Below are 45,461 nucleotides of genomic sequence, written 5' to 3' on the forward strand. Positions count from 1 at the left end.
CGGCGCGGCGACGCCCGGCCGGGAAGCCGAGGCGCCGCGGCCCGGCGGCACGGCGCCCCGGGGCGAGGGTCTGGGCGGCACGGCGCTGCGCGGCGGGAAGCTGCGCGGCGGCCCGCTGCACCTGGGGCCGCCGCCCGCCGACGGGAAGGGCAAACTGCTGGGTCCGCCGCCCGGCCCCGAGCAGCAGGGCCCCGCCGCCATCCGGATCTCCGCCGGCGGCGGCGAGGAAGCCGCACACTACCCGTTGACCATCGTGGTCACACCAACCGACGACATCGAGATCCGGCTGGACTACCGGCCCGACGTGTTCGACGAGCGCACCGCGCGCGCCCTCGTGGACCGGATGCTGCTGGTACTGCGCCAGGTCGCGGACGACCCGGACGTGCTCCTCGGCCGGCTCGACGTGCTGACCGGCGACGAGCGGCGCGAACTGATCGAGTCCCGGAACCGGACCCGCCGAGAGTTGCCCGGCGCGACGCTCGCCGAGCTCTTCGAGCGGCAGGCTCGCCGGGCCCCCGGGGCCGTGGCCGTGGTGGCCAGGGACACCGAACTCACCTACGCCGAGCTCGACCGGCGTGCGAACCGGCTGGCGCGCCGGCTGGCCGAACTCGGCGCCGGCCCGGAGACGATGGTGGGCGTGGTGGCCGAGCGCTCGCCTGAACTGATCACCGCGCTGCTGGCGGTGGTGAAGGTTGGGGCGGCGTACCTGCCGATGAACGGCAGGCACCCGGCCGCCCGGCTCGGTGCGGTGGCGGCGGAGGCGGGTGTCGCCGTCGTGCTGGTCGACACGCCGAACGCGGAGCGGGGCCTGGCCGACGGTGCGTTGTTCGCCCCCGCCGAGGTGCTCCGCCTCGAGTCGGCCCGGACGGGCGCGGAGGACCCCGCCGCGGCGGCGGAGGCCGGGAGCTTCCCCCCGGTGCGCGTCCGGCCGGAGAACCTCATGTACGTCATCTACACCTCGGGTTCCACCGGTCTGCCCAAGGGCGTGGCGGTGACCTACGGCAGCGTCGTCGCGTTCTGCCTCGACGAGTGCTGGTCGGCCGCGACCCTGGAGCGGGTGCTGGTGCAGGCGAACCACACGTTCGACGCCTCCACCTACGAGATCTGGGCGACGCTGCTGCACGGCGGCCGAGTGGTGCTCGTACCCGACGGGGACACCGACACGGTCGAGCGCGGCCGGTTGATCGCGGCGCAGAAGGTGACCAACGTGCACGCCACGGCGGCCCACTTCCGGGTGCTCGCGGAGCAGGCCCCGCACATCTTCGGCGGGGTGCGCGAAGTCTCCACCGGCGGCGACGTCGTCTCCGCGAACGCCGTCAGGACGCTGCTGCGTGCCCACCCGGGCATGGTGGTGCGCACGACCTACGGCCCGACCGAGACCACGGCCTTCGCCACGCAGCTGCCCTTCACCGATCCGGACACGGTGCCCGACGTGGTGCCGCTCGGTCGGCCGATGGACAACACCAGAGTGTTCGTCCTCGACGCGTTCCTCAGGCCCATGCCGGTCGGCATGACCGGGGAGCTCTACATCGCCGGAGCCGGGCTGGCCCGCGGCTACCTCGGCCGCGCCGCGCTCACCGCGGAGCGTTTCGTCGCCTGCCCCTTCGCCGCTGAGGGCGAGCCTGAGGGCGCGCGGATGTACCGCACCGGCGACCTGGCGCAGTGGACCGAGGACGGGCAGCTGCTCTTCGTCGGCCGCGCCGACAAGCAGCTCAAGATTCGCGGGTTCCGCATCGAGCCGGCTGAGATCGAGGCCGTGCTCGCTGCGCACCCGGACGTCGCACAGGCGCTCGTGGTCGCGCTCGAGGACGAGACCGGCCACAAGCGGCTGGCCGGGTACGTCGTGCCGGCCGGCGGCGAGGATGCCGCGCTCGACCTGGAGGCGCTGGAGGAATACCTCGCCGGGAAGCTGCCCGACTACATGGTCCCGGCCTCGGTGACCGTGCTCGGGGCGCTGCCGGTGACGGCGAACGGCAAGCTCGACGGGTCCAGGCTGCCGCTGCCGGTCTTCTCCGGCAGGGCGGCGGGGCGCGCCGCCGCCACCGACGCGGAGGAACTGCTGTGCAGGCTCTTCGGTGAGGTGCTCAACCTGGAGCGGGTGGGCGCGGAGGACTCCTTCTTCGCTCTCGGCGGCGACTCGATCACCTCGATGCTGCTGGCGGGGCGGGCCCGCAAGGCCGGCCTGGCGGTCACGCCGCGCCAGATCTTCGAGCTGCGCACACCCGCGGAGCTCGCGCGGGTGGCCGAGTCGATCGACGGCGCGGAGGCGGTGCGCGCCGAGGACCACCCCTGCGGCCCGATCCCGCTGACCCCCGTGATGCGCGAGATCGCGGTACGGGCGGGTTCGGCGGCGCGCTCGGGCAGCCAGGGAATGCTGCTTACCGCGCCGGCGGACCTGACGCGCGATCGACTGAGTGCCGTGCTCCAAGTGGTGATCGACCGGCACGACGTGCTGCGTGCCCGGCTGGAGGCGGCGGACGAGCGACTGATGATCCCCGAGCCCGGCGCGTCCTCGGCGGTGCCCGCGGCGGACCTGGTGAGCCGGGTGGAGGCAGTCGGCCTCGGCGAGGCGCGGCTGAGCGCGCTGATAGACGAGCAGGCCGCCGCGGCCGAGGCCGCGCTCGCGCCGCAGGACGGCGTGATGCTGCGAGCCGTGCTGTTCGACCGCGGCGCCGGGCAAAGCGGCCTCGTACTGCTGACGGTTCATCACCTGGCGATCGACGGCGTCTCCTGGCGGGTGCTGATGCCCGATCTGGCTCTCGCGTACGCGGCTCTAGCCGCCGGGGGTGCCGACGCGGCGGGGGCAGCCGTCGCCGCCGAGCCGACCTCGTTCCGCCGCTGGGCGAGCACCCTGGCGGAGCGGGCCAGGGCGCAGCAGACGGTGGCTGAACTGCCGGCCTGGAGGCGGATGCTCGACCGGGTCGAGCCCCCGATCGCCGACCGGCCGCTCGACCCGCGAACCGACACCGTGGGCAGCGGCCTCTCCCGCGCCGAGCTGACCGTCCCGGCGCAGACCGCGGCATTGCTGCTGGCGGCCCTGCCCGCCGCCTACCACGCGGGAGTCGACGACGTGCTCCTGTCCGGCCTCGCTGCGGCGCTCGGCGAATGGCTGCGGGCGCGCGGCAGGCGGGCCCCGGGCGGCTTCCTGATCGACCGAGAGGCGCATGGCCGGGTGCCGCTGTCCGAGGACATGGACCTGACGCGGACCCTCGGCTGGTTCACCGCCGTCCACCCGGTGTGGCTGGAGACCGGCCCGATCGACACGGCCGAGGTCAGGGCGGGCGGCGCGGACGCCGCACGGCTGATCAAACGGATCAAGGAGCAGCTGCGGCAGACGCCGGGCGACGGCCTCGGCTACGGCCTGCTCAGGTACGCGAACCCCGCCACACGCCCGGTGCTGGAGGGCCTCGCAGCACCGCAGATCGGGTTTAACTACCTGGGCCGTTTCGGCGGCCCTGGAGAGGAGCCGAGCGCCGACGGGCCGCCGCCCGGGGTGCCCGCTTCGCCAGCGGTGGCGGACTACCCGGCGCCTGCGGAGCCCGGCCGTGCCGGCCCGCGCCCGTGGACACCGGCGGGCGAGCATGCGATGCCCGGCGGCCTCGACCCGTCGATGCCGCTGCGGCACGTGCTGGAGATCAACGGCTCGGCGCGGGACCTGTCCGAGGGCCCCGAACTGCACTTCGTCCTCGAGTCGCCCAGCGGCCTGCTCACCGAGGCGGAGCTGGGCGACCTCGCCGACTGCTGGCATGCCGCGCTCGGTGGCCTGGTCCGGCACGCCTCCGAGGGCGGCGGAGGCCACACTCCGTCGGACTTCTCGCTGATCTCGCTGGGGCAGGAGGACATCGACGAGTTCGAGTCCGCCTTCGGCGGCCCGGTCGGCGAGTGACCCTCCCTCCGGCCTCAGCATGCCGGCCGCAGCGGGGTGGCGCCTCCTGGCCCGGCGGCGGACAGGGAATCCTCCGGCGCCACGGGGAAGCGCACCTCGGTCGTGAGACCGCAGCCGGGCCGCGAGGCCAGCACGCATCGGGTCCCGTGCGGGCGGCGATCGCGTGCACGATCGAGAGCCCGCGGCCGCTGCCGTCGCCGGTGCCGCGCCCCGGGGTGAGCTGCTGGAACGGGCGGACCAGCTGGCGGAGTCGCGGCAGGATCGGTCGAGCGCGTCGCCCGACAAGCACCCAGCAAGATCACCTCTCAGAAGTGTCCATAAGGGCGGGCTCGACGCTACGGCGCCTGCTCGGCGAGTCGATATCGGTGCGGGTCTCGTAGGGATGTGACTGTGGTTCCATGGGCAAGATGACTCCTTGAGGCTGATCCTGATCCTGATCGCGGCAGCGGCTCGCGCTCTGCTCTGGCCGAATTCCAAACGTTCTTGACGCCCGCCCTGTGCCACCGCCAAGAGTCACCGGACGAGCCATAGCCATGGTTTTGAGAATCGCCGGTTTGGCTAACCGGTGATCTGCCGCTATGAAGCCGCGCTGCTTCGTCCACTCAGATTCCTTGAACTATGGGTGTCTCCTCCTTTGAGGCGGAATACGAGGGGCCTGGGCGAGTTGATCCACGCCGGCGAGTGGCGCGACTTCCGGTAGACCGCCCTCGCTCCTGACTGCCGCTCAGGCCGTCCGAGTGATGGTGATCACGGACGTCCTTCGAAGGGCGCTGCGTAGGCTTGGCCCGTCGTCGCGGTGAGGTCCGGGAGAGCGGGTGAAGCCCTCCCGCAGTTACTTGACGATGCGTCAGAAAAGTCAGCAAGTGGTCAGCATGAGTCCTGAGAACCTGGGGAACGCTGCCCGGACATGCGACTGGTTGTATGGTGTGGAAACAGCCCTTGACCTGCAAAAATGCAGGCAGGGAGCCTACTGGCGGGAGTTCCCCGATGTTGCGTACAATGTTCAAGTCCAAGATCCACCGTGTCACCGTCACCCAGGCCGACCTGCACTACGTGGGATCCGTGACGATCGACGCCGACCTGCTCGACGCCGCCGATCTGCTGCCCGGTGAGCTCGTGCACATCGTCGACATCACCAACGGGGCCCGGCTGGAGACGTACGTCATCGAGGGGGAGCGGGGCTCGGGTGTCGTCGGGATCAACGGGGCCGCGGCGCATCTCGTCCACCCCGGTGACCTGGTGATCATCATCAGTTACGCTCAGGTGACCGACGCCGAGGCGCGGGCGCTGGAACCCCGGGTGGTGCACGTGGACCGTGACAACCGCATCGTCGCCCTGGGGGCCGACCCGTCCGAGCCGGTGCCGGGGTCGGACCAGCAGCGCAGCCCGCAGGCCGTCACGGCCTGACCGGCGCGGACGACGGCAGGCAGAGGCAGGAGCGTGATGCGCCCATGAGCGACATCGAGATCCGCGACGACCGGGCGGCGGGCCGTCTGGAAGCGGTGGCGGGCGACGGCGAGGTCGTCGGGCGGATCGAGTACTTCGTGCTCGAGTCCCCCGAGCGCGCGATCGTTCCGGTCCACACCGTCGTGGAGCCCGCCCACGAGGGCAAGGGCATCGCCGGCTCCCTGGCCCGCGAGCTGTACGCCACGGCCGCCCATGAGGGCACCGCGGTCGCCCCGCTCTGCCCGTACGTCGTCAAGTGGGCCGAACGCCACCCCGACCAGGCCCCGGCGGCCTCCCCGGAGCTCCTCCGGGCGGCGAAGGCGTGGCTGACGGCGCACCCTGGACGCTTCTGACCTCGCCGGACGCTCCCGTGCCGCGGGTCGTCCGGCCGATGGCGCGTGCCGCCGTGGCCGCCGGGCCGGCCGCCCCGTCGAGGTGCGCACCCTGCTGGTCGAGGGCGCCTGGGCCCGCTTCGAGGCGGGCGACACGGCGGTGTACGTCCGTCGGGTCGCCGACGCGGTCACCGACGCCGACGTGATCGTGCTCGCCCAGGCCTCGATGGCCCCGGCGGAGCGGCTCACGGCGACCGCCGTCCCGGTGCTGTCCAGCCCCCGCCCTGGACTCGCGGCGGGGGCGGCGGCGTCCGGCGTGCGGTAGCGCCGGCCGGGCCCCCGCCGTCATACGGGGGAGTGACTGTGCACGCGGCCGTCGGGTAGGCGGGGGAGTAGTCCAGAGCCGACGTCGACCGACTGGCCGGAGGACACCCGCCATGACGCAACCGCACCCGGACCCCGTCCCACCGAGCCCCACCCCGGACCCCGGCACCCCCGGGCCCGGTCCGGACCCCACGCCTCCGCAGCCCCACCCCGATCCGGTCCCGCCCCCCGAGCCGCCCCCCGGCCCGGAACCGACACCCCCGCCTCCCGCTCCGGGACCGCCCCCTCCCGGGCCTCCCGCTCCGGGACCGACCCCGCCCTTCCCCGGGCCGCCGCCACCCCCGCCGGGGCCGCCCGGACCGTCACCCTCGCCCATTCCGCCCGGCCCCGAACCCGTCCCCAGCCCGGAGCCGGGCCCGCCGCTCACCTGAGGGCCGGCACAGCACGCGGGCGCCCGCCGACCACGTCGGCGGGCGCCCGTCACCTGTCCTCCGCTTACGCCGAGACCTCCGAGCGGTCGCCGCCCCACAGCGTGTGGAACGACCCGTCGCGGTCCGTACGCCGGTAGGTGTGCGCGCCGAAGTAGTCGCGCTGCCCCTGGGTGAGCGCGGCCGGCAGACGCTCCGCGCGCAGGGCGTCGTAGTAGGCGAGGGCCGCGGCGAAGCCGGGGGTCGGCACGCCCTGGCGGGTCGCGGCGATCAGCACCTCGCGCCAGTCGTCCTGCGCGTCGGCGATCTCCCGGGCGAACGTCTCGTCGGACAGCAGGCTCGGCAGGTCGGCGCGGGCGTCGTAGGCGGCACGGATGCGGTCCAGGAAGGCCGCCCGGATGATGCAGCCGCCGCGCCAGATCGCGGAGACCGCGCCGAGGTCGATGTCCCAGCCGTACTCCTCGCTGCCCGCGGCGATCTCGTGGAAGCCCTGCGTGTACGACACGATCTTCGACGCGTACAGCGCCTGCTCCACCCGGTCCGCGAACGCCGCCGCCTCCGCCTCGTCGAGCGGCGTGGCCTTCGGGCCCTCCAGCCCGCGCGAGGCCTCCCGCAGCGCCGCGTGGCCGGACAGCGAACGCGCGAACACCGCCTCCGCGATGCCCGACACCGGCACACCCAGGTCGAGCGCGATCTGCACGGTCCAGCGCCCCGTGCCCTTCTGCTCCGCCTGGTCGACCACCACGTCGACGAACGGCTTGCCCGTGGCGGCGTCCACGTGGGAGAGCACCTCGGCGGTGATCTCGATCAGGTACGAGTCCAGCCGGCCGGTGTTCCAGGTGCGGAAGATGTCCGCGATCTGCGCGGGCGTGTACCCGGCGACATCACGCAGCAACTGGTACGCCTCACCGATCAGCTGCATGTCGGCGTACTCGATGCCGTTGTGCACCATCTTCACGAAGTGGCCGGCACCGTCCGGACCCACGTGCGTCACGCAGGGCGTGCCGTCGGCCGCCTTGGCGGAGATCTTCTCCAGCATCGGACCGAGCGAGTCGTACGACTCCTTCGGGCCGCCCGGCATGATGCTCGGCCCGTGCAGCGCGCCCTCCTCGCCGCCGGAGACGCCCATGCCGACGAAGTGGATGCCCTGCTCGCGCAGCGCCTTCTCCCGGCGGCGGGTGTCGGCGAAGTGGGCGTTGCCACCGTCGATGATCATGTCACCGGGCTCCAGCAGCGGGGCGAACTCCTCGATCACGGCGTCCGTCGGCTCACCGGCCTTCACCATGACGACCAGCCGCCGCGGACGCTCCAGCGCCGCCACGAACTCCTTCGCCGTCTCGGCCGCCACGAAACTGCCCTCGTGCCCGAACTCCTCCACCAGCGCACGCGTGCGCGCCGACGTCCGGTTGTGCACCGCGACCGTGTAGCCGTTGCGGGCGAAGTTGCGTGCGAGGTTGCGGCCCATGACCGCGAGTCCCGTGACGCCGATCTGCGCTGAACTGCTCATTGGTGGCTCCTAGTGACCTTGGTATCGGTACTGCCGGGGGCGGTGGTGCTGTCGGGCTTCTGCGTCGCCGGTCGGTGCCCGTCGGCTCCGCCGTCGACCATTCTGACCGTCGCGACCATCCTGACGTGCCGCTACCCCGCCCGCACGCGCGGGTCCCACGACACCCCGCAGCCACATACGGGCGGGACCCCCCTCCGTACTCATCCGGACCCGTCCGGCGCGCACACACGTGTTCGGCGCACGCCCGCGCCTTTGTGCGAGCGGGCTGCAAGACGGCGCCAAACGGGGCGCAACGGGCGAAAAATACCGGCCACTTGGCGCATCCGCACGGCCGATAGCCGTCTTGTCACCGTCAGTTCGCAGCGCTTACTTTTGCCCCTCCTGACGCGTTGTCGAGGGGGACTCCATGGCCGTCCGCGGCCGGCACCGCCGGTATCAGCCGAACAGAATCAACCGCGCCTCACTCACCGTCACCGCGGGAGGAGCGGGGGTGGCGCTGCCCCTGCTGGGCACCGGCGTGGCTCAGGCGGCCGACGTGGACACCTGGGACAAGGTCGCCGCCTGCGAGTCCAGCGACGACTGGGACATCAACACCGGCAACGGCTACTACGGCGGGCTCCAGTTCACCCAGTCCACCTGGGAGGCCTTCGGCGGCACCCGGTACGCGCCGCGCGCGGATCTGGCCACCAAGGACCAGCAGATCGCCATCGCCGAGAAGGTGCTCGACGGCCAGGGCCCCGGTGCCTGGCCGGTCTGCTCGAAGCGGGCCGGACTGACCCGGGGCGGCGACACCCCCGACATCCGGCCGGCCAGCGACCGGACCGAGGGGAAGGGGACCGGTCGCTCCACGGTCGAGGAGGTCAAGCCGCAGCACACGCCCCAGTCCCGGGCGGGCCGCGCCGAGATGTACACCGTGGTCCGCGGCGACACCCTGTCCGGCATCGCGGCGGAGGAACGGGTCCGGGGCGGCTGGCGCGGGCTGTACGAGGCGAACGGCGCGACCATCGGCGCCGACCCCGATCTGATCCTGCCCGGCCAGCGCCTCGCCCTGCCCGGCGGGAAGGCGTCCGAGCAGTCCGGGCAGACCGAGTCCTCCAAGCCCTCCAGGCCCTCCAGCTCGTCCAAGCCGTCCGAGAAGAAGGCCGCGAAGAGCAAGGCCGCGAAGAGCAAGGCCGCGGAGAAGGAGACCGCGAAGAAGAAGACCGCGGAGAGGAAGGCAGCCGGGAAGAAGGCGCCCCCGCAGCGCATCGAGGAGCGGGCCGACCGCGCCACCCAGTCCGGCGCCACCCGTGTGGCCCCCGTCGGCGCCCCGCTGGGCACGCCGTACCACAAGGCGGGTTCCTCCTGGTCGAAGGGCTACCACACCGGTGTCGATTTTCCCGTGCCCACCGGCACGCCCGTGAATTCGGTCGCGGCGGGCAGCGTGGTCAGCGCCGGGTGGGAGGGCTCGTTCGGCTACCAGGTGGTGGTCCGGCACGCCGACGGCCGCTACAGCCAGTACGCGCACCTGTCGGCGATCTCCGTGCGCAGCGGCCAGTCGGTCGCCGCGGGCCAGCGACTCGGCCGTTCCGGCTCGACGGGCAACAGCTCGGGCCCGCATCTGCACTTCGAGGTGCGGACGGGGCCCGGTTTCGGATCGGACGTCGACCCGCTCGCCTACCTGAGGGCGGGCGGGGTCAGGATTTGACCCGCGTGCGGTGCCGGTCCGGTACGGGCATCGGTACGTACGGGCCGCCGTGGAAGGGCGTGTAGGCGACCAGCGTCAGGGGCGGGTCCGGCTCGACGACCGCGACCGTGGCCCCGGCCTCCGGAGCGGCGCCCACGGCGGCCGGTGCGGGGGCCGGGACCGGCACCCGCACGTCCCGGGCGAGTTCGGCCAGCAGCAGCTCCTCGGCGGCGTCGGACAGCGACCCGGCGGTCGGCACGGACCGCGCGGTGGACGTCGGCTCCGGCTGGTGCTGCTCGCGCGCCAGCCGTTCCGTCGTCAGCAGGATCAGACCGCCGGCCGCCACCACGCCGCAGCTCAGCGCGAGCGCCGTGCCCGTCGCGCCGTAGCGGAAGGTCTCGCCGAACATCGTGATGCCGACCGCGGCCGCCACCACCGGGTTCACCACCGTCAGCGTGGCCAGCGGAGCCGCGAGGCCGGCGCCCCGGTAGGAGGCCTGGGACAGCAGCAGCCCGGCCGTGGCGAACACGCCGATCACCGCGAGGGACGGCACGTCCGTCACCGAGACGCCGTCGGTCCAGTCCACGGCCACGGCCTTCGTGAAGACGGAGGACATGCCGAAGGCCACACCGGAAGCGACGGCGAGGAGGATGCCGCGCACGGCGGGATGCCGGCGCACGGTCCGGGCCGCCACCATCAGGGCGACGACCGCGACGGCCGTGACCGACGCCGTCGCCACCCGCTGGACGCCGTCGAGGGACTGGGCGTCGGACGCGGCGACCAGGGACAGCAGACCGGCGAGACCGACGGCCGCCATGAGGGCGCCGCGCCACGCCGTCGCGCCTGCCCTGCGGCCGACGAACAGCGCGGCCATGGGCAGCGCGAACACGATGGTCAGCGCGCCCAGCGGCTGGACGAGGCTCAGCGGACCGTAGGCGAGGGCCACCACGTGCAGCAGGCCGCCGAGGCCGTTGAGTGCGACCGCCCCCCACCAGCCCGGCCGGCGCAGTGGTGCGTACTGCTGAGCGGGCGAGGACACCGCGACCCGCTCCTGCACGATCGCTCCGCCCGCGTACGCCACGGCGGAGACGAACGACAGCAGCACGGACAACGCGAGGGCGCTCATCGGCAGCTCCTCTGCGTGAGGCCGGGGCGCTCGACCCGGCGCGGCGATCGGTCGGCTTTCATGACGAACACGATGCCGTGTCCCGTTGTTCCCGTCGTCGTCCCTGAGCACTCAATGCGTCCTACTGCCGATGGAGTACGCGGACGGCCCCGTCATCCCCTGGGTGGGTGCCGCACGGCGGAGGCCCCTTGATGGCTTCCCCTAGGGGCGCGGGGCCGTCGCGCCTCGCGGGCCCCGGCGGGTCTTTGTCATGCCCCTGGACGGACGAAAGAATCCGTGCTGTTATGCCAACTACTGTTCATGACAACGTTGTACAGGCGAGTGCAGCGCACAGAACAGAACACGCACCGCGCAACCGAGAACCGAGAACTGAGCACCGAGCAGAGAGCCGTCACCTTCCTCACAGACGGAGGATCCGTGCGCATCAGACGACTCAGAAACCGTTTCGCACTCTTCCTGGCCGCCGCAGTGGGACTCGCGGGACTCACCGCGACCGGCCGGACCGCGACCGCGGCCGAGGACGATCCGGTGGACATCCGCGGACTGAAGGGTGAGTACTACACGCACTCCGCCCCCGGCACCTTCGACTTCCACGAGCTCAAGGCCACCGCCTTCGATCCGCACCTCGATTTCGACAACCTGGAGCCGCGGCTGAACTTCACCACGGGCCGGGCGGACCACGTCAGCGTCCGCTGGACCGGGAAGATCGTGCCGGAGAAGACCGGCGCGCACACCTTCTCGATCATCGGCGACAACGGCTTCCGGCTGTGGATCGACGGCCGGCTCGCCATCGACCACTGGGTCGACGACTGGGACCGCGAACAGAGTGCCGAGCCGATCGAGCTGACCGCAGGCAAGGCCCACGACATCAAGGTCGAGTACTTCGAGCACTACGGCGGCTCCAACCTCCACCTGCGCTGGACGGAGCCCGGCGGCGCCAAGAAGCCCGTACCGCAGTCGGCGTTCCGGCTGCCGGACGGCTTCGACTACGACGGAGCCCTAGCGGCCACCGTCCTCGGCTCCGGGCGCACCCTGAAGCTCGACTTCCCGCGTCCGCTCGCCGCACTCCCAGCCGGTCTCACCGAGCACGTCAACGCGGTCATCGGCGGTGCGAAGTGGCCGCTGACGAAGGCCGAGCCGGACCCGGCCGACCCCAGGGCCCTGCTCATCACGCTCGCCGAGCCCGTTGTCGGCAACAGGACGGGCACCGCCCGCGGCACCGCCGACGTCCGCTACGACGGCCGGGGCGGACTGACCACCACGGGCGGCGACCCCGTGGACGCGTTCATGACCAGCGGGCCCAACCGCTCCACCCACGAACTGAGCACCAGGTGGGCCGACGAGGTGGGCCCGGACAACGCCCTCCCCGAGTACCCGCGTCCCCAGCTCACCCGGGAGCAGTGGCGCAACCTCAACGGGCAGTGGCAGTTCGCCGCCGCCGAGGAGGGGGAACGGCCGCCCGTCGGGAAGACCCTGAAGGAGCGCGTCCTGGTCCCGTACCCGGTGGAGTCCCGGCTCTCCGGCATCCAGCGGCACGAGGACCGCATGTGGTACCGCCGTACCTTCACCGTCCCCCGGGACTGGCGCATCGGCTCCGGCAAGCGGCTGCGGCTGAACTTCGGCGCCGTCGACTGGCGGTCCGAGGTGTACGTCAACGGCACGAAGGTCGCCGCCCACGAAGGCGGGTACGACAAGTTCAGCGCCGACATCACCGACGCGCTGAAGCCCGGCCGCACCCAGGAGCTCATCGTCGGCGTGTACGACCCCACCGACGCCGCGAACGGCGAGAACCCGCCGCTCGGCAAGCAGCGCCTGGACCCCAGCGGCATCTGGTACACGCCCAGTTCGGGCATCTGGCAGACGGTCTGGATGGAGCCGGTCGCCCGGGACCACGTCGACTCCCTCAAGCTGATCCCGGACGTGCCCGGCGAGCGACTCACCGTGGAGGCGAAGGGCGTCCGCGACGGCGTACCAGTCGAGGCGACCGCGTACGACGGACGGCGCAGGGTCGCCACGGCGACCGGTCGCACCGGGAAGCCGCTGACCCTGAAGATCGAGAACCCGCGCCTGTGGTCGCCGGACGACCCGTTCCTGTACGACCTGAAGGTGACCGTGGGCGCCGACCGCGTCGACAGCTACTTCGGGATGCGCTCCATCGCCGTCGAGGAGATCGACGGAGTGCCGCGCACGGTCCTCAACGGCGAACCCGTCTTCCTGATGGCCACCCTCGACCAGGGCTTCTGGCCGGACGGCCTGCACACCGCGCCCACCGACGAGGCCCTCGCGTACGACCTGCGCGTGCACAAGGAGCTCGGGTTCAACTCGGTGCGCAAGCACATCAAGGTCGAGCCGGACCGCTGGTTCCATTGGGCCGACCGGCTGGGGCTGATGGTGTGGCAGGACATGCCGTCCATGAGGGCCGGGGTGAACCCCGGTGACTCCGCCCGTGCCCGCTACGAGCGCGAGATGAAGCAGATGATCGACGAGCACGTCAGCAGCCCGTCGATCGTCATGTGGGTCACCTTCAACGAGGGCTGGGGCCAGTACGACGTCGGCCGCATCGCCGAGCAGGCCAAGGCCTGGGACCCGTCGCGCCTGGTCAACAACCAGTCGGGGCTCAACCTCGGCGCCGACGGCAACGCCGGCGACGTCATGGACGAGCACGGCTATCCCAGCCCGGCGCTCCCGCCCCGCCCGGACGGACGGCGCGCCCTGGTCACCGGCGAGTACGGCGGCCTCGGCCTGGCGGTGCCCGGTCACGCCTGGTCGGTGCAGCAGTCGTACGTCGACGTCGACCCGGAGACCTACACCGACGACTACCTCACCAAGCTCGACGAGGTACGGGCCCTGGTCTGCCGGGGCAGCAACGGCGCCGTGTACACGCAGATCTCGGACGTGGAGGGCGAACTGAACGGCCTGCTCACCTACGACCGGCGCGTGCTGAAGCCGGACGTCGCCCGGGTGAAGGCCGGCCATGACGCCCTGATCCGGGACGCGTCCCGGGCGCGGCCCGCGGGGTGCCCGGCCCGGGGTGCCGCGCGATGAGCGCTTCCTCTGGCGGCTCGCGCCCGTCCGGGTGGCGTTCGTCACCTGCGGTGCCGCCCGGGCCTTCCCCCGGGTGCTGTCCCGATTGTCGCCCCAAGTGCCGGTTCTGACGTCGCTTCAGAAGGTTTCGACCGCACGGCCGTGACCCCGTCCGCCCCATGGGGCCCGCCCCTTTCGTCGTACCGACGGGAGGGGCGGAGACGTAATCTGATGTTAACTGTGTGTGGCGGGATCGTACTTGACCGTAATCAGTCAGGGGCGGTGTACTGCTGGTCCATCCCGTCGTCATGCGAGGCACGCCTTGAACGCAGACCCGCTCGCTCCTCTCGACCTGGCGTTCTGGAACATCGAGTCCGCCGATCACCCCATGCACCTCGCGGCCCTCGGGGTCTTCTCGGCCCGTTCGCCCACCGCCGGTGCCCACGCGGCGGATCTGCTCGCCTCCCGTGCCGCCGCCGTGCCCGGACTGCGGATGCGCATCCGCGACGTGTGGCAACCGCTGTCCTCGCACCCGTTGCTCCCGGCTCTGCACCGCCCCGTCGCCTCGGCCCTGCGTCGGCCGCTCGCCTCGGCCCTGCGCCGGCCGCTCGCCTTCGGTGGCGCCGAGCGGGAGACCGACCCCGGCTTCGATCCCCAGAACCACGTCAGGCTGCACGCCCCGATCGCCGACTTCCACTCGGTCGCGGGCCGGCTCATGGAGCGGCCCCTGGAGCGCACCCGGCCGCCCTGGGAGGCCCACGTGCTGCCGGGGGAGGACGGCGTCTCCTTCGCCGTGCTGTTCAAGTTCCACCACGCCCTCGCCGACGGGCTGCGGGCCCTCACCCTCGCCGCGGCCCTGATGGACCCGATGGACCTGCCCGCCCCGCGGCCGCCCCGCCCGGCCGAGCCGGCGCGCGGACTGCTCCCGGACGTGCGCGAGGTGCCCGCCCTCGTCCGCGGCCTCCTGTCCGACGCGGGCCGGGCCCTGGACATCGGCGCCTCGGTGGCCCGCTCCACCCTCGACGTGCGCTCGTCGCCCGCGCTCGCCTGCGAGCCCAGCGGCACCCGACGCACCGCCGGAGCGGCCCTCGACCTCGACGACGTGCACCGGATCCGCAAGAGCGTCGGCGGCACCGTCAACGACGTGCTGATCGCGGTCGTCGCCGGCGCCCTGCGCCGCTGGCTCGACGAGCGCGGCTCCGGCAGCGAGGGCGTCGCCCCGCGCGCCCTCGTCCCCGTCTCCCGGCGCCGCCCGCGCACCGCGCACCCCCAGGGCAACCGGCTCTCCGGCTATCTGATCCGCCTGCCGGTCGACGAGGCGGAACCGCTCGCCCGTCTCGACCTGGTGCGCACCGCCATGGACCGCAACAAGGACGCGGGCCCGAACCGGGGCGCGGGCGCCGTCGCCCTGCTCGCCGACCACGTGCCACCGCTCGGCCACCGGCTCGGCGGCCCCCTGGTCGGCCAGGCGGCCCGGCTCTGGTTCGACGTCCTGGTCACCAGCGTGCCGCTGCCCGGCTTCGGCCTGCGGCTCGGCGGCGACCCGCTCGGCGCGGTCTTCCCCCTCGCGCCGCTCGCCCCCGGGCACTCCCTCGCGGTCGCCGTCTCCACCTACCGCGGCCGCGTCCACTACGGGCTGGTCGCCGACGGAGCCGCCGTCCCCGACCTCGACCGGCTCGCCGGGGCGGTGTCCGAGGAGGTGGCGACGCTCATCTCCGCGTGTGATCCCTGACCCGTCGCCCGCCGCGGGTTTGGTGCTGCGGCCCGGCGCTCCGTAAAATCCCCCGTTCGACAGCGGGCGCGACCGGAGCGCCGCCACGGCAGACCAGGAACGGCGACGGCGATGACGGTGACAGAGGACGGCCTCCGGGCCACGGACGCGGCGGCACACGGGGACGCCGTGACGCACGTGGCACACGGGGACGCCGTGGCGCACGGGCCCGGCATCGACCCGGAGCGGCTGGCCGTGTGCCTCGAGGTGCTCGCGGAACTCGACGCACTGGAGGTCGACCACCCGGACGCGATCAAGGTCCGCCGCGCCACCTCGCACATCTACCGCACGGTCAAGCAGCGCCGCCGCCAGGAGCGCCGGGCCGCCAAGACGGCCCACGACAAGGCGGTCACCGAGGCCACCGCCACCGGGTCCGCCGAGCGCATCGACGACGAGACGGAAGGCATCCTGCCCTCGTCCCGTACCGAGGAGGGCCAGATCGCGGGGATACTCCAGCGCCCCCGCTCCTGCTACATCTGCAAGCAGCGGTATGTCGAGGTCGACTACTTCTACCACCAGCTCTGCCAGAAGTGCGCCGCGGAGAACCGGGCCCGGCGCGACGCCCGGACCGACCTCACCGGCAAGCGCGCGCTGCTCACCGGCGGCCGGGCCAAGATCGGCATGTACATCGCGCTGCGGCTGCTGCGTGACGGTGCCCACACCACGATCACGACCCGCTTCCCGAACGACGCCGTCCGCCGCTTCAAGGCCCAGCCCGACAGCGACGAGTGGATCGACCGGCTGAAGATCGTCGGCATCGACCTGCGGGACCCGGCCCAGGTCGTCGCGCTGGCCGACTCGGTGGCCGCCGCCGGCCCGCTGGACATCCTGATCAACAACGCCGCGCAGACCGTACGGCGCTCCCCGCAGGCCTACAGCGAGCTGATCGCCGCCGAGTCCGCGCCGCTGCCCGCCGGCGAACTGCCCGCCGCCGAGCTGATCGGGGGCTTCGGCTCCGGCGCGGTGGCCGAGCTGCCCGTCGCGGGCTCCGGCGCGCTCACCGCGCAGGACGTCACGGGCCTGGCCCTGGTCTCCGGCTCGGCCTCCCTGGACCGCATCGCGGCGGGCACCGCGATCGACGCCGGTGGTCTGGTCCCGGACCTGCACCACACCAACAGCTGGGTGCAGACGGTCGAGGAGGTCTCACCGGTCGAGCTGCTCGAGGTCCAGCTCTGCAACTCGACGGCGCCGTTCCTGCTCATCAGCAGGCTGCGCCCGGCGATGGCGGCCGCGTCGGCGAAGCGGACGTACATCGTGAACGTCTCCGCCATGGAGGGCGTCTTCGACCGCGGCTACAAGGGTGCGGGCCACCCGCACACCAACATGGCCAAGGCGGCCCTGAACATGCTCACGCGCACCAGCGCCCAGGAGATGTTCGACAACGACCGCATCCTGATGACGGCCGTCGACACCGGCTGGATCACCGACGAGCGTCCCCACCCGGACAAGATCCGCCTCGCCGACGCCGGCTTCCACGCACCCCTGGACCTGGTGGACGGCGCGGCCCGCGTCTACGACCCCATCGTGCGCGGTGAAGCGGGCGAGGACCTGTACGGCGTCTTCCTCAAGGACTACGCACCCGGCAGGTGGTGACGCCGAGGCGTCGTCAGTCCACCGCTCCCAGCCGGGAGTTGCGCGCCGCCAGCAGTTCCAGCACGGTGCGCCAGTCCTCCAGGACCCCGGCGTCGAAACAGGCGGTGCGGGCCTCCTCGTCCGCCGCGCGCAGGGCGAGGAGGTCGTCCTCCGGCGGAAGACCGGGCCGGGGCCAGCAGCGGACCAGGCCGGCGACCCGCTCGCCGAGCAGCGCGCGCACCGCGTCCGCGGCCCGGTCCGCCCGGTCCGCCCGGGTGCCCGGCTCCCCCGGCTGCAACAGCCGCCCGACCGGCCGCACCAGGCCCGCCACCTGAAGCTCCTTGTCGGCAGGGCGCCCCCGGCGCAGCAGCGCGGCGGTCCGCAGGGCGTGGTCATACGTGTCGACCGGGGCGCCGCCGGGGACCGGGGCGTCCCGGGCGCCCCGGCAGGCGTACAGCAGGTCCATCAGCTCCTCGACACTGCGCAGCTCCATGCGCCGGTCCTCCTGGAAGACAGCCGTTTGCCGTACGGCAGCACAGCATGAGGAGCTTGCGTACCGGCCAACGGGACTTGAACTAGGTCATGGCCATGCAACTTTCTCGAACACTCGACCACAGGGACAGTCGTGTAGCCCGATCGAGTGACCGGCCATAGTCGTACGGATGGCGAAAAAGGAGGCCATAAGGGTTCATCGAGCGCAGTCCGGTGGGCGATTGGTGCCGCGAGTTTCGGGCCCCATCGAGCAGGGGGCCGCTCATTTGGTTAATCTGAGTCGGACGGGCGGCAGTAAAGGGGTCCTACCCACACCCACAGGCCCGTCATGGGACACGCCGCTTCACAACGGCCTGCTCTCCTACGAGTTACCGGCGCCACCGCGTCCGAACGGCTTTCGACTCATGCCCGAGCGGACGTGTGACGCGGGCGCGGCAGGACCGGCGCGAAACGTCCCGAGGGTGACCGACACATAAGGAGTGCGCGGTGACACCGGAGAAGACGACCAGCGATCAGCCGACCAAGGAACGCCCCGAGCGGGCGGGCCGCCCGGCCGGGCAGCTCTGCAGTCTCGACGTGTGGGCCCGGTCGGCCCCGATCCGACTGGCGGGCTACGAGGACGACCTCGCCGAACCCCACATCCTGCCCAGCGTCGACTGACCTCCACTCCGGCAACGCACCGCCGCCGAGGGGGGAGACCTGTGCCCGGGCCCGGGCACCTCCGAGGAGGACGCCCGGACCCGGTGGTGTCAGGGCCGGACGTAGGGCCGGGTCAAGATCTCCAGGTTGTGGCCGTCCGGGTCCTCGAAGTAGGCGCCGCGGCCGCCGAAGAGATGGTTGACCCTGCCGGGTTCGGTGTGGTTCGGATCGGCGTAGTAGGTGACCCCGACCGCCTCGAGGCGGGCGATCATCGTGTCGAACCGCTCCTCGGGCACGAGGAACGCGTAGTGCTGCGACTGGATGGGCTCGTCCCGCAGTTCGTAGTAGTCGAGCGTCACGCCGTTGCCCAGGTCCACGGGGAGGAACGGCCCGAACGGGGCGCCGACCTCCAGCCCCAGTATCGCGGCGAGGAACTCCGCCGAGAGCCGGCGGTCCCGGGCGTACACGGCGGTGTGGTCCAACCGGACCGATGTGGTGGGAGCTCCGGGCGCGGTGGGCGTGATGGGTGCGTCGGACATGACTGGTGCGTCTCCGGGTGTCGGTTTCCGTCGGGATGCCGCGAGGCGCGGCGGGAAGCGAGAAGGAACGGAAAGAAACACGGAGAGGGGGCGGGGCGCGAGCGGTCCCCTGCCCTCGGCCGGGCGTGAGCGGGGACAGCCCCGCCCGGATCACGCCGGGGCCGGGAGCGTCTTTCGTGTGTGGCCCAAGGCCGACCCGGCAGTCACCCGGCCGACGATAGGCGCACGCCGCCGATCACCGCAACACCCGGGCGGCCGGAGCACCGTCTCAGGGTGTTCCCGAAACCCGCGCCAGCCGGGTCGGCGGCAGGTACTCGCGCACGAACGTCCGCTCCCAGCACGCCCCCGTCTCCCGCAGCTCCCGCCAGGACGTGTAGCGGTACCGGAAGAGCCGGGCGCGCACGTACCGGGGCGGCGCGCCGGGCGGGAAGGGGGAGCGGCGCAGCAGCCGCAGCGTGTCCCGGTCGTTCTCCAGCAGCCGTTCCACCAGCGCGCCGAACCAGGGCCCGGCGTAGGACGGCGACAGCGCGGCGAACCACATCAGCCAGTCGAGCCGCAGATGATACGGCGCGAACTGGCGCGGCCAGCGCCTGGGGTCTCCCGGCTTGCCCCGGAACTCGTACTCCCGCCAGTCCGAGTCCGCCCGGGGCGCCTCGTCGGCGGTGCCCTCGACCACCACCTCGTACCGGATCCGGCTGATGCTGCCGAACGCCCCGTAGGTGTTGACCAGGTGGAGCGGGTCGAACGAGCGGTTCATCACCTGGCGGCGGGAGAGCATGTTGCGCGCCGGGTGGTAACCGAGGCAGAGCAGCAGCGCGGACACCGCGAGGACCACCACCACGTACCACAGCGGGGCGCCGGCGGTGTCCGGCGGCTCGACGGGGAACGCGACCGCGGACAGGGCCAGCACGATCGTGATCCAGTTCAGCCAGGAGAAGTTGCCCGACAGCACCAGCCACAGCTGTGTGACGATCATCAGCGCGGCGGCGGCCGTGGCGATCGGCTGGGGGGTGAACAGCAGGAACGGCACGACGAGTTGGGTGACATGGTTCGCGGCCGCCTCGGCCCGGTGCAGCGGCTTCGGCAGATGGTGGAAGAACCAGCTCAGCGGTCCCGGCATCGGCTGGGTCTCGTGGTGGTGGTACAGACAGGTCAGCTTCCGCCAGCACGCGTCGCCGCGCATCTTGATCAGTCCGGCGCCGAACTCGACCCGGAACAGGATCCACCGCAGCAGGAACAGCACGACGACCGGTGGGGCCACCTCGTCGTTGCCGAGGAACACGGCGAGGAACCCGACCTCGAGCAGCAGCGACTCCCAGCCGAACGCGTACCAGGTCTGTCCCACGTTCACGATCGACAGGTACAGCGCCCACGGCACCAGCCACAGCAGCATCCCGCCCCACAGCGGAAGCCGGGAGTCCAGCCCCGCGAGCAGTGCCACCGACACCGTGCAGCCCGCCCACGCGCAGAGCGCGAAGAAGCGGTCCGAGTAGTGCAGGTGGAACAGGCTCGGCGCCCGCCGGAACGGCATCCGTTCCACGTACCGGGGCACCGGCAGCATGCCGCGGGCTCCGACCAGCGCACGGAACTGCAGCGCCGCCGTCAGGAACGCGACCAGGTACAGGCCGGCCAGTGCCCGCTGGAAGACCAGTCGGCTCAGCCAGTACTCGGATGCGGTGAACCACTCCACGGCCGTGCGCTCCTTCCCCCTCATTGTCCCGCCGCCGCTCCTGTGACTCTCCGTATACCACCGGGGCGACCCGGCAACCCCGTGCGCGCCCCGGAGCCCGCAGCGGTCGAAGAATCCGGTGAATCCTGACAAAGTTGCTTTCATGGTTGATCGGGGAGCGAGCGCCCTGTCACTCCCGGACGACTGGCCGGACCACCCGGATCCGATCCTGGCGCTCAACCGCATGGGCAGTTTCGACTGGGACCTGGACACCGGGGCGCTTCAGATGGACGCCCGGGCCCGCGACATCTTCGACCTGCGCGCCGACGAATTCGACGACCGTCCCGAGACGCTGTCGTCACGGGTGCCGGCCGTGGAGATCGCCCGCCTGGACACCACCGTCTCGCAGGCCGTGAAGGACGGCAGCGAGAACTACGGCGCCTACTTCCGGGTCCGCCGCCGTGACGGCACCCTGCGCTGGACCCACACCCACGGCTACATCCTCCGGGGCGACACCGGGCGGCCCGTCCGCATCATCGGCATCGTCCGGGACGCCACCCAGGAACTCGGCGCCGATGAGGCGGGGCGGCGGCAGGTCGCCCAGGAGGACGCCCTGCGCGAGCAGACCAACGTCGTCCAGCTCATCACGGCCGCGCTCGCCCACGCCCGCACCGTGCAGGACGTCATCGACGTCCTCAAGGACACCCACGGCCTCACCCATCTGGGTGCCGCCAGTCTCGTCGTGGGTCTGGTCGAGGCCGGCCGCATCCGGCTGGTGGCCGAGGGCCCCGTCGGCAGCTTCGTCCCGGGCACCCGCGTCACCCGGATCGACGAGCAGTACCCGATGAGCGAGGCGGTGCGGACGCTCAGCCCGCGCTTCATCGAGTCGCCGGAGGAGTTCGCCGAACGCTACCCGGTGCTGTGGCCGCACCTCACCGACCTGCGCGTCACCTCGGCCGCCTACCTGCCGCTGATCGTCCAGACCCGCCCGATCGGCGCCCTGGGCCTGCTCTACAGCGACCGGCGCGGCTTCAGCCCCGAGGAGCGCAACATCCTCGTCGCCCTGTGCAGCAGCATCGCCCAGAGCCTGCAGCGGGCCATGTTCTACGAGCAGGAGATGGACCTCGCGCAGGGCCTGCAACAGGCCATGCTGCCCCGCACCATTCCCAGCGTGCCCGGCGCCGACGTCGCCGTCCGCTATCGCGCGGCCGGCATCGGAGGCTCTCTGAGCCGGGACATCGGCGGCGACTGGTACGACCTGATCCCGCTGCCCAACGGCCGGGTCGGGGCCGTCATCGGCGACGTCCAGGGCCACGACACCCACGCCGCCGCCGTCATGGGCCAGCTGCGCATCGTGCTGCGGGCCTACGCCGCCGAGGGGCACCCGCCGGCCACCGTGATGGCCCGTGCCTCCGTCTTCCTGCACGAACTCGACACCGACCGCTCCGCGACCTGCCTCTATGCCGAGGCCGACCTGTCCACCGGTGTCCTCCAGGTGGTCCGGGCCGGCCACATCGACCCGCTCGTCCGCCGCACCGACGGCTCCTGCCGGCGCGTCTTCGTCACGGGCGGGCTGCCGCTCGGACTGTCCGCCGAGTTCGGCAGGCTCGAGTACCCGGTCGGGACCATGGAGCTCGATCCCGGCGACGTGCTGATGCTGTGCACCGACGGCCTGGTCGAGCAGCCCGGCACTGACCTCGACGACGGCATCGAGACGCTCCGCGCGCTCATCACCACCGGTCCCGAGGACGTGCGCGACCTCGCCGACCGGCTCATCGACGTGGCCGAGGAACGCGGCGGTGACGACGACGTGGCCCTGCTCCTGCTGCGCCGCCGCCCGCCGGACAGCCCGCGCTCCGGAGGGCGGCTCCAGCAGCACGTGGCCCCCGGCGACCCCGAGGCCCTCACCGAGGCCCGGCGCATGATCCGTGCCGGGGTCGGCGCCTGGGGCGCCGGGGACCGTACCGACGAGATCGAACTGGCCGCCGACGAGCTGATCACCAACGCGCTGATGCACACCGAGGGCGCCGCCGTCGTCACCCTCAGAGTCCTCACCGGCACCGAACGGCGACTGCGCGTGGAGGTCACGGACTCCTCCAGCGCCCTGCCGCGCCGCCGCGAGGCGGGGGAGTCGTGCGTCTCCGGGCGGGGCCTGCTGCTGGTCGAGACGCTCACCGACGTGTGGGGCGTGGAGGCACGGGGCGGCGGCAAGTGCGTCTGGGGCGAGTTCGCGGTGACCACCTCCTCCGCCGCCGCGGACCACGGCCACGACGCCGACGGCGGCACGGGACGTGGTTCCCGCTGACCGGCCCGGTCCGGGGCGACACGGTCCGCGAGGCCGTGGCCGAGCCGGTGCCGGCGGCCGGCGGGTGCCGACGGGCGTCAGCGGTCGGCGGGCGTCAGCGTCACCAGGTGCTCGCCGTCCGAGGAACGCAGCTCGTAGCGCATGATCTGCCCGGAGTGCAGGGTGGAGCCGCTCGTCATGCTGTTGGGCCGGGCGTCGTGGCGGGGCACGCTCCAGCTGGTCACGGTCTCCTCGGTGCCGTCCTGCCCGACCACCACCAGTCGGCAGACGCGGGGGCCCGCGCCGTCCTTGACCTTCAGCTCCAGCCGACTGCCCCAGTCCTCGTCCTCCGTCGTGATCTCCGCCCACACCCCTGACCGTTCGTCGGTCGCCGCGATGCTCTCGCGCGGTGGCCGGTCGCCGCCGCTCGTCATCATGGCGAGCGCCGGCGCGGTCGTCGCGAGCACCACCGAGGCGGCCAGCGCGAACAGCGACCGTCGGCGTTCCGCCCGCTGCCGGGCCGCCACCTGGGACAGCAGCCGGTCCAGCATCCTCGGACCGGGCCTGGCCATCGGATGCGCCAGCGGCGGCGTGGAACGCCGGTACAGCATCAACTGCCGGGTCGTCGCCCCGAATTCGGTCACCTGTGCAGCGCAGCTGGGGCACTCCATGAGGTGGTCCTCGAAGCGGAACGCCTCCGCCTCGTCCAGCACGCCGAGCGCGTACGCGCCGACGTCGCGATGCCGTTCCAGGGACCTCATGCCGAATCCTCGTACCGTTGGGTATGGGTGGGGTTACTCCTTGCTCCCACCGGTACGCACCAGGCAGTCGATTCACTCAAGCCGCACACCGAATCGTGACCAAAGGATTCGGAGCCCTCGGGCCCACGGATTGGTCCGATTCACCGGAAGGCTAGAAAAGGTGGATGGCGAGGTGCCCGAGCGGCAGTCCGAGCTGCCACGCCGGTGTCCACACCTTCGGTCCCTCGTCCTCGCCGGCCCCCGCACCGCCGCCCGGCACCGCGTTCAGATCCGGCGCGAGCAACTCCGTCTCCCGCAGCCAGCGCCAGGCCGACCGGGCGAGTTCCAGATCGGGCCGCGCCGTGTTCCGGCCGGCGGCGGCGCTTTCCGCGGTCAGGTCCGCCAGGCGTCCCTGCACCCACTCCTGCCACGGCTGGTCGTACGCGGTCAGTGACAGCCAGGTCTCCAGCTGGGTGATCACCCGGATGCCGGAGAGTTCGCCGTCGGCGTCGGACAGGAAGACGGTCAGTGCCAGCGCGTCCCGGCCGGCCCGGAACTCGAAGGACGTCGGCGGCATCAGGTCGCCGCTGCGCAGTAGTTCGTCGGCGATGTACTCGGCGTACAACCAGGCCATGGGGACGGTGAGTTCACCGTCTCCGATGTCGTCAGTGCTCTCTTGCCCTCTGTGCGGCATCCCTTTCAGCCTTCCTCCGGTACGTGCGCGTCGCCCGATCCGGGCTCCCGGTCCGCAACACGGATGAGGACAGCCGATTACTCAACCGGGGTCGTCGGCAAGGCGCTTTACGGAGGCTTGACCCGGCCGTCGGTTTCACCGCAGGTCGGTGGCGTATCCCGGAAGCACCCGGCGCAGGGCCCGCAGCGCGTAGAACGCGCGGGACTTCACGGTACCGGGCGGGATGCCGAGGGCGGCCGCGGCTTCCGCCACACTCGCCCCCTGGAAGTACACCAGCACCAGGACTTCACGGTGTTCAGGAGTGAGTGTCTTCACGGCCTTGCGGACATCGAGCGTCGCCGCGGCCCGCTCGGCGTGGTCGGAGGTCACCCGCGCGTTCTCCAGCACCGCGTCGCCCACCTCGGCGGGCCGGGCCTGCCGTGCCCGCCGCGCGTCGATGGCGAGCCGCCGCCCCACCGTCATCAGCCAGGGCCGTACGGAGTCGAAGTCGTCGGCGCGCAGGGCCTCGGGATGCTGCCAGGCCCGTACCAGGGTCTCCTGGACGAGGTCCTCGGCACGCTGCCGGTCCCCGTCGCAGAGCCGCAGCAGCAGTGCGAAGAGGGGCCGGCCGTGCTCGCGTTGCAGGGCGGCGAGTTCGTGCTCGGCGGTTGTCCCGTTCGTGAGTGTGATTCCGGCCGTCATGGCGGTATGGCAGCGCACGGCGATCCCCGGGGACAGGGAGCGCACAGGAGCGTGCGGCGGACGGTCGATCGCGTCGACGAACGGTTCGACGAACGGTCGCGGCGGCCGTTCGCGCACGCCGGACGGCTCAAAACAGCGTGTCGGAGCAGTGATGAACCGGAAGTTGATCCTTACCTATTTGTCAGCAAATACGACAGTGAAGAGATTCGTACCGGGGTGAAGCGATGATTGCACGCAGTAGACAGGTGGCCCTGGCCCTCACCACCGTCCTCGCCGCGGGCGCCGCCTGCCAGGCCCAAGGCCACCACCCACCGGAATCCGGCCATCCGGGTGCCTCGGCCGCGCGGGACCACGGCTTCACCCTGGTCGCCTCGGGGGACGTGCTGCCGCACGACTCGGTCGTCGACCGCGCCCGCTTCGACGCCGGACGGGTCGGCCACGACTTCCGTCCGATGCTCTCCGGGGTCCGTTCCGTCGTCGCCGGAGCGGATCTGGCGCTGTGCCACACGGGAACCGTGTACGGCGCCGACGGTGACCACGGCGGCCACCCCGCCCTCACGTCCCCGCCCGAGCTGGCCCGGGGCCTCGCCGCCACCGGCTACGACGGCTGCTCCACCGCCTCCGACCACGCCCTGGACGACGGCGTCGACGGCATCCGGCGCACCCTCGACACCCTCGACGGCGCGGGCGTACGGCATGCCGGGACGGCCCGCACCGAACATGAGGCCCGTGCGGCGACCGTGCTGCGCGCGGGTCGGGCCGAGGTCGCCCATCTCGCCTACACCTACGGCACCGACGGCCTCCCGCTCCCGCCCGACCGGCCCTGGGCCGTCGACCTCATCGACGAGACCAGGATCCTCGCCGACGCCCGCGCGGCCAGGAAGGCGGGCGCCGACGTGGTCGTCGTCTCCCTGCACTGGGGCACCGAGTGGCAGGAGGCCCCCGACGGGCAGCAGATCGCCCTGGCGCGCTCACTGACCGCCGCCCGCACCGGCGACCGCCCCGCCATCGACCTGATCCTCGGCACCCACGCCCATGTCCCGCAGGCCTACGAGAAGGTCAACGGCACCTGGGTGATCTACGGGACGGGCGATCAGATCGCCGGTGAGACGACCGAATCCGCCGGCACCCCGGACCCCCGCGGCAACCAGTCCACGCTGGGCCGCTTCACCTTCGCCCCGCCTGCGCGTCCGGACGGGCGCTGGGAGGTGACGAAGGCCGAGTTCGTCCCCCTCCTCTTCGACGTGGACGCCGGCCGCGTGGTCAACCTCAACCGGGCCCTCCGAAAGGGTGCCGAAGTGCGTTCCGTACGAGACCGGATCCGTGACGTGGTGCTGAGTCGGGGCGCGGCGAAGGACGGACTGGTCATGGGGGAGTAGACCGTTTTGCCGAGGCGGCGATCAGTTCACGTCCACGGTGTCGAACAGCGTCAGCATCTGTGCGAGGACCCGCACGCAGGTCCGTACGTCGGCGTCCGTGAGGTCGCCGCCGACCTCCCGCAGCACGGCGTGCTCCCGGGCGACGACTGCCGCGATCGCCGCCCGCCCCTCGTCGGTGAGCCGGATCAGCGACGACCGCTGGTGGGCGGGGTTGGGGGTGCTCTCCACCAGGTCCCGCGCCGCGGCGTCGTTGACCATGCGCTGCACGAACTGACGGCTGATCGCCTGCGCGCGGCCCATCTGGGGCACGGTCATCGGACCGTGCTTGTGCAGCAGGTCGAGCACGGCGCGTACGCCGACGGACAGGCCCTCGACAGCCTGAGCCTGTTTGCCGGTGTACGCGTCCTGTGCGTCCTGTGCGCCTTGTGCGCCTTGTGCGCCTTGTTCTACTTTTCGCTGCACCCGCCGGTACAGCGGGCCGATCAGGTCGAACACCTCCATCAGGCGCGGGCCGAGTTCGTCGGGTGAAAGGGGCCTGTCGGTGTCGTTCCCGGTGTTGTTCACCTCCTCATCATGACACCGTGGTTGCCAAATTTCGCCGAAAGTGACACCTTGGTTGTCATGAATACGGTTGCGGAACTCCGTTACTTCACCTCCTCCGACGGTGACCTCGCCTACCACGACAGCGGCACGGGAGACCCGGTCGTCCTGCTCCACTCCGGCTTCGTCGACCACCGGCTCTTCGCGGACCAGATCCCGGCCCTCGCCGCCCACCACCGGGTGATCGCGCCCGACGTACGCGGCCACGGCTCCTCCGCCAACGCCACGCAGCCCTTCCGCTGGGCGGACGACCTCGCCGCCCTGCTGCGCCACCTCGACGCGGGGCCCGCGGTCCTGGTCGGCGTGTCGATGGGCGGGGCCATCGCGACCGACACCGTCCTCGAACATCCGGATCTGGTCCGCGCGGTCGTCGCCTGCGGGGCGGCCACCAGTGAGTTCGAGTACACCGATCCGTGGTCCCGCCGGATCCAGGCCGAGTTCGCCCGCACCCTGGGCGCCGGGGACATCGAGGGCTGGCTGAACGCCTTCGTGCGGGTCGCGCCGGGCGAGCACCGCGGCCCGGACGGCGTCGACCCGGACATCCCGCGCCGACTGCGGGAGATGGCACTGCACGCGATCTGCAAGCACACCCCGGACGAGAAGGACCTGCGCGTCCCCGTCACCGGCACCTGGGACCGCGTGCCGACGATCGACGTGCCGGTGCTCGCGGTCAACGGCTCACTCGAACCAGCCGACCTGACCGCGGCGGCGGAGCGTCTCGTCCAAGAGGTGCGCGACGGCCGCGCCGCCACCGTCGAGGGCGCGGGACACTACGCGTGCATGGAACAGCCCGAGGTCTTCAACGAGATCCTCCTCGACTTCCTGCGCACCCTCTGACGCTGCGGAACCCGGGGCACCACCGTCACCGGCCGCACGTACACCACGGCGAGCAGTGCGTGCTGCCGCCGCGCCGAACCGGACGCGTGGGCCGCCGCGCGCGGTGAGGAGGCGGAGCCGTCCACTCCGACCACGATCACCTTCGGTCCGTCCGTGCCCCGTTCGAACTGCGTGGAGTGCTGTTCCGCCACGGTGCGGAGGCCGACGGAACCCGGCACCGGCGGAGTCTGGGCCGAGCGGGTGGAATCGTCCCGCCGGACCGGTGCCACCGAGGTGGGCCCGTCCCCCGGCGGGCGACTGATGAGTCATGCAGAAGGATCAGTTGCTCACCCGGCGCCGGGTGCTGCTCACCGGTGTCGGCGCCGCCGTCGTGGGGGCGGCCGGCACGGCCGGAGTCCTCATGACGGGCGCCGGTACCGAGGCGGCACGCCCCGCCCCGCCCGCCGCCGGAGGCCTGGCCGCCGGTCGCCCGCTCAAGCCCTCCGCGTACCGCCTCAGGCCCCTCACCGGCTACGGCTCGCCGAGGAGCGTGCCCCGCAGGACCCAGGTGCGGAGCGCACCCCTGCTGCGCGTGTCCGGACGGGGCCGCACCATGGTGCTGACCTTCGACGACGGACCCGACCCCCGCTACACCCCGGACATCCTCGACACGCTCGCCGCGTACGACGTGCGGGCGATGTTCTTCGTGTGCGGGGAAATGGCCTCCTACCACAAGGGTCTGCTGGCCCGTATGTCCGACGAGGGGCATGTCGTCGGCAACCACACCTGGTCCCATCCCCTGCTCACGACTCTCCCCCGGAGCCGGATCCGCTCCGAGATGGAACGCACCAGCGATGTCATCGAAGACGGGTACGGCGAGCGCCCCCAGTGGTTCCGCGCGCCCTACGGGGCCTGGAACCGCGCCGCGTTCCGACTCGGCGCCGAACTCGGCATGGAACCCCTCGCCTGGACCGTCGACACCCTCGACTGGACCTCCCCGGGCACCCGCGCCATCGTCGACCGGGTGAAGAACGGCGCCGCCCCCGGCGTCGTGGTGCTCTCGCACGACGCCGGGGGCGAGCGGTCCCAGAGCGTGCGGGCGCTGCGCGACTATCTGCCCGAACTGCTGGACTCCGGCTACCAGGTCACCGTGCCCCGTCGGCAGTACACCTGACACCGGACGGACGCCCCGCCCGGTTCGGGCGGGGCCCGTTCAGCGGACCGCGGCCAGCCGGGCGAAGACGACGACGTTGCCGTCGTAACCGTCCTGCTGGGTGAAACCGCCTCCGCAGGTGATGACCCGCAACTCCGACGTGCCTTTCGAGTTGTAGACCCGGTCACCGGGAAAGTCGTTCTTCGCGAAGACCTCGACGCCGTAGATCTCGAAATCCGCGGTCTTTCCGTCCTTGCGCTCGATCTCGACGTGATCGCCCTTCTTCAGCGCGCCGAGCCCGTAGAAGACAGCAGGCCCCTGGTGGTTGTCGACATGGCCGACCACGACCGCCGTGCCCTTCTCACCGGGGGTGACGCCCCCGGTGAACCAGCCCGCCAGATTGGGGTCCTCGGGCGGTGGCGCGTCGACCCACCCCTCCGCGTCCAGACCCACCGCCATGACCGGCGCGTCGACCTGGATCGCCGGAATCCTGACCCGGCCCGGCACCGAGTACGGCAGCGGTGTCACCGAGCCGCCCGCGGCGTCACCGGGCGCCTGGTTGTTGGTGGCGGCCGCCACGGCGGGTTGCGGCGGCCCCGCGTCGAACTCCCCCGAACCGTTCCGGATGAGCGCGAGGCCGGTGAGCAGAGCCAGCGCTATCACGCCCCACGGAGCACGCTTCTTCCGCCGCGCCTCCTCTTCGATTTCCGCTGGCTCGAAAGCAGACATTCGCTTTTCCCCTCTCGACACGGCCGTCGCCGCGTCACTCGCGCATGGCAGAAACGTAAGTGCCGCGCGTGCGACCGGCGAGGGGGGAAAGGCGAACGGGTGGCCGGGCCGTCATCGGTGCGCCATCCGGGGTTCCGCCGAACGGAGATCTTCTGACAGTCCGTGACCTGCGGTGATATCCGAATGCGTGAATGTGTGCGGGCATCTTCTCACCGGTACGGACCATTGTCGAAATGCGCGCCGGGGCAGTGCAACTGAGGGTTTTGCTGGGAGGCGCTTTCTCGCCGATCGACCGGGGACCGGCCCCGGGGCGCCTTCCGCGGAGGAACACATGCGCAAGTCACGTGCCCTGGCGTCCGCGGGCGCCGCGGTCGCCGTCCTCGGGCTCGCCGCCCCGGTCGCCGTCGCGGACGGTGGCGGGGACTTCAGCCCGTCCAACATCGTCGCCCTGCCCAGCGCCATCGCCCGCGGCGGCCAGCTGAGCATCACCGTCGACGGCTGCCCCGACGGCGGACACGCGACGTCCAACGCCTTTCCGAGGACCGAACTGAGGCCCAGCCACGGGGGAGGCGGCACCGCGAGGGGCATCGCCACCGTCGACTTCGACGCCCGCGCCGGCTCGTACGACATCACCGTGCACTGCTCCGGTCGGAGCCTGACCCGACCGGCCGCCTTCACCGTCCTCGGCGGGGTCCGCGGCGGCCTCGGCGGCAGCAGCACCGACGGGGCGACCCCGACCGACATCGCCATCGGCGGCGGGCTGGTGACCGCCGCGGTCGCCGCCGGCGGTGTCTTCTGGATGCGCCGCCGCGCCGAGAAGCAGATCTGAACCCCGGCCCATTCGGCGGCCGTTTCTCGCACGTGTGACTTCAGGGCTGTGCCCCGGATCCCGCCCGGATCCGGGGCACAGCCCTGAAGTCGTGAAATCCCGCCGGGCGGAGCCGTCCTCCGTGCCGTCGCGGCGGGAGCGACGCGTATCGCGTGCATGGCGAGTCCTCCAGGTCCCGAGGAGCGACGGCGGACGTGTTCCGCTCGCGCCGGAAATGCGCCTCGATGCACGAAACGCTGGAAAGCCGCACCGGATCGCGCGATCGCAGTCGTGCGAACGGGGTATCGCTGTGGGCCGCGCGGGGGGACCGCGTTACGGCAGCCGGGGGACGTGCACGGCGTGGCGCATGCCCCCGTGGCGGGTGCCGTGGTGGGCACCCGTCAGCCTCCGACGTGGGGGAACAGGAGGAGGAACGGATCGGCCGAGGCGGCGAGACCCCGGCTGAAGGGGGCGTCGAAGTCCCAGATCAGAAAGAGCAGGAAGGCGATCAACGCGGAGAACAGTCCGGCGAGGACCAGCTCCCGGCCGGTGCGGCGGATCTGCAGCGCGAAGATCATTCCGATGGTGATGACGGCCCCGGCGATCAGCCCGAACCACACCACGCCCGGCATGGTCTCCCCGGTCGACTCCGCCCGCGCGGCGCGCGCCTGGTCGGCGGCGGACACCTGGTCGACGAGCGGCTGGTAGGCCTGCGCCTCGAAGTCCGTCCGCGGTTCGTAGTCGGTGACGTCCCGGCGGACCCGGTCGAGGAGGTCCGTCCCGCGTTCGGTGACCCGGCCGTCGTCGGCCATGACACGCCACTCGGTGGTGACGACGTGTCCGACATAGGCGTTGACATCGCCCCGAATGCGATCACGTACGTCGGCCGGATAGATCCGTACCCGCTCCGAGATCTCGTGCAGCGCCACCGCCTCCGCCCGTACATGCTCCTGCGCCGCGCTGCGACCCTCCCAGACGCCGGCGATGGCCAGGCCCAGGACGATGGCGTACACCACGCCGATCCACATCGTCATGTACTCGATGACGTCCGGGGTCTCGCTGGGGTCCTCGTCGTCGGCGGCCGCGCGGTGACGTACGAGAGTGATGACGACCACCACGACGCAGACGGCCAGCATCGCGAGGGTGAGAACAAGCCATTCCGGCAAGAGGTGCCTCCACGGCAGGAAGGGCCCTGGGCGGGCGCTCGGGTTCAGCGGGGCCGCAGGGCGGCGACGGCGACCACGGCGGGCGTGGTGATGAGCAGGACGAAGGTGAGGGGCGACGTGGCGCCGCCGGAAGGCCGTTTGGCCGGAGGTGCCGCCCGGTACCGCGGGTAGTGCACGGGCGTCGCGGACGGAGGCGGCGTGGGCGTGGGGGTGGCCGAGGGCGCCGGGACCGGCGAGGGACGCGGCGGCGGAGCGGACGTGGGCGGGGGAGGAGGCGTGGGAGCCGGACGGGCGGGCGGTGGCGTGGGGCGGGCCCGACGCGGAGGTGGCGGAGGCGGCGGTTCGGGCTTCGCCGTGGGGGTGGGCTTCGGTGTCGGAGAAGGCGGAGGGGGCGGGGGAGCAGGGGGTGGCGGGGTCGGTGTGGGTTCGGGCGGCGGTGGAGGTGGCGTGGGTGTGGGTGAACAGAGAGGGGGGAGCGGCCAGGTCATGCTGCCGGCGACCGCCACCGCCTCCGTCCCCCCCGGGCCCGTCGAGGCGTAGGCGCAGGCGTCGGCCGTCGCCGCGCCAGGGGCGCCGACGAGTGCCCAGGCCAGCGTCGCCATCGCCAACGCGCGTGCGGCGAGCGCGGATCGGGTCGGTACAAGTCCTTGCACGACGGAGATCATGAGCCGAGACGGGCCGGTGCACGCGCGGGCTGCGGATGAATGCCCCGATGGAGTCAAATCCGTCATCTCCCGGTTGGCTCCGGGCTGATCACCCGTTGGGAAACGGCGTACTGGCGTGCGATGCGGCAGGGGCACGCAGGCGGAACGGGGCGGAAGTACGGGTTCCGGAAGAAATATGGGCCGCCGTTGAACACGGCAGGTGCCTTCATGCGTACTCCACGTCGAGCGGCGGCGCAGCAGGGCGCTGCAACACCCTTGTGATGATCTGGAGTTGAGATGAAGACCTCCTGGCGGACCGCCTCACTGGTGGTGAGCGCCGCGGCGGTGCTGACGCTGACGACGGCGTGCGGTCAGGACACCGCGCCGCCGGCCAGCAGCCAGAACGTCGGCGCCTCGGCCGTGCCCGGGGACCTCGGGGGCATCGACACAGGGGCCGGTGCGGAGGCGTCCGAGACCCCCGCCGGCGGCGTGGGCACGCTGGGTGTCTCCACCAACGCCGAACTCGGCGAGCTGGTGACGGACGAACTCGGCCTCACGCTCTACCGCTTCGACCAGGACACCGCGCAGCCCCCCAAGTCCAACTGCGACGGCGACTGCGCCAAGACCTGGCCCCCGGTGCTCGCCGACGACGCCAAGGCCGGCAAGGGCATCGACGCGTCACTGCTGGGCGAAGTCACCCGGGCGGACGGAACCAAGCAGCTCACCGTCGACGGCTGGCCCGCCTACCGCTACGTCAAGGACGTCAACGCCGGCGACGTCAAGGGCCAAGGCGTGGGCGGCAAGTGGTTCGGACTGACCCCCGAGGGCAAGAAGGCGCAAGCGGCCGATCTGCCCGGTCTGTCCACCCGCAAGGACCCCGAACTCGGTGAGATCGTCGTAGACAAGGACGGCATGACGGTCTACCGCTTCATGAAGGACGAGGCCTGGCCGAAGCCGGTCTCCGCCTGCACCGGTGCGTGCCTGGAGAAGTGGCCGGTGGTGGCGCCGGTCGACATCAACGACACCAAGGGCATCGAGAAGAAGAACTACATGAAGTTCACCCGTCCGGACAACGGCGTCGAGCAGCAGACGATCTACTGCTGGCCGATCTACACCTTCGCCGGTGACAAGGCCCCGGGTGACACCAACGGCCAAGGCGTCGGCGGCACCTGGTACGCCGTGCGCCCCGACGGAAAGCCGGTCGGCGCGCCGGAGAAGTAGCGACCTCCCCAGGAAGCCGTCCACTTCGGCACCGTCGATCCCGGTCCGCCCCTCCGCGCCGCACGGAGGGGCGGACCGTTTTGCTGTGATTCACCGGAACTCGTGGAAATTTCGGCGGCCTTCTCCCCGCGTTTCACCGCACGCCGGAACTCTCCGGAATGCCGCAGGTACTTTTCGTGACGTTTTTTACGGGCGTCAATTTGGTATGTGCCACTGGCAGTGACCGGGAACGGATGGTCAATTTCCGTTCGGGGTCGCTCCCTTGGCGGGCGATCAGTAGCCTCGGCTCGGACACCGGATCGCCTACGCTGTGGAGAGATACATGGAGCGTCCCGCCTGGGCCCCACGGAGCATCGACATCACGGTGCCCAGTGTTTCCCGGATGTACGACTACTACCTGGGCGGTTCGCACAACTTCGAGGTCGACCGGGAAGCGGCCCGCAGGGCCATGGAGTTCATGCCGGGACTGCCCAAGGTCATGCAGGCGAACAGGGCGTTCCTGCGCCGGGCGGTACGTTTCGCGGTCGGTGAGGGTGTCACCCGGTTCCTGGACATCGGCTCCGGCATCCCGACGTTCGGCAACGTCCACGAGGTGGCACAGGAGGCCGCTCCCGGCGCGCGGGTGGTCTACGTCGACCACGACCCGGTGGCCGTCGCGCACAGCCGGGCCGTCCTCGAGGGCAACCACGGCGCGGGCGTCGTCGCCGGGGACCTCCGAAAGCCCCGGGACGTCCTGGCGAGTTCCGAGGTGGGGCGCCTGATCGACCTGAACCGGCCGGTGGCGTTGCTGCTCGTTGCCGTACTGCACTTCGTGGAGGACGCGGACGACCCGTACGCGGCGGTGGCCGAACTGCGTGAGGCCCTCGCGCCCGGCAGTATGCTGATCCTCAACCATGCCTCGTACGAGGGAATTCCGTTGCCCCCGGAGCGGGCCGGTGGCGCGGTGGACGTGTACAAGGACATCCGCAACCCGCTGATCATGCGCTCGCGTGACGAGATCGCGCGGTTCTTCGAGGGGTACGACATGGTGGAACCCGGACTGGTGCCGATGTCGCGGTGGCGGCCGGACACCGCACCGGAGGACGAGGATCCCTACGAGCTCTCCGGGCTCGCGGGCGTGGGGCGTACCGCGTGAGCGCGGAGCCGGACGGCCCGGAGGGCAGACTGCGCCGGTTCGCGACGATCTGGAGCCGGGCGGTCTTCCCCGTGACCTCGACGTCGTCGACCCGGCCCGAGTTCGAGGAACAACTGCTCCCGCTGGCCCGGCGATTGAGCGAAGCGCTGCTGGCCAGGGCCTTCGACCCGGACGTCGGCCAGGCGGTCGGCGCCGCCCTGATCCAGGTGCACTGCACCGACCCGGAGGCGCTCAGCCGGACCCTGGACTGTGTGGACGCCTACCTCGTCCTGTACTGCGGCGGGGACGGCGACCGCGAGGACCTGCGGGCGCGCAGCGCCAGACTGCAGCACGCCATGGCCGCCGGTTTCGCGCGGGCGCTGCGGGAGCGGACGCTGGCCGAGCAGGAGGCCGTCGCCCGGGCCGCGCTGGAGGCGCAGGGCGCGGTGGCGCAGGCCCTGCACGCCACCGAGGCCAGGTTCCGCGCGGTCTTCGAAGGCGCGGCGATAGGAATCGGCATCGCCGACCTCGACGGCAACGTCCTGCAGGTCAACGGCGCCCTGCGGCGCATGTTCGGCCTGTCCGAACAGGGCCTGCGCAGCCGCAACGTCAGGGAGTGGACGCACCCCGACGACGCCCCGCAGACCTGGAACCTCTACGGCGAGCTGGTCCGCGGCGAGCGTGAGCACTACCACCTCGAGAAGGCGTTCCACCGGCCTGACGGAACGGTCCTGTGGACCAATCTGACGGTGTCCCTGCTGCGCGACGCCGACGGTGAACCGCAGTACCAGCTCGCCCTGATGGAGGACACCACCGAGCGGCGGCTGCTCAACCTCCGGCTGCGCTACGAGGCCACCCACGACGCGCTCACCGGTCTGCCCAACCGCACGTTCTTCTTCGAGCGGCTGGAGAAGGCGCTCGGCGCCGGCCCCGGACAGCGCTTCGGCCTGTGCTACCTCGACCTGGACGGCTTCAAGACCGTCAACGACAGTCTCGGACACGCGGCCGGCGACCGGCTGCTCGTCGAGGTCGCCGACCGGCTCCAGTCCTGCGCCACCGCGCCCGGCGAGATGGTCGCCCGGCTCGGCGGCGACGAGTTCGTGGCGCTGACCACGGGGCCCGACACCGAGCACACGGTCGACGAGCTCGCCGCCCGCATCCTGAACACGCTGCTCGCCCCCATCGGCGTCGACGGCCGCGACCTGACCGTGCGCGGCAGCATCGGCGTCGTCGAGGGACCGGCCGGGGAACGCAGCCCGGCGGAGGTGCTGCGCAGCGCCGACATCACCATGTACCGGGCCAAGTCGGCGGGCGGCAACCGCTTCGAGCTGGCCGACCCGGAGTCCGACGCCCGCGCCATCACCCGGCACGGACTCACCACGGCACTGCCCTCGGCCCTGGAACGGGGCGAGTTCTTCATCGAGTACCAGCCGCTGGTCCACCTCGGCGACGGCAGCGTCCGGGGCGCCGAGGCGCTGGTGCGCTGGCTGCACCCGCAGCACGGCGTGCTGTCCCCGGACCGGTTCATCCCGCTCGCCGAGCACACCGGGCTGATCGTCCCGCTGGGCCGCTGGGTGCTCGAGCAGTCGGTGCGCCAGGCCCGCGCGTGGCAGGAGCGGCACGGCGGCGCGGAGGCGCTCGGCCCGCTGCGCATCAACGTGAACCTCTCGCCCTGCCAGCTCACCCACCCCGGTCTGGTCCAGGACACCGTCGACATCCTGGAGCGCACCGGTGTCGAGCCGGACGCGCTGTGCCTGGAGGTGACCGAGTCGGCACTGATCGGCGCGGACGACGACCTGCTGAAGCCGCTGCGGCGGCTGGCGGAGATGGGCGTGGACATCGCCCTGGACGACTTCGGCACCGGCTACTCCAACCTCGCCAACCTGCGCCGCCTCCCGGTGAGCGTCCTCAAGCTGGACCGTTCCTTCACCCAGAGCATGCAGCAGTTCCCGGCCGACCCGGTCGACCTCAAGATCGTCGAGGGGATCGTCTCCCTGGCCCACAGCCTCGACCTCGCCGTCACGGTGGAGGGGGTGGAGACGGGGGCGCAGGCCGAGCAGCTCCGCCTGCTCGGCTGCGACACGGCGCAGGGCTGGTACTACGCCCGTCCCGGCCCGCCGGAACGCCTGCACGACCTGGCCCTGGCCGACGCGACGGGCTGACGCCGGGCGGACCGGCCCGCCTGCTCACCGCTCCAGGAGCATCCGCTGAAGTTCCCGGGCCGCGCGGGGCGGAGCCACGTCGCTGCGATGGGCCAGGGCGATGGTGCGGTGGAGGCCGGGGCGGGCCAGGGGGGTGACCCGCAGGCCCTGTCCGGACCGCGCGGCGACCATGCGGGGCACCACGGCGACGCCCAGCCCCGCCCGCACGAAGCCCAGCACGGCGTCCATCTCCCCGCCCTCCACCGCGAAGTCCGGTTCGAAGCCCTCCGCACGGCACGCGGCCACGGTCAGCTCCCGCAGGTCGTAGCCGTGCCGGAACATCACCAGCCGCTCGCCCTCCAGATCGGCGACGCGCACGGTGCGCCGGCCCCGGCCGGGCTGAGAGGCGTCCGGGGAGGACACCACCACCAGGTCCTCGCGCAGCAGCTCCACCGTGGTGAGGGCGGGGGAGGGGGTCGGCAGGGGCAGGACGACCAGGGCCAGATCGAGCGCACCGCGGGCCAGCTCCCGTACCAGGTCGTGGGAGCCGCTCTCCTCGACCAGCAGCCGGACGCCCGGGTAGCGGTCGTGGAAGGCGCGCAGCACGTCCGGCAGCAGACCGGTGCACAGGCTCGGCGTCGCCCCCAGGCGTACCCGGCCGCTGCGCAGCTGCACCAGCTCCTGCACCTCGTGCCGGGCCGTGTCGGCGTCGGCCAGGATGCGCCGCGCCAGCGGCAGCAGCGCCTCGCCCGCGTCGGTGAGCGTGATGTTGCCGCGCGCCCGCAGGAACAGGTCCGCCCCCAACTCCCGCTCCAGCGCCTTGATCTGCTGCGAGAGGGACGGCTGCGCGACATGGACCGTTTCGGCGGCCCGGGTGAAGTGCCGGGTCTCGGCGACCGCCACGAAGTACTGGAGCTGCTGGAACTGCATGGGGCCACCATAGGCCTTCCATAGATGACGGCTATGGAAACGAGCTGGACCATGTCTTGGACCGATGGGGTCCTTTGGCCCTAGCGTCTGTGACATGGCTCTGGCAACGCGGACGGACCGACGGCCGTCCATGGCGCGCACCGTGTGGGACTCGACCGTCGGCAAGAAGACAGTGATGGCCGTCAGCGGTCTGGTCATGCTGCTCTACCTGGTCGCCCACATGATCGGCAACCTGAAGATCTACTTCGGGGCCGTCGAGTTCAACGAGTACGCACACTGGCTGCGCACCCTGGGCGAGCCCCTCCTGCACTACGAGTGGGCGCTGTGGCTGGTCCGGGTCGTGCTCGTCGTCGCGGTCGTCGCCCACGCCGTCTCCGCGTACCAGCTCAGCCGCCGCGACATCAAGGCGCGCCCCAGCAAGTACGTCCACAAGAAGGCGCGGGCCAGTTACGCCACGCGCACCATGCGCTGGGGCGGGATCATCCTCGCCCTCTTCATCGTCTGGCACATCCTCGACCTGACCACCGGCACCGTGCACTCCGGCGGTTTCGAGACGGGCAAGCCCTACCAGAACGTCGTGGACACCTTCTCCACCTGGTACGGAAACGTCATCTACATCGTCGCGGTGCTCGCCCTCGGAATGCACATCCGGCACGGCTTCTGGAGCGCCGCCCAGACCCTCGGCGTCGGCAGCCGCACCCGCGACCGCGCGCTCAAAGCCGCCGCCAACGTCCTCGCGCTGCTGCTCACGATCGGCTTCGTCGCCGTACCCGTGGGCGTCATGACCGGAGTGGTGAGCTGAAATGACTGCCTACGCTGCTTACACCGAGTACGCGACCGGTGAGCCGGTCGCCGACACCAAGGCCCCGTCCGGGCCGATCCACGAGCGCTGGGACACCCGCCGCTTCGAGGCCAAGCTGGTCAACCCCGCCAACCGGCGCAAGCAGACCGTGATCGTCGTCGGCACCGGTCTGGCCGGCGGCGCGGCCGGGGCCACACTCGCCGAACAGGGCTACCGCGTCATCCAGTTCTGCTACACGGACTCCCCGCGCCGGGCCCACTCCATCGCCGCGCAGGGCGGCATCAACGCGGCGAAGAACTACCGCAACGACGGCGACTCCGTCCACCGCCTCTTCTACGACACCGTCAAGGGCGGCGACTTCCGGGCCCGCGAGTCCAACGTGCACCGCCTCGCGCAGATCTCCGTGGAGATCATCGACCAGTGCGTGGCCCAGGGCGTGCCCTTCGCCCGCGAGTACGGAGGTCTGCTGGACACCCGCTCCTTCGGCGGCGTCCAGGTCTCCCGCACCTTCTACGCCCGCGGCCAGACGGGCCAGCAGCTCCTCCTCGGTGCCTATCAGGCGCTGTCCCGGCAGATCGCCGCCGGGAACGTGGAGATGCACGCGCGCACCGAGATGCTCGACCTCGTCGTCATCGACGGCCGGGCGCGCGGGATCGTCGCCCGGGACCTGATCACCGGGAAGATCGACACCTACTTCGCCGACGCAGTCGTCCTCGCGAGCGGCGGCTACGGCAACGTCTTCTACCTGTCGACGAACGCCATGAACTCCAACGCGACCGCCGTCTGGCGGGCGCACCGGCGCGGCGCGTACTTCGCCAACCCCTGCTTCACCCAGATCCACCCCACCTGCATCCCCCGCACCGGCGACCACCAGTCCAAGCTGACGCTGATGAGCGAGTCGCTGCGCAACGACGGCCGCATCTGGGTGCCGAAGGCGAAGGGCGACGACCGCCCGCCGAACGAGATCCCCGAGGACGAGCGCGACTACTACCTGGAGCGCATCTACCCGTCCTTCGGCAACCTCGTCCCCCGCGACATCGCCTCACGCGCCGCGAAGAACGTCTGCGACGAGGGCCGGGGCGTCGGCCCCGGCGGCCAGGGCGTCTACCTGGACTTCGCCGACGCCATCGGGCGCCTGGGGCGGGAGGCGGTGGAGGCCAAGTACGGCAACCTCTTCGACATGTACCAGCGGATCACCGACGAGGACCCGTACCGGGTGCCGATGCGGATCTACCCCGCGGTGCACTACACGATGGGCGGCCTGTGGGTCGACTACGACCTCCAGACCACCGTCCCCGGCCTGTTCGCCATCGGTGAGGCCAACTTCTCCGACCACGGAGCCAACCGCCTCGGCGCCTCCGCGCTGATGCAGGGCCTGGCGGACGGCTACTTCGTCCTCCCCGCCACCATCAACGACTACCTCGCCCGCAACCCGCACAAGGACGAGGTCGACACCGGCCACCCGGCGGTGCAGGAGGTGCTGGCCGAGACCGAGGACCGGCTCAACCTCCTGCTGTCCGTGGACGGCGACCGCACCCCCGACTCCTTCCACCGCGAACTCGGCGAACTCATGTGGGAGTTCTGCGGCATGGCCCGTACCGAGTCGGGCCTGCGCAAGGCGCTGGAGCGCATCCCGCAGATCCGTGAGGAGTTCTGGCGGCGGATCAAGGTGCCCGGCACCGGCGAGGAGTTCAACCAGTCGCTGGAGCGGGCCAACCGCATCGTCGACTACCTGGAGCTCGCCGAGCTGATGTGCCTCGACGCGCTGCACCGCTCCGAGTCCTGCGGCGGTCACTTCCGCGAGGAGTCCCAGAGCCCCGAGGGCGAGGCGGCCCGCAAGGACGAGGAGTTCTCCTACGCGGCCGCCTGGGAGTTCACCGGTACCGGCGAAGCCCCCACCCTGCACAAGGAAGACCTCGTCTTCGAGTACGTCCACCCCACTCAGCGGAGCTACGCATGAAGCTCACCCTGCGCGTCTGGCGGCAGAAGAACGCCGACGCCGACGGCGCCATGTCCACGTACGAGGTGGACGGCATCTCGCCCGACATGTCCTTCCTGGAGATGCTCGACACCCTCAACGAGGAACTCACCCTCAAGGGCGAGGACCCCGTCGCCTTCGACCACGACTGCCGCGAGGGCATCTGCGGCGCCTGCTCGCTGGTCATCAACGGTGACGCCCACGGCCCCGAGCGCACCACCACCTGCCAGCTGCACATGCGGTCCTTCAAAAACGGCGACACCATCGACGTCGAACCGTGGCGGGCCTCGGCCTTCCCTGTGGTGAAGGACCTCGTGGTGGACCGGTCGGCGTTCGACCGGATCATCCAGGCCGGCGGCTACGTCAGCGTCCCCACCGGCTCCGCGCCCGAGGCGCACGCCACGCCGGTGCCGAAGCCGGACGCGGACTTCGCCTTCGAGCACGCCGAGTGCATCGGCTGCGGCGCCTGCGTCGCAGCCTGCCCGAACGGCGCGGCGATGCTCTTCACCTCGGCGAAGATCAACCACCTCAACGTGCTGCCGCAGGGCGCGCCCGAGCGCGAGACCCGGGTGCTCGACATGGTGGCGCAGATGGACGAGGAGGGGTTCGGCGGCTGCACCCTCGCCGGCGAGTGCGCCACCGCCTGCCCGAAGGGCATCCCGCTGACCTCCATCACCGGGATGAACAAGGAGTGGCTGCGGGCCACGCGCAAGGGGGCCGGCCGGTAGCCACCGGGCGGGCAGTGGGAGAACGTTCGCCAGGGGGCGGACGGGCGGGACCGGGAGTGGTGCTCATCCCCGGTCCCGTCTGCCGTCCGGGTGACGCCCGGCATTCAGCATCCCCACATCCACACTCCCGGCCCAGGTCACGTGCACGCCAACCGGCACAGGCAGAAACAAGGGGAGCCCCACTTCCCCGCTCCGGCGCGTGACCAGGAGAGAGCCATGACCGGCGTGCTGACCGCAGACCACCCCGCGAAGCCCGCGGCACCCACCCGTTACACCGTCACCCTCGCCCGCGACGAGGAGGACGTGCGCGCCGCCCAGCGGCTGCGGCACGACGTCTTCGCCGGCGAGCTGGGCGCCCTGCTGTCCACCCCCCAGCCGGGCCTGGACGTCGACCCCTTCGACGCCTACTGCGACCACCTGCTCGTGCGCGAGGAGGTGAGCGGCCAGGTCGTCGGCACCTACCGGCTGCTGCCGCCGGAGCGCGCCGCGGTCGCCGGGCGCCTGTACGCCGAGGGCGAGTTCGACCTCGGCGCGCTCGACCCGATCCGGCCGGGCCTCGTCGAGGTCGGCCGCTCCTGCGTGCACCCCGACCACCGCGACGGCGCGGTCATCGGCCTCATCTGGGCCGGCATCGCCCGCTACATGGTCGACCGGGGCCACGCGTGGCTGGCGGGCTGCTGCTCCATACCGCTCGCCGACGGCGGCGCGCTCGCCTCCGCCACCTGGGACCGGGTGCGGGGCAAGCACCTCGCCCCCGAGGAGTACCGCGTACGCCCCTTGCTCCCGTGGCGGGCGAACCCCGGGGCGGCTGCGGCGCCCGCGGCCCGCACCGAGCTGCCCGCCCTGCTGCGCGGCTACCTCCGGCTCGGCGCCCGGGTCTGCGGCGAGCCCGCGCACGACGTGGACTTCGGCGTCGCCGACCTGTACGTCCTGCTGCCGATGGACCGGGTGAACCCGCGCTACCTGCGGCACTTCCTCTCCCTCGTACCGGCCTGATGAGCGTCTGGCTGCCCGCCGCGCCCTGCACCCCGAGCGGCTGTGTGGAGCCGACGAGGGCCGCGACGGCCGTACCGAGGGCGGTGCTGCGGCTGACGGCGGTCACCGTCCTGGTCCTCGCCGGGGTGGCACTGCTGCCGATCGGCCGGCGGGTCCCGGCGGGGCTGGTGGGCCGCTGGTGCCGGTGGATCGTACGGGCCGCCGGGGTCCGGGTCCGGGTCACCGGCGCCACCCCGCCCACCGGCGGGCTGCTCCTCGTCGCCAACCACATCTCCTGGCTCGACATACCGCTGCTGAGCGCGGTCCGCCCGGCCCGGATGCTGGCCAAGTCCGAGATACGGCGATGGCCGGTGGCCGGGCCGCTGGTCGGACGCAGTGGCGCCCTGTTCATCGACCGTGACCGCCTGCGCGCCCTGCCGGACACGGTCGCCCGGATCGCCGGGGCGCTGCGCGAGGGTGCGGCGGTCGCCGCCTTCCCCGAGGGCAGCACCTGGTGCGGCCGTCGGCAGGGCTCCTTCCGCCGGGCCGTCTTCCAGGCGGCGCTGGACGCCGGGGCCCCCGTCCAGCCGGTCCGCATCCACTACCGGAGCGCGCACGGAACGCCGGCCACCGCCGCGGCCTTCGTCGGCGACGACACCCTGTTCGCGTCCGCGTGGCGGGTGGTCTCGGCCCGCGGTCTGATCGCCGAGGTCGAGATACGGGCCGCGATCCCGCCGGGCACCCACGTCGACCGCCGCGCCCTGGCCGCCGCAGCGCAGCCGCCGACCGGCGGCCTCGGGCGGGAGCATCCGGTCGAAGACGTGCGACGGGGTCACCAGAAGTGAGCGCTGTTGAAAAATAAGTGCGGTTTATCCCTTACATGAAGTTTCCATGGTGTTGATGAGGACATCCGGACGGGAGTGACACCCTGAAAGGAGGGTGAGGCCAGATGATCACCCGCGATGAGGTCAAGATCCTCCTGGATCACCCCGTCTACGACGGCGAAGGCAGCAAGATCGGTGAGGCCAAGCACGTCTTCTTCGACGACATGAGCGGCCGCCCCGAGTGGGTGAGCGTCAGGACGGGCATGTTCGGCTCCAACGAGTCGTTCATCCCCATCCGTGACGCCGAACTGGTGGAGGACCACCTCGAAGTCCCGTACCTCAAGGAGAAGGTCAAGGGCGCACCCGACGTCGACGTCGATGCACAGGGCCACCTGTCGGAGTCGGAGGAACACCGGCTGTACGAGTACTACGGCATCGACTGGAGCGGTGTGCTGCGCGACGACACCAAGCCCTCCGGCGAGGGCCGCGGCGACCGGCACCCCGGCATGGGCAAGACGGGAACGGCCGGCGCGGCGGGCGCTGCCGGGGCGGCGGGCGCTGCCGGAGCGGCGGGCACGACGGGGACATCGGGTGCCGGTGGAACAGCCCGCACGACGGGCAGGGACCGGACGGTGTCCACGGCGAACACGACTGCGGCCGGCGCCGCGGGGACGTCGGCGACGACCGGGAAGGCGGGCCGGACCAGCTCCGCGGCCGCCGCCGGGACCACGGGGAGGACCACCGCGCGCGGCGGGCCGGGCGCCGATTCCATGACGCGCATGGAGGAGGAGATGCACGTCCGCGTCGAGCGACGCGAGACCGGACGGGCCAGGCTGCACAAGTACGTGGTGACGGAGGAGGTCGAGAAGACCGTGCCGGTGCGCCACGAGGAGGTGCACGTGGTGCGCGAGCCGATCACGGAGGCCGAGCGCGCGGCCGCGCTCTCCGGCACCGAGATCGGCGAGGCCGACTACGAGGTCACGCTGCACGAGGAGCGCCCCGTCGTGGAGACCAGGGCGGTACCCGTGGAACGGGTGCGGCTGACCATGGAGGAGCGCACCGAGAACGAGACCGTGCGCGGCCGGGTCCGCAAGGAGCGCATCGAGAGCGAGGGAGTGCCGGACGACACCCTGCGGAGCGACGACGCGACCCGGCGGGGCCGCGACGTCCCGCGGCGCGGCCGCGGCTGACCGGACGGAACCGCGTGCGCGCAGGTGAGGCTGTTCACCGGCGCGCCGCGCCGCCGTCCGTCCCCGGGAGGCCGGCGATACCGGCGAGCCGCCGGTAGGAGTCCAGCAGGGCCGTACGGTCGTGGGTACTGGTGGTGACCAGGACCTCCTGGGCACCCGTCTCCTTCAGCACCCTCTCCAGTTCGTCGGCCACCTGCTCCTCGGTGCCGGCGATGTGGCCCCTGAGCCCGGACTCGTACAGGTCGCGTTCCTTGGCCGTCATGAGGAGCGACTCGACGCGCTCGGCGGGCGGCAGCGGCGGAAAGGTGCCGCGGGTACGGGAGTTCGCCATCGACCAGGCCTCCGGAATCAGCAGCCGGCGGGCCTGTTCGGGGGTGTCGGCCACGGCGACCGTGCCGGAGATCACCACGTACGGCTCGCTCGCCCAGACGGACGGGCGGAACCGCGCGCGGTAGTCGTCGATGCCGCGGCGCATCCGGTCGCGGCCGCGCAGGTCGCCGATGACCATCGGCAGGCCCGCACGGGCGGCGATCGCCGCCCCCTCACCCGTGGCGAGCACGAACGGGGGCACGGCCAGCCCCACGGCCGGGCGGGCGCGCACCCCGGTGGGGGAGGTGCCGCGGAACCAGCCGAGCAGCTCGTCGATCTGGGCGCCGAAGTCCTCGGCGTCGTCCTTGTCGCGGCCCAGGGCCTTGCGCACCCCGCCGGTGAAGCCGACCGAGCGGCCCAGGCCCATGTCCACCCGCCCCGGGAAGAGAGACTCCAGCACCCCGAACTGCTCCGCCACGACGAGTGGTCGATGGTTGGGCAGCATGACCCCGCCGGTGCCCACGCGGATCGCCGCCGTCGCCGCGGCGACGGCGGCGGCCAGCACCGTCGGCGCGGAGCCGGCGACCCCGGGCACGCCGTGGTGTTCGGAGACCCAGAACCGGTGGTAGCCGAGCCGCTCCACCTCCCGCGCCAGCCGCACGGTGTCACGCAGCGCCTCGGGACCGGTGTGTCCCTCACGGATGCGGGAACGGTCGAGAACGGAGAAGCGGGTGCGGGCGATCAGCGGGGTCACACCTGGTTCAACGCCTGGTCCGCCACCGCATTCCCCTGCCCGGCCGGGCGGTGCGACCGACGGCGGAAAGCGCCCGCTCGCCGTGTTCGACCTGGACGACACCCGCGCGGACACCGCGCACCGGCAGCGGTGCCCAGGGTGCCGGTGAGAACCGTGTCAGTGCGCCACGAGGCGCTGGTGCGCCGTGAGGCGCGGTGAATCGAAGGAGGTGCAAGACCTCCTCGCCAGGCTGTCGCAGCAGCCTGGTGGGAGCTGAGCGCAGTCCGACCCGGGAGACGCCGGGGAGGGCGGGAAGCAGCGCTGATAAAGCCGGGACGGCCTGGAACTGCCAGACGGGTCGGGTCCGGCGAGCGAGATCAGAGGGTATACGAGAGGAACCA

Annotated in this window: 36 protein-coding genes and 2 pseudogenes; 23 read left to right on the plus strand and 15 right to left on the minus strand. The window is 72.0% G+C overall.

What is annotated here, in order from left to right; genetic code table 11:
* The 4 genes and pseudogenes from JL475_RS29380 to JL475_RS29395 form a co-directional block, all read left to right on the plus strand.
* A partial coding sequence (locus JL475_RS29380; protein ID WP_202281001.1) for a non-ribosomal peptide synthetase occupies window positions 1-3,886 on the plus strand: 3,886 nt, incomplete at its 5' end.
* 987 nt (window positions 3,887-4,873) lie between these two features.
* Window positions 4,874-5,293 (plus strand): aspartate 1-decarboxylase, encoded by a 420-nt coding sequence (gene panD, locus JL475_RS29385; protein ID WP_202281002.1) that lies wholly within the window; start codon window positions 4,874-4,876, stop codon window positions 5,291-5,293.
* A gap of 44 nt (window positions 5,294-5,337) precedes the next feature.
* Entirely contained in the window at window positions 5,338-5,685 is a 348-nt protein-coding gene (locus JL475_RS29390; RefSeq protein ID WP_202281003.1) for a GNAT family N-acetyltransferase, read from the plus strand.
* Between the two features lie 14 nt (window positions 5,686-5,699).
* Window positions 5,700-5,989 (plus strand): annotated as a pseudogene (locus JL475_RS29395) (arylsulfatase); the annotation flags it as partial.
* A gap of 494 nt (window positions 5,990-6,483) precedes the next feature.
* Here the strand turns inward: JL475_RS29395 and gndA are convergent.
* A complete protein-coding gene (gene gndA, locus JL475_RS29400; RefSeq protein ID WP_202281005.1) occupies window positions 6,484-7,923 on the minus strand; it encodes an NADP-dependent phosphogluconate dehydrogenase in 1,440 nt (479 codons plus the stop codon).
* Window positions 7,924-8,329: 406 nt separating this feature from the next.
* Between gndA and JL475_RS29405 the strand changes: the two genes are divergently transcribed.
* Window positions 8,330-9,610: a transglycosylase family protein gene (locus tag JL475_RS29405; RefSeq protein ID WP_202281006.1), complete on the plus strand. Its 1,281-nt coding sequence runs from the start codon at window positions 8,330-8,332 to the stop codon at window positions 9,608-9,610.
* Here the strand turns inward: JL475_RS29405 and JL475_RS29410 are convergent.
* The gene (locus tag JL475_RS29410; RefSeq protein WP_202281007.1) at window positions 9,600-10,715 is read right to left on the minus strand and encodes a DMT family transporter; all 1,116 of its coding nucleotides are present in this window, start codon (window positions 10,713-10,715) and stop codon (window positions 9,600-9,602) included. The two genes, JL475_RS29405 and JL475_RS29410, sit on opposite strands and share 11 nt — an antisense overlap.
* Window positions 10,716-11,132: 417 nt before the next feature.
* On the opposite strand from JL475_RS29410, the gene JL475_RS29415 reads away from it, so the two are divergent.
* The 3 genes from JL475_RS29415 to JL475_RS29425 all read left to right on the plus strand — a co-directional run bounded on the left by JL475_RS29415 (window position 11,133) and on the right by JL475_RS29425 (window position 17,103).
* Window positions 11,133-13,760, plus strand: coding sequence for a PA14 domain-containing protein (locus JL475_RS29415; RefSeq protein WP_202281008.1), 2,628 nt, complete (start codon window positions 11,133-11,135; stop codon window positions 13,758-13,760).
* 301 nt (window positions 13,761-14,061) lie between these two features.
* Complete coding sequence (locus JL475_RS29420) at window positions 14,062-15,471, plus strand: wax ester/triacylglycerol synthase family O-acyltransferase (RefSeq protein ID WP_202281009.1); 1,410 nt, start codon at window positions 14,062-14,064, stop codon at window positions 15,469-15,471.
* 111 nt (window positions 15,472-15,582) lie between these two features.
* Window positions 15,583-17,103 carry an SDR family NAD(P)-dependent oxidoreductase gene (locus JL475_RS29425; protein WP_202281010.1) on the plus strand — a complete coding sequence of 507 codons (1,521 nt, stop codon included), beginning with the start codon at window positions 15,583-15,585 and terminating at the stop codon, window positions 17,101-17,103.
* 13 nt (window positions 17,104-17,116) lie between these two features.
* Here the strand turns inward: JL475_RS29425 and JL475_RS29430 are convergent, their stop codons facing one another.
* Window positions 17,117-17,575, minus strand: a complete 459-nt coding sequence (locus tag JL475_RS29430) for a hypothetical protein (RefSeq protein ID WP_202281011.1) — start codon at window positions 17,573-17,575, stop codon at window positions 17,117-17,119.
* A gap of 485 nt (window positions 17,576-18,060) precedes the next feature.
* Here JL475_RS29430 and JL475_RS29435 point away from each other — a divergent pair, with 485 nt between their 5' ends.
* The gene (locus JL475_RS29435; protein ID WP_202281012.1) at window positions 18,061-18,234 is read left to right on the plus strand and encodes a hypothetical protein; all 174 of its coding nucleotides are present in this window, start codon (window positions 18,061-18,063) and stop codon (window positions 18,232-18,234) included.
* Window positions 18,235-18,323: 89 nt separating this feature from the next.
* On the opposite strand, the gene JL475_RS29440 is transcribed toward JL475_RS29435, so the two are convergent.
* Both JL475_RS29440 and JL475_RS29445 read right to left on the minus strand, forming a co-directional pair.
* Complete coding sequence (locus JL475_RS29440) at window positions 18,324-18,752, minus strand: VOC family protein (RefSeq protein ID WP_202281013.1); 429 nt, start codon at window positions 18,750-18,752, stop codon at window positions 18,324-18,326.
* Between the two features lie 268 nt (window positions 18,753-19,020).
* Window positions 19,021-20,442: a lipase maturation factor family protein gene (locus JL475_RS29445; RefSeq protein WP_202281014.1), complete on the minus strand. Its 1,422-nt coding sequence runs from the start codon at window positions 20,440-20,442 to the stop codon at window positions 19,021-19,023.
* 142 nt (window positions 20,443-20,584) lie between these two features.
* On the opposite strand from JL475_RS29445, the gene JL475_RS29450 reads away from it, so the two are divergent.
* On the plus strand, window positions 20,585-22,726 hold the full coding sequence (locus tag JL475_RS29450) for a SpoIIE family protein phosphatase (protein ID WP_202281015.1): 2,142 nt from the start codon (window positions 20,585-20,587) through the stop codon (window positions 22,724-22,726).
* Window positions 22,727-22,803: 77 nt separating this feature from the next.
* On the opposite strand, the gene JL475_RS29455 is transcribed toward JL475_RS29450, so the two are convergent.
* The 3 genes from JL475_RS29455 to JL475_RS29465 form a co-directional block, all read right to left on the minus strand.
* Window positions 22,804-23,466, minus strand: a complete 663-nt coding sequence (locus tag JL475_RS29455) for a zf-HC2 domain-containing protein (protein ID WP_202281016.1) — start codon at window positions 23,464-23,466, stop codon at window positions 22,804-22,806.
* 151 nt (window positions 23,467-23,617) lie between these two features.
* Window positions 23,618-24,139 (minus strand): hypothetical protein, encoded by a 522-nt coding sequence (locus JL475_RS29460; protein WP_202281017.1) that lies wholly within the window; start codon window positions 24,137-24,139, stop codon window positions 23,618-23,620.
* Window positions 24,140-24,274: 135 nt separating this feature from the next.
* Complete coding sequence (locus JL475_RS29465) at window positions 24,275-24,820, minus strand: sigma-70 family RNA polymerase sigma factor (protein ID WP_202281018.1); 546 nt, start codon at window positions 24,818-24,820, stop codon at window positions 24,275-24,277.
* 224 nt (window positions 24,821-25,044) lie between these two features.
* On the opposite strand from JL475_RS29465, the gene JL475_RS29470 reads away from it, so the two are divergent.
* Window positions 25,045-26,199, plus strand: a complete 1,155-nt coding sequence (locus JL475_RS29470) for a CapA family protein (protein ID WP_202281019.1) — start codon at window positions 25,045-25,047, stop codon at window positions 26,197-26,199.
* A 21-nt stretch (window positions 26,200-26,220) separates the two neighbouring features.
* On the opposite strand, the gene JL475_RS29475 is transcribed toward JL475_RS29470, so the two are convergent.
* Window positions 26,221-26,700, minus strand: coding sequence for a MarR family winged helix-turn-helix transcriptional regulator (locus tag JL475_RS29475; RefSeq protein WP_202281036.1), 480 nt, complete (start codon window positions 26,698-26,700; stop codon window positions 26,221-26,223).
* Between the two features lie 120 nt (window positions 26,701-26,820).
* Between JL475_RS29475 and JL475_RS29480 the strand changes: the two genes are divergently transcribed.
* Window positions 26,821-27,636 carry an alpha/beta fold hydrolase gene (locus tag JL475_RS29480; RefSeq protein ID WP_202281020.1) on the plus strand — a complete coding sequence of 272 codons (816 nt, stop codon included), beginning with the start codon at window positions 26,821-26,823 and terminating at the stop codon, window positions 27,634-27,636.
* On the opposite strand, the pseudogene JL475_RS29485 reads toward JL475_RS29480, so the two are convergent.
* Window positions 27,601-27,827: pseudogene (locus JL475_RS29485) on the minus strand (universal stress protein); the annotation flags it as partial. The gene JL475_RS29480 and the pseudogene JL475_RS29485 sit on opposite strands and share 36 nt — an antisense overlap.
* Before the next feature lie 116 nt (window positions 27,828-27,943).
* On the opposite strand from JL475_RS29485, the gene JL475_RS29490 reads away from it, so the two are divergent.
* Window positions 27,944-28,789, plus strand: a complete 846-nt coding sequence (locus JL475_RS29490; RefSeq protein ID WP_202281021.1) for a polysaccharide deacetylase family protein — start codon at window positions 27,944-27,946, stop codon at window positions 28,787-28,789.
* Between the two features lie 39 nt (window positions 28,790-28,828).
* Here JL475_RS29490 and JL475_RS29495 read toward each other — a convergent pair whose 3' ends face one another.
* Window positions 28,829-29,497, minus strand: coding sequence for a class F sortase (locus tag JL475_RS29495; RefSeq protein ID WP_202281022.1), 669 nt, complete (start codon window positions 29,495-29,497; stop codon window positions 28,829-28,831).
* 331 nt (window positions 29,498-29,828) lie between these two features.
* Here JL475_RS29495 and JL475_RS29500 point away from each other — a divergent pair, with 331 nt between their 5' ends.
* The gene (locus JL475_RS29500) at window positions 29,829-30,326 is read left to right on the plus strand and encodes a hypothetical protein (protein ID WP_202281023.1); all 498 of its coding nucleotides are present in this window, start codon (window positions 29,829-29,831) and stop codon (window positions 30,324-30,326) included.
* Window positions 30,327-30,706: 380 nt separating this feature from the next.
* Here the strand turns inward: JL475_RS29500 and JL475_RS29505 are convergent, their stop codons facing one another.
* Together JL475_RS29505 and JL475_RS41315 are read right to left on the minus strand one after the other, a co-directional pair.
* Window positions 30,707-31,471: a DUF4239 domain-containing protein gene (locus JL475_RS29505; protein WP_202281024.1), complete on the minus strand. Its 765-nt coding sequence runs from the start codon at window positions 31,469-31,471 to the stop codon at window positions 30,707-30,709.
* A gap of 44 nt (window positions 31,472-31,515) precedes the next feature.
* A complete protein-coding gene (locus JL475_RS41315; protein WP_272932989.1) occupies window positions 31,516-31,647 on the minus strand; it encodes a hypothetical protein in 132 nt (43 codons plus the stop codon).
* A gap of 765 nt (window positions 31,648-32,412) precedes the next feature.
* On the opposite strand from JL475_RS41315, the gene JL475_RS29515 reads away from it, so the two are divergent.
* The 3 genes from JL475_RS29515 to JL475_RS29525 all read left to right on the plus strand — a co-directional run bounded on the left by JL475_RS29515 (window position 32,413) and on the right by JL475_RS29525 (window position 36,612).
* Window positions 32,413-33,336 (plus strand): SCO0930 family lipoprotein, encoded by a 924-nt coding sequence (locus tag JL475_RS29515; RefSeq protein WP_202281026.1) that lies wholly within the window; start codon window positions 32,413-32,415, stop codon window positions 33,334-33,336.
* 322 nt (window positions 33,337-33,658) lie between these two features.
* Window positions 33,659-34,471 carry an SAM-dependent methyltransferase gene (locus tag JL475_RS29520; RefSeq protein ID WP_202281027.1) on the plus strand — a complete coding sequence of 271 codons (813 nt, stop codon included), beginning with the start codon at window positions 33,659-33,661 and terminating at the stop codon, window positions 34,469-34,471.
* A complete protein-coding gene (locus tag JL475_RS29525; RefSeq protein ID WP_202281028.1) occupies window positions 34,468-36,612 on the plus strand; it encodes a bifunctional diguanylate cyclase/phosphodiesterase in 2,145 nt (714 codons plus the stop codon). Before JL475_RS29520 ends, JL475_RS29525 begins: the two co-directional genes overlap by 4 nt.
* Before the next feature lie 24 nt (window positions 36,613-36,636).
* On the opposite strand, the gene JL475_RS29530 is transcribed toward JL475_RS29525, so the two are convergent.
* Entirely contained in the window at window positions 36,637-37,521 is an 885-nt protein-coding gene (locus JL475_RS29530; protein ID WP_202281029.1) for a LysR family transcriptional regulator, read from the minus strand.
* A gap of 130 nt (window positions 37,522-37,651) precedes the next feature.
* On the opposite strand from JL475_RS29530, the gene JL475_RS29535 reads away from it, so the two are divergent.
* The 6 genes from JL475_RS29535 to JL475_RS29560 all read left to right on the plus strand — a co-directional run bounded on the left by JL475_RS29535 (window position 37,652) and on the right by JL475_RS29560 (window position 44,018).
* A complete protein-coding gene (locus JL475_RS29535; RefSeq protein WP_202281037.1) occupies window positions 37,652-38,323 on the plus strand; it encodes a succinate dehydrogenase in 672 nt (223 codons plus the stop codon).
* Between the two features lies 1 nt (window position 38,324).
* On the plus strand, window positions 38,325-40,283 hold the full coding sequence (locus JL475_RS29540; RefSeq protein ID WP_202281030.1) for a fumarate reductase/succinate dehydrogenase flavoprotein subunit: 1,959 nt from the start codon (window positions 38,325-38,327) through the stop codon (window positions 40,281-40,283).
* Window positions 40,280-41,029, plus strand: coding sequence for a succinate dehydrogenase/fumarate reductase iron-sulfur subunit (locus JL475_RS29545; protein WP_202281031.1), 750 nt, complete (start codon window positions 40,280-40,282; stop codon window positions 41,027-41,029). Before JL475_RS29540 ends, JL475_RS29545 begins: the two co-directional genes overlap by 4 nt.
* A gap of 216 nt (window positions 41,030-41,245) precedes the next feature.
* Window positions 41,246-42,025, plus strand: coding sequence for a GNAT family N-acetyltransferase (locus tag JL475_RS29550; protein ID WP_202281032.1), 780 nt, complete (start codon window positions 41,246-41,248; stop codon window positions 42,023-42,025).
* Window positions 42,025-42,849, plus strand: a complete 825-nt coding sequence (locus JL475_RS29555) for a 1-acyl-sn-glycerol-3-phosphate acyltransferase (RefSeq protein WP_202281033.1) — start codon at window positions 42,025-42,027, stop codon at window positions 42,847-42,849. Before JL475_RS29550 ends, JL475_RS29555 begins: the two co-directional genes overlap by 1 nt.
* A 104-nt stretch (window positions 42,850-42,953) precedes the next feature.
* The gene (locus JL475_RS29560) at window positions 42,954-44,018 is read left to right on the plus strand and encodes a DUF2382 domain-containing protein (protein WP_202281034.1); all 1,065 of its coding nucleotides are present in this window, start codon (window positions 42,954-42,956) and stop codon (window positions 44,016-44,018) included.
* Window positions 44,019-44,052: 34 nt separating this feature from the next.
* Here JL475_RS29560 and JL475_RS29565 read toward each other — a convergent pair whose 3' ends face one another.
* On the minus strand, window positions 44,053-45,081 hold the full coding sequence (locus JL475_RS29565; protein ID WP_202281035.1) for an LLM class flavin-dependent oxidoreductase: 1,029 nt from the start codon (window positions 45,079-45,081) through the stop codon (window positions 44,053-44,055).
* Window positions 45,082-45,461 lie beyond the last annotated feature (380 nt).

Source organism: Streptomyces sp. M2CJ-2, assembly GCF_016757295.1.
Taxonomy (GTDB): domain Bacteria; phylum Actinomycetota; class Actinomycetes; order Streptomycetales; family Streptomycetaceae; genus Streptomyces.

Excerpts from the sequence above, each read along its gene's own strand:
- JL475_RS29390 (WP_202281003.1), top strand. The coding sequence starts at position 5,338 with ATGAGCGACATCGAGATCCGCGACGACCGGGCGGCGGGCCGTCTGGAA.
- JL475_RS29540 (WP_202281030.1), top strand. The coding sequence starts at position 38,325 with ATGACTGCCTACGCTGCTTACACCGAGTACGCGACCGGTGAGCCGGTC.
- JL475_RS29425 (WP_202281010.1), top strand. The coding sequence starts at position 15,583 with ATGACGGTGACAGAGGACGGCCTCCGGGCCACGGACGCGGCGGCACAC.
- JL475_RS29465 (WP_202281018.1), bottom strand. The coding sequence starts at position 24,820 with ATGACGGCCGGAATCACACTCACGAACGGGACAACCGCCGAGCACGAA.
- JL475_RS29555 (WP_202281033.1), top strand. The coding sequence starts at position 42,025 with ATGAGCGTCTGGCTGCCCGCCGCGCCCTGCACCCCGAGCGGCTGTGTG.
- JL475_RS29520 (WP_202281027.1), top strand. The coding sequence starts at position 33,659 with ATGGAGCGTCCCGCCTGGGCCCCACGGAGCATCGACATCACGGTGCCC.
- JL475_RS29410 (WP_202281007.1), bottom strand. The coding sequence starts at position 10,715 with ATGAGCGCCCTCGCGTTGTCCGTGCTGCTGTCGTTCGTCTCCGCCGTG.
- JL475_RS29480 (WP_202281020.1), top strand. The coding sequence starts at position 26,821 with ATGAATACGGTTGCGGAACTCCGTTACTTCACCTCCTCCGACGGTGAC.
- JL475_RS29405 (WP_202281006.1), top strand. The coding sequence starts at position 8,330 with ATGGCCGTCCGCGGCCGGCACCGCCGGTATCAGCCGAACAGAATCAAC.
- JL475_RS29470 (WP_202281019.1), top strand. The coding sequence starts at position 25,045 with ATGATTGCACGCAGTAGACAGGTGGCCCTGGCCCTCACCACCGTCCTC.
- JL475_RS29495 (WP_202281022.1), bottom strand. The coding sequence starts at position 29,497 with ATGTCTGCTTTCGAGCCAGCGGAAATCGAAGAGGAGGCGCGGCGGAAG.
- JL475_RS29550 (WP_202281032.1), top strand. The coding sequence starts at position 41,246 with ATGACCGGCGTGCTGACCGCAGACCACCCCGCGAAGCCCGCGGCACCC.
- JL475_RS29455 (WP_202281016.1), bottom strand. The coding sequence starts at position 23,466 with ATGAGGTCCCTGGAACGGCATCGCGACGTCGGCGCGTACGCGCTCGGC.
- JL475_RS29500 (WP_202281023.1), top strand. The coding sequence starts at position 29,829 with ATGCGCAAGTCACGTGCCCTGGCGTCCGCGGGCGCCGCGGTCGCCGTC.
- JL475_RS29490 (WP_202281021.1), top strand. The coding sequence starts at position 27,944 with ATGCAGAAGGATCAGTTGCTCACCCGGCGCCGGGTGCTGCTCACCGGT.
- JL475_RS29530 (WP_202281029.1), bottom strand. The coding sequence starts at position 37,521 with ATGCAGTTCCAGCAGCTCCAGTACTTCGTGGCGGTCGCCGAGACCCGG.
- JL475_RS29460 (WP_202281017.1), bottom strand. The coding sequence starts at position 24,139 with ATGCCGCACAGAGGGCAAGAGAGCACTGACGACATCGGAGACGGTGAA.
- JL475_RS29560 (WP_202281034.1), top strand. The coding sequence starts at position 42,954 with ATGATCACCCGCGATGAGGTCAAGATCCTCCTGGATCACCCCGTCTAC.
- JL475_RS29450 (WP_202281015.1), top strand. The coding sequence starts at position 20,585 with ATGGTTGATCGGGGAGCGAGCGCCCTGTCACTCCCGGACGACTGGCCG.
- JL475_RS29535 (WP_202281037.1), top strand. The coding sequence starts at position 37,652 with ATGGCGCGCACCGTGTGGGACTCGACCGTCGGCAAGAAGACAGTGATG.
- panD (WP_202281002.1), top strand. The coding sequence starts at position 4,874 with ATGTTGCGTACAATGTTCAAGTCCAAGATCCACCGTGTCACCGTCACC.
- JL475_RS29430 (WP_202281011.1), bottom strand. The coding sequence starts at position 17,575 with ATGGAGCTGCGCAGTGTCGAGGAGCTGATGGACCTGCTGTACGCCTGC.
- JL475_RS29440 (WP_202281013.1), bottom strand. The coding sequence starts at position 18,752 with ATGTCCGACGCACCCATCACGCCCACCGCGCCCGGAGCTCCCACCACA.
- JL475_RS29475 (WP_202281036.1), bottom strand. The coding sequence starts at position 26,700 with ATGGAGGTGTTCGACCTGATCGGCCCGCTGTACCGGCGGGTGCAGCGA.
- JL475_RS29545 (WP_202281031.1), top strand. The coding sequence starts at position 40,280 with ATGAAGCTCACCCTGCGCGTCTGGCGGCAGAAGAACGCCGACGCCGAC.
- gndA (WP_202281005.1), bottom strand. The coding sequence starts at position 7,923 with ATGAGCAGTTCAGCGCAGATCGGCGTCACGGGACTCGCGGTCATGGGC.
- JL475_RS29515 (WP_202281026.1), top strand. The coding sequence starts at position 32,413 with ATGAAGACCTCCTGGCGGACCGCCTCACTGGTGGTGAGCGCCGCGGCG.